Annotated in this window: 63 protein-coding genes, 3 rRNA genes and 2 other annotated features (1 of these 68 only partly in view); of the genes, 65 read left to right on the forward strand and 1 reads right to left on the reverse strand. The window is 43.7% G+C overall.

All coding sequences use genetic code 11. The annotated features are described in order from the left end of the window. Nucleotides 1–56: 56 nt before the first annotated feature. The 6 genes from ACZ43M_RS00500 to ACZ43M_RS00525 all read left to right on the forward strand — a co-directional run bounded on the left by ACZ43M_RS00500 (nt 57) and on the right by ACZ43M_RS00525 (nt 7797). Nucleotides 57–1606: ribosomal RNA gene (locus ACZ43M_RS00500) — 16S ribosomal RNA — on the forward strand. 199 nt (nt 1607–1805) lie between these two features. Beyond that, nucleotides 1806–4745 (forward strand): 23S ribosomal RNA (locus ACZ43M_RS00505). A 77-nt stretch (nt 4746–4822) separates the two neighbouring features. Further along, nucleotides 4823–4939, forward strand: a 5S ribosomal RNA gene (gene rrf, locus ACZ43M_RS00510). Together the 16S, 23S and 5S rRNA genes form the textbook arrangement of a ribosomal RNA operon. Before the next feature lie 591 nt (nt 4940–5530). Continuing rightward, on the forward strand, nt 5531–5992 hold the full coding sequence (locus tag ACZ43M_RS00515; protein ID WP_464505580.1) for a CtsR family transcriptional regulator: 462 nt from the start codon (nt 5531–5533) through the stop codon (nt 5990–5992). A 177-nt stretch (nt 5993–6169) separates the two neighbouring features. After that, nucleotides 6170–6718, forward strand: a complete 549-nt coding sequence (locus tag ACZ43M_RS00520) for a UvrB/UvrC motif-containing protein (RefSeq protein WP_464505581.1) — start codon at nt 6170–6172, stop codon at nt 6716–6718. A gap of 2 nt (nt 6719–6720) precedes the next feature. Continuing rightward, entirely contained in the window at nt 6721–7797 is a 1077-nt protein-coding gene (locus ACZ43M_RS00525) for a protein arginine kinase (RefSeq protein WP_464505582.1), read from the forward strand. 249 nt (nt 7798–8046) lie between these two features. On the opposite strand, the gene ACZ43M_RS00530 is transcribed toward ACZ43M_RS00525, so the two are convergent. Continuing rightward, nucleotides 8047–9483 carry an IS6 family transposase gene (locus ACZ43M_RS00530; RefSeq protein ID WP_464503290.1) on the reverse strand — a complete coding sequence of 479 codons (1437 nt, stop codon included), beginning with the start codon at nt 9481–9483 and terminating at the stop codon, nt 8047–8049. Nucleotides 9484–9647: 164 nt separating this feature from the next. Here ACZ43M_RS00530 and clpC point away from each other — a divergent pair, with 164 nt between their 5' ends. The 59 genes from clpC to ACZ43M_RS00825 form a co-directional block, all read left to right on the forward strand. Then, a complete protein-coding gene (gene clpC, locus ACZ43M_RS00535) occupies nt 9648–12089 on the forward strand; it encodes an ATP-dependent protease ATP-binding subunit ClpC (protein WP_464505583.1) in 2442 nt (813 codons plus the stop codon). Nucleotides 12090–12268: 179 nt separating this feature from the next. Then, nucleotides 12269–13651: a DNA repair protein RadA gene (radA, locus tag ACZ43M_RS00540; RefSeq protein ID WP_464505584.1), complete on the forward strand. Its 1383-nt coding sequence runs from the start codon at nt 12269–12271 to the stop codon at nt 13649–13651. A 3-nt stretch (nt 13652–13654) separates the two neighbouring features. After that, entirely contained in the window at nt 13655–14728 is a 1074-nt protein-coding gene (disA, locus tag ACZ43M_RS00545; RefSeq protein WP_464505585.1) for a DNA integrity scanning diadenylate cyclase DisA, read from the forward strand. Between the two features lie 191 nt (nt 14729–14919). Continuing rightward, nucleotides 14920–16008 carry a PIN/TRAM domain-containing protein gene (locus tag ACZ43M_RS00550; RefSeq protein WP_464505586.1) on the forward strand — a complete coding sequence of 363 codons (1089 nt, stop codon included), beginning with the start codon at nt 14920–14922 and terminating at the stop codon, nt 16006–16008. 28 nt (nt 16009–16036) lie between these two features. Continuing rightward, nucleotides 16037–16717 (forward strand): 2-C-methyl-D-erythritol 4-phosphate cytidylyltransferase, encoded by a 681-nt coding sequence (ispD, locus tag ACZ43M_RS00555; RefSeq protein ID WP_464505587.1) that lies wholly within the window; start codon nt 16037–16039, stop codon nt 16715–16717. An 18-nt stretch (nt 16718–16735) separates the two neighbouring features. Continuing rightward, entirely contained in the window at nt 16736–17218 is a 483-nt protein-coding gene (gene ispF, locus ACZ43M_RS00560) for a 2-C-methyl-D-erythritol 2,4-cyclodiphosphate synthase (RefSeq protein WP_464505588.1), read from the forward strand. A 71-nt stretch (nt 17219–17289) separates the two neighbouring features. Further along, nucleotides 17290–18753 carry a glutamate--tRNA ligase gene (gene gltX / locus ACZ43M_RS00565; RefSeq protein WP_464505589.1) on the forward strand — a complete coding sequence of 488 codons (1464 nt, stop codon included), beginning with the start codon at nt 17290–17292 and terminating at the stop codon, nt 18751–18753. 39 nt (nt 18754–18792) lie between these two features. Continuing rightward, nucleotides 18793–19041, forward strand: a binding site (T-box leader). Nucleotides 19042–19104: 63 nt separating this feature from the next. After that, on the forward strand, nt 19105–19779 hold the full coding sequence (gene cysE, locus ACZ43M_RS00570; RefSeq protein ID WP_464505590.1) for a serine O-acetyltransferase: 675 nt from the start codon (nt 19105–19107) through the stop codon (nt 19777–19779). After that, a complete protein-coding gene (cysS, locus tag ACZ43M_RS00575; RefSeq protein ID WP_464505591.1) occupies nt 19760–21157 on the forward strand; it encodes a cysteine--tRNA ligase in 1398 nt (465 codons plus the stop codon). Before cysE ends, cysS begins: the two co-directional genes overlap by 20 nt. A 4-nt stretch (nt 21158–21161) precedes the next feature. After that, nucleotides 21162–21581: a Mini-ribonuclease 3 gene (locus ACZ43M_RS00580; protein ID WP_464505592.1), complete on the forward strand. Its 420-nt coding sequence runs from the start codon at nt 21162–21164 to the stop codon at nt 21579–21581. Between the two features lies 1 nt (nt 21582). After that, nucleotides 21583–22326 carry a 23S rRNA (guanosine(2251)-2'-O)-methyltransferase RlmB gene (gene rlmB, locus ACZ43M_RS00585; RefSeq protein WP_464505593.1) on the forward strand — a complete coding sequence of 248 codons (744 nt, stop codon included), beginning with the start codon at nt 21583–21585 and terminating at the stop codon, nt 22324–22326. Nucleotides 22327–22329: 3 nt separating this feature from the next. Then, nucleotides 22330–22839, forward strand: a complete 510-nt coding sequence (locus ACZ43M_RS00590; protein ID WP_464505594.1) for an NYN domain-containing protein — start codon at nt 22330–22332, stop codon at nt 22837–22839. A gap of 69 nt (nt 22840–22908) precedes the next feature. Next, nucleotides 22909–23559 (forward strand): RNA polymerase sporulation sigma factor SigH, encoded by a 651-nt coding sequence (gene sigH / locus ACZ43M_RS00595; protein WP_464505595.1) that lies wholly within the window; start codon nt 22909–22911, stop codon nt 23557–23559. A 107-nt stretch (nt 23560–23666) separates the two neighbouring features. Beyond that, entirely contained in the window at nt 23667–23813 is a 147-nt protein-coding gene (gene rpmG, locus ACZ43M_RS00600) for a 50S ribosomal protein L33 (RefSeq protein WP_464505596.1), read from the forward strand. Nucleotides 23814–23840: 27 nt separating this feature from the next. Beyond that, on the forward strand, nt 23841–24023 hold the full coding sequence (gene secE / locus ACZ43M_RS00605; protein WP_464505597.1) for a preprotein translocase subunit SecE: 183 nt from the start codon (nt 23841–23843) through the stop codon (nt 24021–24023). 163 nt (nt 24024–24186) lie between these two features. Continuing rightward, nucleotides 24187–24720: a transcription termination/antitermination protein NusG gene (gene nusG, locus ACZ43M_RS00610; protein WP_464505598.1), complete on the forward strand. Its 534-nt coding sequence runs from the start codon at nt 24187–24189 to the stop codon at nt 24718–24720. A gap of 203 nt (nt 24721–24923) precedes the next feature. Next, nucleotides 24924–25349 (forward strand): 50S ribosomal protein L11, encoded by a 426-nt coding sequence (gene rplK / locus ACZ43M_RS00615; protein WP_042453928.1) that lies wholly within the window; start codon nt 24924–24926, stop codon nt 25347–25349. A 113-nt stretch (nt 25350–25462) separates the two neighbouring features. Continuing rightward, nucleotides 25463–26161 carry a 50S ribosomal protein L1 gene (rplA, locus tag ACZ43M_RS00620; RefSeq protein WP_464505599.1) on the forward strand — a complete coding sequence of 233 codons (699 nt, stop codon included), beginning with the start codon at nt 25463–25465 and terminating at the stop codon, nt 26159–26161. A gap of 64 nt (nt 26162–26225) precedes the next feature. Further along, nucleotides 26226–26365 (forward strand) — a sequence feature (ribosomal protein L10 leader region). Between the two features lie 33 nt (nt 26366–26398). Next, nucleotides 26399–26899 (forward strand): 50S ribosomal protein L10, encoded by a 501-nt coding sequence (gene rplJ / locus ACZ43M_RS00625; RefSeq protein ID WP_464505600.1) that lies wholly within the window; start codon nt 26399–26401, stop codon nt 26897–26899. A gap of 172 nt (nt 26900–27071) precedes the next feature. Beyond that, the gene (rplL, locus tag ACZ43M_RS00630) at nt 27072–27434 is read left to right on the forward strand and encodes a 50S ribosomal protein L7/L12 (RefSeq protein WP_464505601.1); all 363 of its coding nucleotides are present in this window, start codon (nt 27072–27074) and stop codon (nt 27432–27434) included. Between the two features lie 135 nt (nt 27435–27569). Continuing rightward, on the forward strand, nt 27570–28169 hold the full coding sequence (locus ACZ43M_RS00635) for a class I SAM-dependent methyltransferase (protein ID WP_464505602.1): 600 nt from the start codon (nt 27570–27572) through the stop codon (nt 28167–28169). Between the two features lie 252 nt (nt 28170–28421). Continuing rightward, entirely contained in the window at nt 28422–31982 is a 3561-nt protein-coding gene (gene rpoB, locus ACZ43M_RS00640; protein WP_464505603.1) for a DNA-directed RNA polymerase subunit beta, read from the forward strand. A gap of 123 nt (nt 31983–32105) precedes the next feature. Then, entirely contained in the window at nt 32106–35705 is a 3600-nt protein-coding gene (gene rpoC, locus ACZ43M_RS00645; protein WP_464505604.1) for a DNA-directed RNA polymerase subunit beta', read from the forward strand. 173 nt (nt 35706–35878) lie between these two features. Beyond that, nucleotides 35879–36127, forward strand: a complete 249-nt coding sequence (locus tag ACZ43M_RS00650) for a 50S ribosomal protein L7ae-like protein (protein ID WP_464505605.1) — start codon at nt 35879–35881, stop codon at nt 36125–36127. A gap of 103 nt (nt 36128–36230) precedes the next feature. Beyond that, the gene (gene rpsL, locus ACZ43M_RS00655; RefSeq protein WP_024027911.1) at nt 36231–36653 is read left to right on the forward strand and encodes a 30S ribosomal protein S12; all 423 of its coding nucleotides are present in this window, start codon (nt 36231–36233) and stop codon (nt 36651–36653) included. Between the two features lie 39 nt (nt 36654–36692). Then, nucleotides 36693–37163 (forward strand): 30S ribosomal protein S7, encoded by a 471-nt coding sequence (rpsG, locus tag ACZ43M_RS00660; protein WP_464505606.1) that lies wholly within the window; start codon nt 36693–36695, stop codon nt 37161–37163. A gap of 50 nt (nt 37164–37213) precedes the next feature. Further along, nucleotides 37214–39295: an elongation factor G gene (fusA, locus tag ACZ43M_RS00665; protein WP_464505607.1), complete on the forward strand. Its 2082-nt coding sequence runs from the start codon at nt 37214–37216 to the stop codon at nt 39293–39295. Between the two features lie 128 nt (nt 39296–39423). Beyond that, complete coding sequence (tuf, locus tag ACZ43M_RS00670) at nt 39424–40611, forward strand: elongation factor Tu (RefSeq protein ID WP_464505608.1); 1188 nt, start codon at nt 39424–39426, stop codon at nt 40609–40611. Nucleotides 40612–41026: 415 nt separating this feature from the next. Continuing rightward, nucleotides 41027–41335: a 30S ribosomal protein S10 gene (gene rpsJ, locus ACZ43M_RS00675; RefSeq protein WP_007085291.1), complete on the forward strand. Its 309-nt coding sequence runs from the start codon at nt 41027–41029 to the stop codon at nt 41333–41335. 39 nt (nt 41336–41374) lie between these two features. After that, nucleotides 41375–42001, forward strand: coding sequence for a 50S ribosomal protein L3 (rplC, locus tag ACZ43M_RS00680; RefSeq protein ID WP_464505609.1), 627 nt, complete (start codon nt 41375–41377; stop codon nt 41999–42001). A gap of 29 nt (nt 42002–42030) precedes the next feature. Beyond that, nucleotides 42031–42654: a 50S ribosomal protein L4 gene (gene rplD / locus ACZ43M_RS00685; RefSeq protein WP_464505610.1), complete on the forward strand. Its 624-nt coding sequence runs from the start codon at nt 42031–42033 to the stop codon at nt 42652–42654. Beyond that, a complete protein-coding gene (gene rplW / locus ACZ43M_RS00690) occupies nt 42654–42938 on the forward strand; it encodes a 50S ribosomal protein L23 (protein WP_464505611.1) in 285 nt (94 codons plus the stop codon). The genes rplD and rplW overlap by 1 nt, the downstream gene beginning before the upstream one ends. A 28-nt stretch (nt 42939–42966) precedes the next feature. Then, nucleotides 42967–43797: a 50S ribosomal protein L2 gene (rplB, locus tag ACZ43M_RS00695; protein ID WP_464505612.1), complete on the forward strand. Its 831-nt coding sequence runs from the start codon at nt 42967–42969 to the stop codon at nt 43795–43797. Between the two features lie 60 nt (nt 43798–43857). Beyond that, a complete protein-coding gene (gene rpsS / locus ACZ43M_RS00700) occupies nt 43858–44136 on the forward strand; it encodes a 30S ribosomal protein S19 (protein ID WP_464505613.1) in 279 nt (92 codons plus the stop codon). Nucleotides 44137–44153: 17 nt separating this feature from the next. Further along, nucleotides 44154–44495, forward strand: coding sequence for a 50S ribosomal protein L22 (rplV, locus tag ACZ43M_RS00705; RefSeq protein WP_464505614.1), 342 nt, complete (start codon nt 44154–44156; stop codon nt 44493–44495). A gap of 3 nt (nt 44496–44498) precedes the next feature. After that, entirely contained in the window at nt 44499–45155 is a 657-nt protein-coding gene (gene rpsC, locus ACZ43M_RS00710) for a 30S ribosomal protein S3 (protein WP_464505615.1), read from the forward strand. 1 nt (nt 45156) lies between these two features. After that, nucleotides 45157–45591, forward strand: coding sequence for a 50S ribosomal protein L16 (gene rplP, locus ACZ43M_RS00715; RefSeq protein WP_464505616.1), 435 nt, complete (start codon nt 45157–45159; stop codon nt 45589–45591). Further along, entirely contained in the window at nt 45581–45781 is a 201-nt protein-coding gene (rpmC, locus tag ACZ43M_RS00720) for a 50S ribosomal protein L29 (RefSeq protein WP_251472022.1), read from the forward strand. The genes rplP and rpmC overlap by 11 nt, the downstream gene beginning before the upstream one ends. A gap of 26 nt (nt 45782–45807) precedes the next feature. Further along, complete coding sequence (gene rpsQ, locus ACZ43M_RS00725) at nt 45808–46071, forward strand: 30S ribosomal protein S17 (RefSeq protein ID WP_464505617.1); 264 nt, start codon at nt 45808–45810, stop codon at nt 46069–46071. Between the two features lie 39 nt (nt 46072–46110). Beyond that, the gene (gene rplN, locus ACZ43M_RS00730) at nt 46111–46479 is read left to right on the forward strand and encodes a 50S ribosomal protein L14 (RefSeq protein ID WP_335478827.1); all 369 of its coding nucleotides are present in this window, start codon (nt 46111–46113) and stop codon (nt 46477–46479) included. Between the two features lie 35 nt (nt 46480–46514). Further along, complete coding sequence (gene rplX / locus ACZ43M_RS00735; protein ID WP_464505618.1) at nt 46515–46823, forward strand: 50S ribosomal protein L24; 309 nt, start codon at nt 46515–46517, stop codon at nt 46821–46823. 26 nt (nt 46824–46849) lie between these two features. Continuing rightward, nucleotides 46850–47389 carry a 50S ribosomal protein L5 gene (gene rplE / locus ACZ43M_RS00740; RefSeq protein WP_464505619.1) on the forward strand — a complete coding sequence of 180 codons (540 nt, stop codon included), beginning with the start codon at nt 46850–46852 and terminating at the stop codon, nt 47387–47389. Between the two features lie 23 nt (nt 47390–47412). Further along, nucleotides 47413–47598, forward strand: a complete 186-nt coding sequence (gene rpsN, locus ACZ43M_RS00745) for a 30S ribosomal protein S14 (RefSeq protein WP_184529596.1) — start codon at nt 47413–47415, stop codon at nt 47596–47598. 32 nt (nt 47599–47630) lie between these two features. Then, complete coding sequence (rpsH, locus tag ACZ43M_RS00750; RefSeq protein WP_464505620.1) at nt 47631–48029, forward strand: 30S ribosomal protein S8; 399 nt, start codon at nt 47631–47633, stop codon at nt 48027–48029. Between the two features lie 31 nt (nt 48030–48060). Continuing rightward, nucleotides 48061–48597 carry a 50S ribosomal protein L6 gene (rplF, locus tag ACZ43M_RS00755; RefSeq protein WP_464505621.1) on the forward strand — a complete coding sequence of 179 codons (537 nt, stop codon included), beginning with the start codon at nt 48061–48063 and terminating at the stop codon, nt 48595–48597. 32 nt (nt 48598–48629) lie between these two features. Then, nucleotides 48630–48992 (forward strand): 50S ribosomal protein L18, encoded by a 363-nt coding sequence (gene rplR, locus ACZ43M_RS00760; RefSeq protein ID WP_464505622.1) that lies wholly within the window; start codon nt 48630–48632, stop codon nt 48990–48992. 24 nt (nt 48993–49016) lie between these two features. After that, nucleotides 49017–49517 (forward strand): 30S ribosomal protein S5, encoded by a 501-nt coding sequence (gene rpsE, locus ACZ43M_RS00765; RefSeq protein WP_464505623.1) that lies wholly within the window; start codon nt 49017–49019, stop codon nt 49515–49517. 13 nt (nt 49518–49530) lie between these two features. Then, nucleotides 49531–49713 carry a 50S ribosomal protein L30 gene (gene rpmD, locus ACZ43M_RS00770; RefSeq protein ID WP_464505624.1) on the forward strand — a complete coding sequence of 61 codons (183 nt, stop codon included), beginning with the start codon at nt 49531–49533 and terminating at the stop codon, nt 49711–49713. A gap of 31 nt (nt 49714–49744) precedes the next feature. Next, nucleotides 49745–50185: a 50S ribosomal protein L15 gene (gene rplO, locus ACZ43M_RS00775; protein WP_464505625.1), complete on the forward strand. Its 441-nt coding sequence runs from the start codon at nt 49745–49747 to the stop codon at nt 50183–50185. Then, on the forward strand, nt 50185–51480 hold the full coding sequence (gene secY / locus ACZ43M_RS00780) for a preprotein translocase subunit SecY (protein ID WP_464505626.1): 1296 nt from the start codon (nt 50185–50187) through the stop codon (nt 51478–51480). The genes rplO and secY overlap by 1 nt, the downstream gene beginning before the upstream one ends. Nucleotides 51481–51541: 61 nt before the next feature. After that, nucleotides 51542–52192 carry an adenylate kinase gene (locus ACZ43M_RS00785; RefSeq protein ID WP_464505627.1) on the forward strand — a complete coding sequence of 217 codons (651 nt, stop codon included), beginning with the start codon at nt 51542–51544 and terminating at the stop codon, nt 52190–52192. Between the two features lie 306 nt (nt 52193–52498). Beyond that, nucleotides 52499–52717 carry a translation initiation factor IF-1 gene (gene infA / locus ACZ43M_RS00790; RefSeq protein WP_007085268.1) on the forward strand — a complete coding sequence of 73 codons (219 nt, stop codon included), beginning with the start codon at nt 52499–52501 and terminating at the stop codon, nt 52715–52717. 35 nt (nt 52718–52752) lie between these two features. Continuing rightward, complete coding sequence (gene rpmJ / locus ACZ43M_RS00795) at nt 52753–52866, forward strand: 50S ribosomal protein L36 (RefSeq protein WP_000868344.1); 114 nt, start codon at nt 52753–52755, stop codon at nt 52864–52866. Nucleotides 52867–52890: 24 nt separating this feature from the next. After that, on the forward strand, nt 52891–53256 hold the full coding sequence (gene rpsM / locus ACZ43M_RS00800; RefSeq protein WP_464505628.1) for a 30S ribosomal protein S13: 366 nt from the start codon (nt 52891–52893) through the stop codon (nt 53254–53256). A 22-nt stretch (nt 53257–53278) separates the two neighbouring features. After that, complete coding sequence (rpsK, locus tag ACZ43M_RS00805) at nt 53279–53668, forward strand: 30S ribosomal protein S11 (protein ID WP_464505629.1); 390 nt, start codon at nt 53279–53281, stop codon at nt 53666–53668. 173 nt (nt 53669–53841) lie between these two features. Continuing rightward, nucleotides 53842–54786 carry a DNA-directed RNA polymerase subunit alpha gene (locus ACZ43M_RS00810; protein WP_464505630.1) on the forward strand — a complete coding sequence of 315 codons (945 nt, stop codon included), beginning with the start codon at nt 53842–53844 and terminating at the stop codon, nt 54784–54786. A 48-nt stretch (nt 54787–54834) separates the two neighbouring features. Continuing rightward, nucleotides 54835–55197 (forward strand): 50S ribosomal protein L17, encoded by a 363-nt coding sequence (gene rplQ / locus ACZ43M_RS00815; RefSeq protein WP_464505631.1) that lies wholly within the window; start codon nt 54835–54837, stop codon nt 55195–55197. 466 nt (nt 55198–55663) lie between these two features. Next, nucleotides 55664–56503 (forward strand): energy-coupling factor ABC transporter ATP-binding protein, encoded by an 840-nt coding sequence (locus ACZ43M_RS00820; RefSeq protein WP_464505632.1) that lies wholly within the window; start codon nt 55664–55666, stop codon nt 56501–56503. After that, nucleotides 56479–56746, forward strand: partial view of an energy-coupling factor ABC transporter ATP-binding protein gene (locus tag ACZ43M_RS00825; protein ID WP_464505633.1) — the beginning only. It continues 602 nt past the right edge of the window; the window shows 268 of its 870 coding nt (coding positions 1–268); it begins with the start codon at nt 56479–56481; its stop codon lies beyond the right edge, outside the window. The genes ACZ43M_RS00820 and ACZ43M_RS00825 overlap by 25 nt, the downstream gene beginning before the upstream one ends.

Consider the following 56746-nt stretch of genomic DNA (forward strand, 5'->3'; position numbering starts at 1 on the left):
ATTCATTCCTAACGGAATGAAGCCAACGTAACTTTTATGAGCTAATCAACTCATCTTTTTTGGAGAGTTTGATCCTGGCTCAGGACGAACGCTGGCGGCGTGCCTAATACATGCAAGTCGAGCGAATCAATGGGAGCTTGCTCCTGTTGATTAGCGGCGGACGGGTGAGTAACACGTGGGCAACCTGCCTGTAAGACTGGGATAACACCGGGAAACCGGTGCTAATACCGGATAATTCTTATCAACACATGTTGGTAAGCTGAAAGTCGGTTTACGCTGACACTTACAGATGGGCCCGCGGCGCATTAGCTAGTTGGTGAGGTAACGGCTCACCAAGGCGACGATGCGTAGCCGACCTGAGAGGGTGATCGGCCACACTGGGACTGAGACACGGCCCAGACTCCTACGGGAGGCAGCAGTAGGGAATCTTCCACAATGGACGAAAGTCTGATGGAGCAACGCCGCGTGAGCGAAGAAGGCCTTCGGGTCGTAAAGCTCTGTTGTCAGGGAAGAACAAGTATCGGAGTAACTGCCGGTACCTTGACGGTACCTGACCAGAAAGCCACGGCTAACTACGTGCCAGCAGCCGCGGTAATACGTAGGTGGCAAGCGTTGTCCGGAATTATTGGGCGTAAAGCGCGCGCAGGCGGTCCTTTAAGTCTGATGTGAAAGCCCACGGCTCAACCGTGGAGGGTCATTGGAAACTGGGGGACTTGAGTGCAGAAGAGGAAAGCGGAATTCCACGTGTAGCGGTGAAATGCGTAGAGATGTGGAGGAACACCAGTGGCGAAGGCGGCTTTCTGGTCTGTAACTGACGCTGAGGCGCGAAAGCGTGGGGAGCAAACAGGATTAGATACCCTGGTAGTCCACGCCGTAAACGATGAGTGCTAAGTGTTAGGGGGTTTCCGCCCCTTAGTGCTGCAGCTAACGCATTAAGCACTCCGCCTGGGGAGTACGGCCGCAAGGCTGAAACTCAAAGGAATTGACGGGGGCCCGCACAAGCGGTGGAGCATGTGGTTTAATTCGAAGCAACGCGAAGAACCTTACCAGGTCTTGACATCCTCTGACACTCCTAGAGATAGGACTTTCCCCTTCGGGGGACAGAGTGACAGGTGGTGCATGGTTGTCGTCAGCTCGTGTCGTGAGATGTTGGGTTAAGTCCCGCAACGAGCGCAACCCTTGATCTTAGTTGCCAGCATTTAGTTGGGCACTCTAAGGTGACTGCCGGTGACAAACCGGAGGAAGGTGGGGATGACGTCAAATCATCATGCCCCTTATGACCTGGGCTACACACGTGCTACAATGGATGGTACAAAGGGCTGCAAAACCGCGAGGTTGAGCCAATCCCATAAAACCATTCTCAGTTCGGATTGCAGGCTGCAACTCGCCTGCATGAAGCCGGAATCGCTAGTAATCGCGGATCAGCATGCCGCGGTGAATACGTTCCCGGGCCTTGTACACACCGCCCGTCACACCACGAGAGTTTGTAACACCCGAAGTCGGTGGGGTAACCGTAAGGAGCCAGCCGCCTAAGGTGGGACAGATGATTGGGGTGAAGTCGTAACAAGGTAGCCGTATCGGAAGGTGCGGCTGGATCACCTCCTTTCTAAGGAATCGTTAGTCCTTACGGACTAATAAAACGTTGATTGTTTTCTGTTTGTTTAGTTTTGAGGGAATTATTCTCTCAAAGCTTTTTTATTCGTTCTTTGAAAACTAGATAATCGTAAGAAGAAGTAACCAAGTAAAAACCGAGTGATCGCCATTTTAGTTTTTCTCTCTAATGAATGTTAGAGTAAAACCTTTTAGGTTAAGTTAGAAAGGGCGCACGGTGGATGCCTTGGCACTAGGAGCCGATGAAGGACGGGACTAACACCGATATGCTTCGGGGAGCTGTAAGTAAGCTTTGATCCGGAGATTTCCGAATGGGGGAACCCACTGCTCGTAATGGAGCAGTATCTTTACCTGAATACATAGGGTATGGAAGGCAGACCCGGGGAACTGAAACATCTAAGTACCCGGAGGAAGAGAAAGCAAACGCGATTCCCTGAGTAGCGGCGAGCGAAACGGGAACAGCCCAAACCGAAAGGCTTGCCTTTCGGGGTTGTAGGACACTCAACATGGAGTTACAAAGGAACGGGGTAAATGAAGCGGCCTGGAAAGGCCAGCCGTAGAAGGTAAAAGCCCTGTAGTTGAAACTTCGTTCCCTCCTGAGTGGATCCTGAGTACGGCCGGACACGTGAAATCCGGTCGGAAGCAGGGAGGACCATCTCCCAAGGCTAAATACTCCCTAGTGACCGATAGTGAACCAGTACCGTGAGGGAAAGGTGAAAAGCACCCCGGAAGGGGAGTGAAATAGTACCTGAAACCGTGTGCCTACAAGTAGTCAAAGCCCATTCATGGGTAATGGCGTGCCTTTTGTAGAATGAACCGGCGAGTTACGATTACATGCGAGGTTAAGTTGAAAAGACGGAGCCGCAGCGAAAGCGAGTCTGAATAGGGCGTCATAGTATGTAGTCGTAGACCCGAAACCAGGTGATCTACCCATGTCCAGGGTGAAGTCCAGGTAACACTGGATGGAGGCCCGAACCCACGCACGTTGAAAAGTGCGGGGATGAGGTGTGGGTAGCGGAGAAATTCCAATCGAACTTGGAGATAGCTGGTTCTCTCCGAAATAGCTTTAGGGCTAGCCTCACGTAGTAAGAGTCTTGGAGGTAGAGCACTGTTTGGACTAGGGGCCCTCATCGGGTTACCGAATTCAGACAAACTCCGAATGCCAATGACTTATCCGTGGGAGTCAGACTGCGAGTGATAAGATCCGTAGTCAAAAGGGAAACAGCCCAGACCACCAGCTAAGGTCCCAAAGTATACGTTAAGTGGAAAAGGATGTGGAGTTGCTTAGACAACCAGGATGTTGGCTTAGAAGCAGCCACCATTTAAAGAGTGCGTAATAGCTCACTGGTCGAGTGACTCTGCGCCGAAAATGTACCGGGGCTAAACGTATCACCGAAGCTGTGGGTGGACACCGTCTGGTGTCCGCGGTAGGAGAGCGTTCTAAGGGCGTTGAAGCTAGACCGTAAGGACTGGTGGAGCGCTTAGAAGTGAGAATGCCGGTATGAGTAGCGAAAGACGGGTGAGAATCCCGTCCACCGTATGCCTAAGGTTTCCTGAGGAAGGCTCGTCCGCTCAGGGTTAGTCGGGACCTAAGCCGAGGCCGAAAGGCGTAGGCGATGGACAACAGGTTGATATTCCTGTACCACCTCTTTATCGTTTGAGTGATGGGGGGACGCAGGAGGATAGGGTAAGCGCGCTGCTGGTTATGCGCGTGTAAGCAGTTAGGCTGAGAAGCAGGAAAATCCGCTTCTCACAAAGGCTGAGCTGTGATGCCGAGGGAAATATAGTACCGAAGTTCCTGATTCCACACTGCCAAGAAAAGCCTCTAGCGATGATATTAGGTGCCCGTACCGCAAACCGACACAGGTAGGCGAGGAGAGAATCCTAAGGTGAGCGAGAGAACTCTCGTTAAGGAACTCGGCAAAATGACCCCGTAACTTCGGGAGAAGGGGTGCTCATTACGGTGAATAGCTGTGATGAGCCGCAGTGAATAGGCCCAGGCGACTGTTTAGCAAAAACACAGGTCTCTGCGAAGCCGCAAGGCGAAGTATAGGGGCTGACGCCTGCCCGGTGCTGGAAGGTTAAGAGGAGGGGTTAGCCTTAAAAGCGAAGCTCTGAATCGAAGCCCCAGTAAACGGCGGCCGTAACTATAACGGTCCTAAGGTAGCGAAATTCCTTGTCGGGTAAGTTCCGACCCGCACGAAAGGCGTAACGATCTGGGCACTGTCTCAACGAGAGACTCGGTGAAATTATAGTACCTGTGAAGATGCAGGTTACCCGCGACAGGACGGAAAGACCCCGTGGAGCTTTACTGTAGCCTGATATTGAATTTTGGTACAGCTTGTACAGGATAGGTAGGAGCCTGAGAAACCGGAGCGCCAGCTTCGGTGGAGGCGTCGGTGGGATACTACCCTGGCTGTATTGAAATTCTAACCCGCACCCCTTATCGGGGTGGGAGACAGTGTCAGGTGGGCAGTTTGACTGGGGCGGTCGCCTCCCAAAGAGTAACGGAGGCGCCCAAAGGTTCCCTCAGAATGGTTGGAAATCATTCGTAGAGTGTAAAGGCACAAGGGAGCTTGACTGCGAGACCTACAAGTCGAGCAGGGACGAAAGTCGGGCTTAGTGATCCGGTGGTTCCGCATGGAAGGGCCATCGCTCAACGGATAAAAGCTACCCCGGGGATAACAGGCTTATCTCCCCCAAGAGTCCACATCGACGGGGAGGTTTGGCACCTCGATGTCGGCTCATCGCATCCTGGGGCTGTAGTCGGTCCCAAGGGTTGGGCTGTTCGCCCATTAAAGCGGTACGCGAGCTGGGTTCAGAACGTCGTGAGACAGTTCGGTCCCTATCCGTCGTGGGCGCAGGAAATTTGAGAGGAGCTGTCCTTAGTACGAGAGGACCGGGATGGACGCACCGCTGGTGTACCAGTTGTCTTGCCAAAGGCATCGCTGGGTAGCTATGTGCGGACGGGATAAGTGCTGAAAGCATCTAAGCATGAAGCCCCCCTCAAGATGAGATTTCCCATAGCGTCAAGCTAGTAAGATCCCTGAAAGATGATCAGGTTGATAGGTCAGAGGTGGAAGCATGGTGACATGTGGAGCTGACTGATACTAATCGATCGAGGACTTAACCAAGTCAAAATGATTATTCGGTTTACTGAAACTTCTTCTGCATTATCTAGTTTTGAGGGAATGAAACCTCAAAAGAATAGTTTGGCAACTATGGCGAGAAGGTCACACCCGTTCCCATACCGAACACGGAAGTTAAGCTTCTCAGCGCCGATGGTAGTTGGGGCAAGCGCCCCTGTGAGAGTAGGACGTTGCCGGGCAAACAAAAGACAACCTGAAAAAATGGTTGTCTTTTTTGTGTCCTTTTAAAAAAGGTAATTGGCTTTGAAAAAAGGAGTTTCGCGGATATATTGGGATTTTCGCAGATATATTTGTTTTTTCGCGGAAAAAATCAAATTAACGCGGATATATTTTGTTTTTCGCGGATATCCGGAGAAAAACCGCGGATATAATTTTTTAAGTCTATTTTTATTGAACAAAATCACCTAATTTCCACATGTAAATTACGCCAATAGAGTCTATTGGAGCAGTAACCCAGCCGTTTATGCTCCCGAAATACGCAAATAGAACCGATTCATGAAGAATACCCGATGTTTTCCCTCTTCACCTTCGCCAATCACCTCATATTTGAGGAATATACCAATTGTTTTCATTTTGTCCCCCCTCAATTCATTATTTTGTGCCCAATCCTAAACGAAATAGTAGTTTTTTCCCACTATCCCCACGTTTCGTAACCGCAAGATTTGGAGAAAATCATAAAGTAGTGAATCGTTGCATCTCACCATGAATTTGAGTATAATTAATGTCAAATATAGTCAAAGTCAGATGATGACAGGGGGTGCGCAGCCGGAATGAGAAACATCTCCGATATTATCGAGAAATACTTGAAACAAGTCTTAGAAATGAGTGAAGAGGATATCGTTGAAATTAAACGCAGTGAAGTGGCTGATAAATTTCAATGTGTTCCTTCGCAGATTAATTATGTAATCAACACTCGCTTTACAATTGAACGCGGATATCTCGTTGAAAGCAAACGGGGCGGAGGCGGCTATATCCGGATTATAAAAGTAGAATCACATGATTCAGCCGATTTAATCGATCACTTACTATCGCTTATTCACGGTCGAGTGGCACAGGCAAGTGCGGAGGATGTAATCACTCGTCTTGTCCAGGAAGAAATCATCACAAAACGGGAAGCCAAAATCATGCTGTCTGTTATTGATCGCTCCGTGCTCTATATTGACCTCCCATACCGGGATGAATTGCGGGCAAGAATGCTAAAAGCAATGTTAACATCTTTGAAATATAAATGAAAACTTGCCGATTGGCCAGTCCGTTAGGACGAAGACAGAGGCGTAGTTGAATTTATGCGTTAGGAAATTATAAAATTTTATAATTTCATATTAGCTAAATAAGTATCCGGGGTATGTCTGGTCGAGTATCTAAATAATCAGCTGCAAAACCACATGCCCTTTACAGAGGTGAGGAAAATGAATTGCCAGGAATGCAACCAACGGCCTGCAGCGCTTCATTTTACAAAAATTATTAACGGTGAAAAAACAGAAGTGCACCTGTGTGAAAAATGCGCCCAGGAAAAAGGTGAAATGTTTATGTTTAATGGGGAATCGGGCTTTTCCTTTAATAATCTATTAGCCGGTTTACTAAACATTGACCCAACGTTTCAACAGCCTAGTAAAAGTCCGTTCCATCAGGAGGAAATCCTGCAGTGTCATCATTGTTCGATGACCTTTCCGCAATTTTTAAAAGTGGGCCGGTTTGGCTGTGCTCATTGCTATGAAACCTTTCAAGACCAGCTAAAACCGGTACTAAGGCGCCTTCACGGCGGTAACTGGACTCATAATGGAAAAATACCAAAGCGAATTGGCGGCAGTATCCACCTTCGTAAGCAAATTGAGGAACTGAAACATAACTTAAGAGAATCAATCATCCGCGAAGAGTTCGAGCAGGCGGCACGAATTCGCGATGAAATTCGCCAACTTGAAAAAAGGTTGACAGGTAGCCTTGAGGGAGGGGAGTAGCGATGTCGCTCGAACGTTTTTTAAATCAGGCGGTCAGCTCCTGGATGAGTGAGGAAGGACCCGATTCCGATATTGTCCTAAGCTCGCGGATTCGCTTGGCGCGGAATCTGGAGGCCTATAACTTCCCGACACTTTTTTCTCATGAGGAAGCAAAACAGATCATTTCAGATATGGAAAATCTGCTTCAAAAGGGAACACTGCCAAAGTTCGGGAAACTGGAACTGTTGAAAATCGATGAAATGCAGCCGCTGCAAAAGCGGGTATTAGTGGAGAAACACCTAATTAGCCCAAATTTGTCAGAGGACTCACCACATGGGGCCGTTTTATTATCGGAAAACGAAGAAGTCAGTATAATGATTAATGAAGAAGATCATATTCGGATCCAGTGCTTGTTTCCTGGCTTGCAATTGGCGCAAGCCTTGGAAGCGGCCAATGAGATTGATGACTGGATTGAACAGCATCTCCAATATGCATTTGATGAAAAACTGGGTTACCTGACAAGTTGTCCTACTAACGTTGGAACCGGACTCCGGGCATCGTTAATGATGCACTTGCCGGGGTTAATATTAACGCAGCAAATCAGCCGGATTATTCCTGCGATAAATCAATTGGGGTTCGTCGTACGAGGAATTTATGGTGAAGGAAGTGAAGCGCTGGGGAACATTTTTCAAATTTCCAACCAGATTACACTCGGAAAGGCGGAAGAGGATATCTGCCGCGACTTAATGGGGGTTGTCAGCCAGATCATTTCACAAGAAAGGTCGGCGCGGGAAGCATTACGGAAAACTTCTAACATACAATTAGAAGATAGAGTGTTTCGTTCCTTAGGGGTTTTAACCAATTGCCGGATCATTGAATCAAAAGAAGCTGCAAGATGTTTATCAGATGTTCGTTTGGGGATTGACATGGGATACATCAAAAATATCTCCAAAACGATATTAAATGAGTTAATGATTTTAACCCAACCGGGTTTTCTACAGCAGTATGCCGGCGGACCATTAAGGCCGCATGAAAGGGATATAAGAAGAGCAGCATTAATTCGAGAACGATTCCAACTGGAATCTGAAAAATCAGGGTAGTGTCAAAAGTTCTATGAAAACTCCTTAAGGGGTTAGGTTCCTTTCCACATATTGGGTGCGTCGGCCCCGCAACCGCTCTTGACAAACACGCCAATGGTTTGAGATTCCTTTATCAAGGGCGACGGGGACAAAAAGAAGGCATGCCAAATAGCCCTTGGTATTTCCATTTTAAACCATTGGCAAGTTCGGTTTGTCAAGAGTTCGCTTCGCCGGTTGCTAGTGGGTTCAAGGGCTCTGCTAAACAAAAAGTTAGACTGTTTGTTCAATGATCCAATCTTGAGCTAAACCTATTAATTTAGTCCAGCGTGCAGGCATATTCGGTCGCAGTAAGAGCTCTGGATTAACCACTGGCACATTACCTTCTAACGCTGAGTGAGGCCGTAAAAAGTTAAAGTAAGCCACAAAAAGCGTCACAAACGAAACAGACCCATGTTCGGACCCAAACCCGTGTGTTGAGCGATAATTGCCCTTAAATGTGCGATTGAGTCTTTCAATCACTTGTTTGAGAGGCCTATACTCCTTTGATACAGGATCTTCATTGGTAAGCCCAATGACCTGAGTAATGTCAAAGTGAATATCATGCTGGGCGTAAAAGTGTTGGGCTAAGAGATATATCGGATTGCCGTCCACCACAAATGTAAGATCTTCCGGAATCTCTTTAAATTTCATTAGGACATCATCAATGGCACGGATTGCTGTCGCTGTATCTCGATTTGCTGACACTGGATAAGACAGAATGATCTTTTTTACCGCATCAAAGAAGAAGAACAAGTAATGCCAACGACCTTGAACCCTAATATAGGTTTCGTCCCCACAGAACTGATCAGAAAGCTCGTAGGGATAGTGGTCTACGTAAGGTTTAAGGATTAATGCAACTGCGTTCTCGTAATTTAAAATGCTTTGATGCGATATAGAAACACCATGGATATCTTTCATGAGTGCAGCTGTCTTCCGGGCCGAAAGGCCATAGTTAACGTGATAGGTTAAAATAAGCCCCAATGTATGTGGCGACACATAAAGCCTGGCCAAGTCAACCTTTGGTTTCTTAGGAGAAGCCTTTGACAATGGCTGAAAATCAATGTGGAACTGCCGGAAGATATATCTTAATTTAAAGGCTTGTGGATCCTTTTTAAACTGTTTCTTCTCTTTCGCAGACATGCCATTCAGTTTCTGCTGGTAGTAGGAACAGTCATTATTTTTACACTTGTACACGTCAAAGTCTTTTCGCTCTTTGACTTTCTCAAGGGTCCTAGAACAATGAGGACACTTCAAAATAGCCTCCTTCGAATAGCGATTTTTATCATTGAAAAGACAGGCACACACCTTACATTGAAACTGTCCTTTGCCTCCATTATTGGCATAAAGATAATCCGCTGGAGCACCACACTGCGGACATTTCATTGACTTGGGCACACATGCCTTTGTATTCGAACGCCTTTGAACAGGTTTTAGTTGTTTACCGTTCTTCTCCAGGTATTCGGTTAGGAGGCTTCGGTAATCAAGTTTCTGAATGGTTTCGATGATCGGAAGATCATCCACCTGGAGTTTACGATAAGGTTTATTTACAGGTTTTTCCTCAGGCTTTTCAAACATCCCCTTCCCAATAAGAAGGGTAAGTAATGTTCGAATTATTTGTTCTTGGTACTTAATAAAAGTTAATAAATAGGTTATAATTTGAGGGTACAAATTGTCACTTCCTATCTAGGTTGTTGAGAGTGTGGTAACCTCAATTATCCTTAGATTTAAGGGGGTGGCAATTTTTTTGCTTATAAAGCCCTCTATAATAGGATTCTATAGCCTATTTCTTATAAAAGTTTTTACAATACGAAAATCAGGTGAGGAGTGATAGTATGATGTTCGGCCGTTTTACTGAAAGAGCACAAAAGGTGCTTGCTTTAGCACAGGAAGAAGCAATTCGACTTGGGCACAATAATATAGGTACTGAGCATATTTTGCTAGGATTGGTCCGCGAAGGCGAAGGGATTGCGGCGAAGGCCCTTTATGGTCTTGGCCTTGGAGCCGAAAAAATCCAAAAAGAAGTAGAAAATTTAATTGGCAAAGGGCAAGAGGCCTCACAAATCATCCACTACACTCCAAGAGCAAAAAAGGTCATTGAACTTTCCATGGATGAGGCCCGCAAACTGGGTCATTCCTATGTGGGAACCGAGCATATTCTCCTAGGTTTAATTCGTGAAGGCGAGGGAGTTGCCGCCCGCGTTCTTAATAATCTTGGCGTCAGCCTAAACAAGGCACGGCAGCAGGTACTGCAATTACTAGGAAGCAACGAGTCCGGTGGACATCAGGGCGGAGGGGCTGCAAGTGCCAACACACCGACACTTGATAGCCTTGCTCGTGATTTGACAGCCATTGCGCGTGAAGGCAGCTTGGATCCGGTTATTGGCCGCAGCAAGGAAATCCAGCGGGTCATTGAAGTACTTAGCCGTCGGACGAAAAATAACCCGGTATTAATTGGTGAGCCTGGGGTAGGGAAGACAGCGATTGCTGAAGGACTTGCTCAACAAATAGTCAATAATGAAGTCCCGGAAATCCTGCGTGATAAGCGTGTCATGACGCTTGATATGGGAACTGTTGTTGCAGGAACCAAATATCGCGGTGAATTTGAAGACCGTTTGAAAAAGGTAATGGATGAAATTCGCCAGGCTGGTAATATCATTCTGTTTATCGATGAGCTGCACACGTTAATTGGCGCCGGTGGAGCTGAAGGGGCAATTGACGCCTCGAACATCTTAAAGCCATCGCTTGCCCGTGGTGAGCTCCAATGTATTGGGGCAACTACCCTTGATGAATACCGTAAATATATTGAAAAAGATGCTGCACTTGAGCGCCGGTTCCAGCCAATTCGTGTTGATGAACCGACAGCTGAGGAATCGATACAAATACTAGAAGGATTACGTGACCGCTATGAGGCGCACCACCGGGTTTCTATTACGGATGAAGCCATTGAGGCAGCAGTTAAGCTTTCAGATCGTTATATTTCCGATCGGTTCTTGCCGGATAAGGCCATTGATTTAATTGATGAAGCAGGGTCAAAGGTTAGACTCCGCTCTTATACTACACCACCAAATTTAAAAGAGCTTGAAGTGAAGCTTGAAGAAGTTCGCAAAGAAAAGGATGCGGCTGTTCAAAGCCAGGAATTCGAGAAAGCTGCATCGCTAAGGGATTCCGAGCAGCGCTTGCGCGAACAGCTTGAGGAAACGAAGAAGAGCTGGAAGGAAAAGCAGGGCAAAGAGAATAATGAGGTGACAGTAGAGGATATCGCCAGTGTCGTTTCTAGCTGGACGGGAATTCCGGTTTCCAAGCTTGCAGAAACTGAAACCGCCAAGCTGCTTAACCTTGAGGAAATTTTACATTCACGGGTGATCGGCCAAGAAGAAGCGGTCAAGGCTGTATCCAAAGCAGTCCGCCGGGCAAGAGCAGGCTTAAAGGATCCAAAGCGTCCAATTGGTTCGTTTGTGTTCCTTGGTCCTACCGGTGTCGGGAAAACCGAGTTGGCCCGCGCCCTTGCGGAAGCCATGTTTGGCGATGAAGATGCAATGATTCGGATCGATATGTCCGAGTATATGGAAAAACATTCGACATCAAGACTTGTCGGTTCGCCTCCGGGCTATGTCGGCTATGAAGAAGGCGGACAGTTAACAGAGAAGGTGCGCAGAAAGCCGTACTCTGTCATCCTGCTTGACGAAATTGAAAAAGCACATCCGGATGTGTTTAACATTTTACTGCAGGTGCTTGAAGACGGACGTTTAACTGATTCTAAAGGCAGAACAGTCGATTTCCGCAACACTGTTCTAATCATGACTTCCAACGTTGGTGCCGAAGCGTTAAGACGAAATAAATATGTCGGATTTAATATTCAGGATACAGTGCAAGACTATAAGGACATGAAAGGTAAGGTTATGGAAGAACTCAAGCGGGCATTCCGTCCAGAGTTCCTGAACCGAATTGATGAAATTATTGTCTTCCATGCATTGGAGAAAAAGCATCTTGATGAAATCGTGACGCTATTGTCTGATCAGCTTATTAAACGCTTAAGAGAGCAAAACATCGATGTCGATCTGACTCCGGCAGCAAAAACCAAAATTTCCGAAGAAGGCTATGACCCTGAATACGGGGCTAGACCGCTCCGCCGGGCGATTCAAAAGCATATTGAAGACCGGTTATCCGAAGAGCTGCTAAAGGGGACACTGTTGACAGGGCAAAAAGCTACAATCGATGTGGAAAATGGCGAGTTTGTTGTCAGAACAGCGGAGAAAACCAGCTTAGCCAAATAAGTTTTAAAAGATTTTTTCGAAACACTGAAACCAATGACAAGAGGTACACGTTAATAAGGATGAACCGTGTACCTCTTTTTTGCTAAATTCAACTACGCTTCTGTCTTCGTCCTAACGGACTCGCCAATCGGCGAGTTTTGATTTGTATGTTTTTGAGCGTCAAGAGAGGAAGAACTGCTATGGTAAAAAGAAAAACAAAATTTATGTGTCAGGAATGTGGCTATGAGTCGCCAAAATGGATGGGAAAATGCCCAGGCTGCGGCCAGTGGAATAAGATGGTCGAAGAGGTAGAGGTAACAGGCGGTAATCGGCGCGGGGCCTTCGCTCATTCGCAAGGAGGTTCGGCAGTGCTGTCCAAACCAACTCCCATCACCTCGATTGAAATGGTTAGCGAACCAAGAATTCATACCGATTTAAATGAATTAAATCGGGTTTTGGGCGGCGGAGTTGTGAAGGGCTCATTGGTGCTAATTGGGGGTGACCCGGGAATCGGAAAATCCACGCTTCTTCTCCAGGTTTCTTCGCAGCTGGCGGATAAAGGTCATCAAGTACTATACATATCCGGAGAAGAATCGCTGCGGCAAACAAAGCTCCGGGCAGAACGGCTAAACATTACCTCGGAAAATCTGTTTGTCTATGCAGAAACCAACCTCGCAGAAATCAATATAACGATTGAAAATACCAATCCAAGCTTTGTGATTATTGACTCAATCCAAACTGTTTATCATCCTGAAGTGACATCAGCACCAGGGAGTGTATCTCAAGTACGCGAATGTACGTCTGAATTAATGAGGATTGGCAAAACAAAAGGCATTGCCATTTTTATTGTCGGTCACGTCACAAAAGAGGGTTCGATTGCCGGCCCAAGATTGCTCGAGCATATGGTCGATACTGTTCTATATTTTGAAGGGGAGCGGCATCATACGTATCGAATACTACGGGCAGTGAAGAATCGCTTTGGCTCAACAAATGAGATGGGCATTTTTGAAATGAAGGAAGTTGGCCTGGAAGAAGTAGAAAACCCTTCGGAAATTTTCCTCGAAGAGCGGTCACGCGGTGCGGCAGGTTCAACTGTTGTCGCCTCAATGGAAGGAACTCGCCCGGTCCTTGTTGAAATTCAGGCGCTAATCTCGCCGACCAGTTTTGGTAATCCAAGAAGAATGGCCACCGGCATCGATCACAACCGTGTGCCGTTATTAATGGCGGTGCTGGAAAAGCGGGTTGGCATGCTGCTCGCCAATCAGGATGCCTACTTAAAAGTAGCTGGCGGAGTAAAACTAGATGAACCAGCCATTGACTTAGCGGTAGCCGTCAGCATTGCCTCTAGCTTTCGTGACAAACCTACGCGGCCAACAGACTGCGTTATTGGAGAAGTCGGCTTGACTGGAGAAGTCAGACGGGTATCAAGAATTGAGCAGCGGGTCCAGGAGGCAGCTAAACTGGGATTTGAGCGGGTCATTCTGCCAGCTAATAATTTGGGAGGGTGGAGCGCACCAAATGGTGTTCAATTAATCGGCGTTTCCTCGGTCAGCGAGGCATTACAAGCAGCATTGGGGGGATAGTTAATGGAGCATAAAAAGCCAGAGGGGCCATCCGTCAGTGACGTATTGCAAATGGTTTCGCCGGGAACACCCCTTCGCGAGGGTCTTGATAATGTTCTTAGGGCTAATACCGGCGGTCTGATTGTGATTGGATATAACGAGAAAGTGAAAAGTATTGTCGAGGGCGGCTTTGAGATTAATTGCCCATTCTCGTCGAGCTTTTTATATGAATTGGCAAAAATGGACGGGGCGATTATTCTAAACGAAACTTGCAATAAGATTTTGATTGCCAATGCCTCACTTGCCCCGGACTCGAATATCCAATCATCGGAAACAGGCATGCGGCACCGGACGGCTGAGCGTGTGGCGAAACAAACGAAGGCGCTTGTCATTGCCATCTCGCAGCGGAGAAATGTCATTACGTTGTATCAGGGCAATTTCCGCTATGCCTTGAAGGATATCGCCGTCATTTTAACGAAAGCGAACCAGGCAATTCAAACTCTGGAAAAATACAAGTCTGTTCTTGAACAGAGCATCACCAATTTAAGCATTTTGGAATTTGAGGAGTCGGTCACCTATAACGACTTTTTGCTCGTGCTGCATCGGTTTGAAATGGTGTTAAAAATCAAAAATGAATTGCTGGCATTCCTGTACGAACTTGGGACAGAAGGCCGGCTGATCCGGCTGCAAATGAACGAAATACTGACCGAACTCGAGAATGAAATCATGATGATTATCAAGGACTATGCCTTCAACCGCGAAATTAAGCCGGGCGAGGTGCTGAGGAAGATGCAGGCATTAACATATAGTGGCAGCTTTGATGACGTGACGTTATTAAAATTAATGGGCTATCTCGGCTACGTCCATCTCGACGAAAATAAACATCCGCGCGGCTACCGAATCTTAAACAAAATCCCGCGGCTTCCCGGGGTCATCATTGAAAATCTGATTAATTCCTTTCAACATTTGCCGCATATTATCACAGCCACGGTAGAAGAACTGGACGATGTCGAGGGGATCGGCGAGGTCCGGGCAAAAAAAATTAAAGAGGGCTTTAAGTTGATTAGAGAGCGGTTATACACTGATCGGCATCTCTAAAAAAGATTGAAAGAATGCATTTGCTATGTTAAAATTAAAAACTTTAATTAATTTGACACTAATATTTTTCAATGCTACCCTATGAAAGTATAACAACCTTGTTTCAAGATGGTTACATTTTGGAAAAATAATCACAAAATCAACGTTTCAATTTTACGAATATGTTTATAATTAATAGAGGAGGTGAAGAAATGTTAAAACGAATTGTGCAGGCCTGCTTCCTCATTATGGGTGGTACGCTTGGGATTTGGTTATTGCCGCAATTGTTCACTCTTCTTCATGTGGATGACATACAAGCGGTCAATAATACGTATGTTGCTGCTATTTTAGGTGCTATTATTTTTTATCTTATTACCTTTTGGGCAGTAGATTATGTGTTTAATTTCATTAAATGGGCAGAAGATTCTCTTGTGAAAGTTCCTGTTACGGATGTGTTATTTGGAAGTCTAGGGTTAATCTTTGGGTTATTGGTGGCCTTTTTAATCGGCTTTGCGCTCAATGCGGTTCAAGTGCCAATTGTCAATGAGGTAGCACCGATTCTATTAACTCTATTATTTGGTTATTTAGGTTTCCAGGTTGGCTTCAAAAAGCGTGATGAGCTAATCGGATTGTTCGGCAAAGGCGGGAATAAGAAGAAGAATGCCGAAGAGGAAGCTGAAAAGCCTGAAAATAAAGGTCTGAAAATATTGGATACCAGCGTAATTATTGACGGCCGGGTCGCTGATATTTGTCAAACCGGGTTTTTGGAAGGAATTATTGTGATTCCTCAATTTGTCCTTGAGGAACTGCAGCATATCGCCGACTCCTCCGATGTGTTAAAGCGAAATCGCGGCCGAAGAGGGTTGGATATCTTAAACCGGATCCAAAAAGAGTTGGCCATTAAGGTGGAAATTTACGAGGGCGATTTTGAAGAGATTGCCGAAGTCGATTCCAAGCTTGTAAAGCTGGCGAAGCTGACAAACGGTGTCCTTGTCACGAATGATTTTAATTTAAATAAAGTATGTGAATTGCAGAATGTTTCTGTCCTGAATATCAATGATTTGGCCAATGCGGTCAAGCCAGTTGTCCTGCCGGGTGAAGAATTGACAGTTCAGGTCATTAAAGATGGAAAAGAGTATCATCAAGGCGTTGCCTACTTGGATGACGGAACGATGATTGTAGTGGAAGAAGGCAGAGAATACATCGGTAAGCGCATTGAAGTCCTCGTAACAAGTGTTCTTCAGACCTCTGCAGGCAGAATGATTTTTGCCAAACCGAAACTGTTAGAAAAAGCGTTGTAGATAGATATAAATAGAGTGGGGTATTACTATGACTTACCAGGTCATTCTCCCGGCTGCTGGCCAGGGAAAGCGAATGGGTGCAGGGAGAAATAAGCTTTTTCTCGAACTAAATGAAGTGCCTGTTTTAATTCATACATTAAAGGTATTTGAAGCAGACGAGGCATGCGAAGGGATCATTCTTGCGGTGCATCCGCAGGACGAGCCCGAATGTAAAGAGATGCTAAAAAAATACAACATTCATAAAGTAAAGGGCTTAGCCGCTGGTGGCAAGGAACGGCAGCACAGCATTTTTAATGCGCTGAAAACGGTCAAGTCCGAAGGTATTGTCCTTGTCCACGATGCCGCCAGACCATTTATCCAAATGGAACAGATCCACCGCCTATTTGAAACAGCGCGCGAAACGGGCGCGGCTATCATCGGAGTACCGGCAAAGGATACGATGAAAAAAGTAGTTGGCGGTAAAGTAGTGGAAACTGTCGAACGTTCAAGCTTGTGGGCGGTACAAACCCCGCAAGCTTTTCGTGTTTCGTTGCTCCGAGAGGCGTATGAGCAGGCGGAAAAGGATAACTTCCTTGGGACGGATGATGCTAGCTTGGTTGAACGGCTTGGACATTCTGTGTCCATCGTCGAAGGGGATTATGATAATATCAAACTGACAACCCCGGAAGATTTATTTTTCGCAGAAGCGATTTTAAAAAAGAGAAAATAGACAAAAGGAGTTATTATCATGTTTCGTATTGGACAGGGCTTTGATGTCCATCAATTAACAGAAGGACGTCAGCTTATTATTGGCGGAATTACTATTCCCTATGAAAAGGGACTGCTTGGTCATTCTGATGCGGATGTGTTATTACATACGGTTTCCGATGCCTGTCTTGGAGCGATAGGTGAAGGAGATATCGGCAAGCATTTTCCCGATACCGACCCGGACTTTAAAGATGCCGACTCCGCCAAACTGATGGAGCATGTCTGGCAGCTGGTAAAATCGAAGGGGTATGAGCTTGTGAATGCCGATTGCACCATCATTGCGCAGAAACCAAAGATGGCGCCGTATATTGAGCAAATGCGGGCCCGGATAGCACAACTTCTCGAAGCGGATGTAGAGCAAATTAATGTTAAAGCAACCACCACCGAAAAACTGGGCTTTACCGGCCGCGGTGAAGGCATTGCCTCTCAGGCTGTGGTATTGCTAAAAAAGACCGGCAGTTAACCTTTATCACTTGATATCATCGTGTTAAAATAATGCAGTATGAAAACCAATTGGAAAGTAGTGACATGACGATGGCAAACGAAGTACGTGTAAGATATGCTCCGAGTCCGACCGGACATTTACATATCGGAAACGCCAGAACTGCGCTGTTTAATTATTTATTTGCACGCAACCAGGGCGGCAAATTTATCATCCGCATTGAAGATACCGACAAGAAGCGGAATATTGAAGGCGGCGAACAGAGCCAATTAAAATATTTAAAATGGCTGGGCATGGACTGGGATGAAAGTGTCGATGTCGGCGGCGAATACGGACCGTACCGTCAATCGGAACGAAATGATATTTATGAGGGTTATTACAAGCAATTGTTAGAATCCGATAAAGTCTATAAGTGCTATTGTACAGAGGAAGAACTTGAGGCAGAGCGTGAAGCTCAAATGGAAAAGGGCGAAACCCCGCATTATTCCGGCCGGTGTCGTCATTTGACTGCAGAACAGCGCACCCAGTTCGAAAATGAAGGCCGCCGGCCAAGCTTGCGTATTGCTGTTCCTCAAGGAAAAACGTATACATTCGATGATATGGTCAAAGGTGTTGTTTCCTTTGAGTCCGAGGGAATGGGCGACTGGGTCATTGCGAAAAAGGATGGAACCCCGACCTATAATTTTGCCGTAGCTGTCGACGATCATTTGATGGAAATCACTCATGTGCTGCGCGGCGATGATCATATTTCCAATACACCAAAACAGCTGGTAGTCTATGAGGCATTGGGCTGGGAACCACCGATTTTTGGCCATATGACGCTGATTGTCAATGAAAGCCGGAAAAAGTTGAGCAAGCGTGACGAATCGATTATCCAATTTATCGAGCAATACGAAGAGTTAGGTTATCTGCCTGAGGCATTATTTAACTTTATTACTTTGCTTGGCTGGTCGCCAGCAGGCGAAGAAGAACTATTTACCAGAGATGAATTTATCAAAATTTTCGATGCCGACCGTCTGTCCAAGTCACCTGCATTGTTTGATCAGCAGAAGCTCACTTGGATGAATAACCAATATATGAAAAAGGTTGAAGTTGAGCGGGTTGTTGAGCTAGCGATGCCGCACTTAATTAAGGCCGGCCGCGTTAGTGAAAACCCTACTGAAGCTGAACGTCAGTGGGTGCATAGTCTAGTTGCCCTGCTTCAGGAAAAAATGAGCTTTGGAGCCGAAATTGTTGAGCTTTCGGATATGTTCTTTAAAGAAGATGCAGACTATGAAGAGGATGCCAAAGAAGTGCTTTCAGGGGAAACTGTTCCACAGGTATTAAAAGCATTTTCAGAGGAATTGGAAAACCTTGAGGCTTTCGAGGCTGATGGAATTAAAGCGGCGATGAAGGCCGTGCAAAAGTCCACCGGGCAAAAAGGAAAAAATCTATTTATGCCGATTCGTGCCGCTGTAACAGGCCAAACGCATGGCCCGGACCTGCCTCAATCGATCGAGCTGCTGGGTCGTGAGAAAGTCCAAAAAAGAATTAGCAAATTATTAGTTAACAACTAGAGAAAAATGTAATATAGTATTTATAAGTATTTTATACAGGCTAAAGTGTCGATGAGGAAAAGTAGAAAAATGATGCTTAAAAGAGAGAACCATCACCGGCTGAAAGTGGTTCAGGCCGCTCACTTTTTGAAGTGCCCCTCTGAGCCCCATTTCGAAATCTTTGAGTAGATTTGGGCGGAACCATCCGTTAACAGGGAAGAGTGAGGCTATAACAGTCCTTTGCATACTTATTTTTGCAATCGGATTTGGCCTAATCAGAGTGGAACCACGCGAGTAAGCGTCTCTGTCGATCCGACAGGGGCGTTTTTTATTTTTAAAAAAGAGGGTTGGGTAATAAAAGGGGGAATGGAGATGTTCAAGCGATTAAAGGAAGATATTGAAGTAGTATTTGAGCAAGATCCGGCGGCCAGAACTTACTTGGAGGTCATCTTGACCTATTCCGGTCTGCATGCTGTCTGGTGGCACCGGATTGCACATGCCTTATATAACCGCAAGTTTTTTTTCCTGGCACGCGCAATTTCACAAATAAGCCGATTCCTAACCGGAATTGAAATCCATCCGGGGGCAAAAATAGGCAGAAGATTTTTTATCGACCATGGGATGGGGGTTGTCATCGGGGAAACCTGCGAAATTGGCGATAATGTAACTGTATTCCAAGGGGTAACCTTAGGCGGTACAGGTAAAGAAAAAGGCAAGCGGCACCCGACCATCAAGGACAATGTCCTGATTTCCACCGGGGCCAAGGTGCTTGGCTCGATTACCATCGGGGAAAACTCCAAAATCGGCGGCGGTTCGGTTGTGTTAAAAGAAGTACCGCCAAACTCTACCGTGGTGGGGATTCCGGGACGGGTTGTCGTACAGGACGGCAAACGCATTAATGTCAATCGTGACCTCAACCATTGTGACCTGCCGGACCCGGTAGCAGACCGCCTCAAAGAAATGCAAACAGAATTGGACCAGTTGCGAAATGAACTGGCATATTTGAAAGAAGAAAGGACTAAAGTCAATGGCCATTCAACTTTTTAATACAATGACACGAAAGAAAGAACTATTCGTACCGCTTGAAGAAGGAAAAGTAAAAATGTATGTTTGCGGTCCGACTGTCTATAATTATATTCATATCGGAAATGCCCGTCCGGCAATTGTTTTCGACACAGTCCGCCGTTATCTAGAATTCCGTGGCTATGACGTTAAATATGTATCAAACTTTACTGATGTCGATGATAAATTAATCAGGGCTGCCAATGAACTTCAATCAGATGTACCGACCATTGCTAATCGGTTTATCGACGCCTATTTTGAAGATGTGTCTGCGCTAGGCTGCAAAAAGGCGGATGTCCATCCGCGCGTAATGGAAAATATGGACATCATTATTGAGTTCATCAGCCAATTAATTGAAAAAGGCTATGCCTATGAATCGGAAGGGGACGTTTATTACCGTACCCGCCGTTTTGAAGAGTACGGCAAGCTTTCCCACCAGTCTATTGATGACCTGCAAATTGGCGCCAGAATTGAGGTCGGCGAGAAAAAGCAGGATGACCTTGACTTTGCTCTTTGGAAAGCAGCGAAAGAAGGCGAAATTTCCTGGGATAGCCCTTGGGGTCCGGGACGGCCTGGCTGGCATATTGAATGCTCGGCGATGGCGAAAAAGTATCTTGGGGAAACAATTGATATTCATGCTGGCGGTCAAGACTTAACCTTCCCGCACCATGAAAATGAAATTGCCCAGTCTGAGGCTTTAAGCGGAAAAACTTTTGCCCGCTATTGGATGCACAACGGCTATATTAATATCGATAATGAAAAAATGTCCAAGTCACTCGGCAACTTTGTATTAGTCCATGACATCATTAAGCAAATTGATCCGAAGGTATTACGATTCTTTATGCTGTCGGTTCACTACCGCAATCCAATCAACTATAGTCAGGAATTATTGGAAAGTACTACAGCAGCGCTGGAACGCTTAAAGACCTCTTATGAGAACCTAAAGCACCGCCGCCGGGCTAGTGCAAATTTAACACAAGACAACCAAGAATGGTTTGAAAAAATCAGCTCTCATCGCGTTGAATTTATCGAGGCGATGGATGATGATTTTAACAGTGCCAAGGCTATTTCGGTGTTATTCGAATTATCGAAGCTCGCCAACTATTATCTGATGGAAAAAAATACAGCAGTGGAAGTCATCGATGCCTTTACAGCACAATTTGAAGAATTGTTTGCTGTCCTTGGGCTGACCCTTGAAAGTGAAGAATTGCTCGATGAAGAAATTGATGCTTTGATTGAGCAGCGAATTCAGGCACGAAAGGATCGCAATTTCCAATTAGCTGACAGAATCCGTGATCAATTAAAGGACATGAATATCATTTTAGAAGATACTCCGCAAGGTACAAGGTGGAAAAGAGGCTAATTCAATGCTTGATTATGAAAACACAGTTAATGTTCAGCAATTAAATAGTCTGGCGCTTGCCTATATGGGTGATGCCATATTCGAGACATATGTCCGGCGTCACCTGCTGTACAGCGGGCAAGTCAGACCCCACCAGCTGCACCGGGAAGGGACCAAATATGTCTCGGCAAAAGCACAATGCCAAATTGTATTTCAAATGATGGATAATGGGCTGCTAACAGAAACAGAATTAGCTGTGGTCATGCGGGGCCGCAATGCCAAATCTGGTACAGTACCAAAAAATACGGATGTGCAAACCTATCGATACAGCACAGCATTCGAGGCGTTGATGGGGTATTTATTTTTATCAGAAGAAACCGAGCGCCTCGAAGAGCTTATTTCTCAAGCTCTTACCTACGTAGATCAACAGAAAGGAGGCCGTTAGTATGAATCAGGATTATATCGTTGGCAAAAATCCGGTAATCGAGGCCTTAAAATCAGGGCGGGACATCAATAAAATTCTTATTGCTGAAGGGTCACAGCACGGGCAGATGCAGCAGATTATCGGGCTGGCAAAAGAAACAAATGTGCTTGTCCAATTTGTTCCAAAGAAAAAGATTGATCAAATCACCGAGCAAAACCATCAAGGTGTACTTGCTTATGTCGCTGCCTATCAATATGCGGAGTTGGACGACCTGTTTGCTGCTGCTGAAAAGAGAAATGAATCTCCTTTCTTTTTATTATTGGATGAAATTGAAGATCCTCATAATCTTGGCTCAATCATGAGGACAGCGGATGCGGTTGGAGCTCATGGTATTATCATTCCTAAGCGCAGGGCCGTTGGATTAACAGCAACGGTAGCAAAAGCATCGACTGGAGCAATTGAATACATCCCGGTTGTCCGGGTGACAAATATGGCCCGGACAATCGATGAATTGAAGGAGCGCGGGGTATGGATTGCCGGTACCGATGCCAAGGGCAAGGATGATTACCGCAGACTTGATGGCACCTTGCCGCTTGGTCTAGTCATTGGCAGTGAAGGAAAAGGAATGGGGCGGTTAATTCGCGATAAATGTGATTTTCTCATCCATTTGCCTATGGCCGGGAAAGTAACGTCTTTAAACGCATCTGTTGCGGCAGCGCTATTAATGTATGAGGTATACCGGAAACGGCATAGCCTGGAAGGATAGCATATGGATATCCTGCTTGTGGACGGATATAACATTATTGGGGCATGGCAGGAACTGAAAGTATTAAAAGATCGCGACCTGCCGGCGGCGCGGGATCGCTTAGTTGAAAGGATGGCCGAGTACCAAGCCATATCCGGTTACCGCGTCATTGTCGTGTTCGATGCCCATTATGTAAAAGGGACAGAAAAAAAGTATAAAAATCATCAGGTAGAGGTTATTTTTACAAAGGAAAATGAATCGGCTGATGAACGGATTGAGAAATTGGCAATCAGCCTGAGCAATCGGAAAACGCAAATTCACGTTGCGACTTCCGATTTTACAGAGCAATGGCAGATTTTTGGACAAGGGGCACTGCGGAAATCTGCCAGAGAACTGGAAATCGAAATGTCTTCCATTGAAAAAAATATTGAGCGGAAAGTAAAAAAGATTCAAGAAAAGAAACCTTTTGCCAAGATACCGATTAGCGAAGAAATGGCAGAAATTTTTGAAAAGTGGCGCAGAGGGCAGAAGTAAGCCTGTACTTCAAATTTTTTCTAATGTATACTATTAGTATCTATGCTTGTTCGGTGGAGGGGATCTAATTTGAGTACGGACTTCGGAACAAAAATGAATGAACAAATCTTTGTCATGGAGGATGAAGAAATTGTAGATTTGGTTCATCAAGGTGACGGTGAAGCGTTGGATTTTTTAATTCATAAGTATCGGAATTTTGTGCGTGCCAAAGCAAGATCCTATTTTCTGATTGGTGCCGATAAAGAAGATATCGTCCAGGAAGGCATGATTGGTCTATATAAGGCCATTCGCGACTTTCGTGAGGACAAGCTTACTTCCTTTAAAGCGTTTGCCGAGCTTTGCATAACCCGCCAAATTATTACGGCGATTAAGACAGCGACAAGGCAAAAGCATATTCCGTTAAATTCTTACGTTTCATTGGACAAGCCCATATTTGATGAAGAATCAGATCGGACACTTATGGATGTATTATCCGGGGCAAAGGTGCTTGACCCGGAGGAATTGATTATCAACCAAGAAGAATTTGACCATATCGAAGTAAAAATGACTGAATTATTAAGCGACTTGGAACGAAAGGTATTGGCGCTCTATTTAGATGGACAGTCATACCAGGAGATTTCCGAAGAATTGAACCGCCATGTCAAATCGATCGATAATGCATTGCAGCGCGTCAAACGGAAATTAGAACGATACCTGGAAATTCGGGAATTTTCGCTATAAATGTATCCGCTTTAAAAGTATGGCATTTATTTGAATCTCGTTCTGAATGTTATTGACATTGATTTGGCATCATGTTACATTTTTAAGGATATATCAGGTGAAAAATTATGAATAAAAAAATAGTGCTTGCCTGTGAAACGTGCGGCTCACGAAATTATTCGACAGCCGGCAACGACAAAAAACAGGAAAGATTGGAAATAAAAAAATACTGCAAAACTTGCGGGTCTCATACCATTCATAAAGAAACAAAATAGACCAAGCAATCGTTGGGGGTTACTTAAATGTCTCGCATAAAGAAATTCTTTAGTGATATTATTCGTGAAATGAGAAAAGTAAGCTGGCCAAAGCGCGGTGAACTGACTCGTTCGACCATTACTGTTGTTTCGACTGTTGCTTTCTTCGCGATTTTCTTCGCGGTGTTGGATTTGGGTATTTCGGAATTGATTCGCTTAATTCTTGAATAATAGCCGTTAGTTCATGGTATAATGGAAAATAACAAAGGAAATTTTAACTAAAAACCCGTCAGTTGCGGGTTTTTTAATTTGCAAAAAAAGCGGAAGCTCCTCGGTGCTGAAACTTTAAAAAAATATATTTTTAGGGAGGGACGGACTCATTTAGTCCTCATAAATGGAAAAGAACTGGTATGTAGTTCACACTTACTCGGGTTACGAAAATAAAGTAAAAACCAACCTGGAAAAACGGGTTGAAACAATGGGCATGCAAGATAAAATCTTCCGTGTCGTTGTTCCTGAAGAAGAAGAAACTGAATTGAAAAATGGTAAGAAAAAAGTGGTAAAACGCAAGGTGTTCCCTGGCTACGTATTAGTGGAGATTATCATGACAGATGATTCATGGTATGTTGTACGGAATACCCCTGGTGTAACAGGGTTTGTCGGCTCCGCCGGGTCAGGCTCCAAGCCAACGCCGCTGCTTCCTGAAGAGGTAACGTTCATCCTTAAACGCATGGGAGTCGAAGAGAAGCGCCTCGATGTCAATTTTGAAATTGGTGAAACGGTCCGCGTCAAGGAAGGTCCATTTGCCAACTTTACTGGTAATGTCGAAGAAATGGACAAGGATAAAGCGAAGCTTAAAGTTCTAGTTAATATGTTCGGCCGTGACACGCCGGTTGAGCTTGAATTTTCGCAGATTGAGAAAATATAAACCGATTATTTGTAAAAAAACTTGAAATCGATTTTAAAAAATGTTAATATTTCATAGGTCAGTATGTCTCGGGCAAGATGCTCGGACAAGACTTATGTCAAGTTCTTTGTATTCATATAAAGACTTCAAGATGAGTGGGAGGGGGCTCCCTAATTTAAGGAAACCCTGTTAACCACATCACGGACTTTAAGGAGGTGTGTCTCGTGGCTAAAAAAGTAATTAAAGTTGTTAAATTACAAATTCCTGCAGGTAAAGCTAACCCTGCGCCGCCAGTTGGTCCTGCACTAGGTCAAGCCGGTGTTAATATCATGGGATTCTGTAAAGAATTTAACGCTCGTACAGCAGATCAAGCTGGATTGATCATTCCTGTTGAAATTACGGTGTTTGAAGACCGTTCATTTACATTTATTACGAAAACTCCTCCTGCTGCCGTTCTTTTGAAAGTAGCAGCTGGAATTCAGTCTGGTTCAGGCCAGCCTAACCGTAATAAAGTAGCAACAGTAAAGCGTGATAAAGTACGCGAGATTGCGGAACAAAAAATGCCTGACCTTAACGCAGCTAGCGTTGAAGCAGCAATGCGCATGGTCGAAGGTACTGCACGCAGCATGGGTATCGTTATCGAAGACTAATCCATGTAAAACTGTTATGTTGTAATGAAAGGGTTGCGCAGTTTTTAAATACTCGCAACCTTTTTAGTGGGAGTTATTCGACGTTAAAACCACAAATCAAGGAGGAAAAAACAATGGCTAAAAAAGGTAAGAAGTATTTAGAAGCTGCTAAGCTTGTAGATCGTACAAATGCTTACCCAATTGCAGAAGCAATTGATCTTGCAAAGAAAACAAATTATACAAAATTTGACGCGACTCTTGAAGTTGCTTTCCGCTTAGGCGTAGACCCTAAGAAAGCTGACCAGCAAATCCGTGGTGCAGTAGTGCTTCCAAACGGAACTGGTAAAACTCAGCGCGTATTAGTATTCGCGAAGGGTGAAAAAGTGAAAGAAGCAGAAGCTGCTGGTGCAGATTATGTTGGTGATGCAGAATATATCACTAAAATCCAACAAGGTTGGTTTGATTTTGATGTAATCGTAGCAACTCCTGACATGATGGGCGAAGTTGGTAAGCTTGGCCGTGTATTAGGACCTAAAGGCTTAATGCCAAACCCTAAAACAGGCACAGTTACATTTGATGTAACAAAAGCCATCAACGAAATCAAAGCTGGTAAAGTTGAATACCGCGTTGATAAGTCTGGTAACATCCATGTGCCAATCGGTAAAGCATCTTTCGAAAACGAAAAGCTTATTGAAAACTTTACAACTGTTTTCGAGACTATGTTAAAAGCGAAGCCTTCTGCAGCAAAAGGTACTTATATGAAGAACGTAACAGTTTCTTCAACTATGGGACCTGGTGTGAAAGTAGATCCTTCATCAGTATCTGCTAAGTAATTCGCTTGATAATATTGGTAATTGACAATCAAGATTAGATTATATATAATCAATTTTGTTGTTTAAATAAATAACATTTGTACCGTAGACAGCAGGGGCTTATTGCTTAATATCCTGCCGAGGTTAGCGAATAGAATTAGCTTTTCCTAAGCTATTTATGAGCCTCCATGTCTATGATTGATTTGGAGGCCTTTTACTGCCTGGTATAAATGTAGACAATCTACAGGAGGTGTAAAGATGAGCAGTGCAATCGAAGCTAAAAAAGTAATCGTTGATGAGATTGCTGATAAGTTAAAAACGAGCGTATCTACAATCGTTGTTGATTATCGCGGTCTTTCAGTTGCTCAAGTGACTGAACTGCGTAAACAACTTCGTGAAGCTGGCGTTGATTTTAAAGTTTACAAAAACTCTATGACTCGCCGTGCTGCTGAAGTTGCTGGACTTTCCGGTTTGAACGATGCATTAACGGGCCCGAACGCAATCGCGTTCAGTGCTGAAGATGTTGTTGCTCCAGCGAAAATCCTAAACGATTTCGCGAAAAAGAATGAAGCTCTTGAGCTTAAAGCAGGTGTGATTGAAGGAAACGTCGCAACTGTTGAGGAAGTTAAAGCACTTGCAGAACTTCCATCACGCGAAGGCTTGCTATCTATGCTACTCAGCGTACTACAAGCACCAATCCGCAACCTTGCTCTTGTTACAAAAGCAGTTGCAGAACAAAAAGAAGAACAAGGCGCGTAAATCGAAAAGCGGAAGCGCCTTGCACAGAGGCGACAGGCATAAGACGAGCCGGCTAGAAGGCTGTTTTTTAGCTGACGGATTGGCTTATGACCCCGAGCCTCTAGGCGATGCAGCTGGACAATTAGAGCGTAAAAACTAATATACGGAATGAAAACTAAGGAGGAAAATTAAAATGACTAAAGAACAAATCATTGAAGCAGTTAAATCTATGACTGTTTTAGAACTAAACGATCTTGTAAAAGCAATCGAAGAAGAATTCGGCGTAACTGCTGCTGCTCCTGTAGCAATGGTTGGCGGCGCAGGTGCTGCTGCTGTTGAAGAAAAAACTGAATTTGATGTAATCCTAGCTTCTGCTGGCGATCAAAAAATCAAAGTTATCAAAGTTGTTCGTGAAATCACTGGCCTTGGTCTTAAAGAAGCAAAAGACCTTGTTGATAACACTCCAAAAGCTCTTAAAGAAGGCGTTTCTAAAGAAGATGCTGAAGCAATCAAAGCTAAGCTTGATGAAGTTGGAGCAAACGTTGAAGTTAAGTAATTTTAATTCCATGAAAAAGCTCGCTGCATAAGCGGGCTTTTTTTGGCTAAGTTATTAAGGTTGTATTATTTAAGGTTGTAATAATATCCTCTTTTTTCTTCTATATAAAAGTCCCCGGGAGGTGAGGTCTAAAAAATGACTGAACACTACTATTCTCGTACCCAAAATGTTGAAAGTGATCCAAAGTATTGGGATTATAAATTAAGAGGTCAAACATTTCGCTTTAAAACCGATAATGGCGTTTTTTCAAAACGGGAAGTAGATTTTGGCTCGCGCCTCTTGATTGAGACTTTTACCATGCCGAAGGTGGAAGGGAAGATTCTTGACGTCGGCTGCGGTTACGGTCCGATTGGGCTATCGATTGCTAAAGAAAACCAAACTCGTACGATACATATGATTGATGTGAATGAACGAGCTATAGAGCTGGCGAAAGAAAATGCGGAGCTAAACCGGGTTGATAATGTTAAAATCTATGAAAGTGACCGGCTGTTAAATGTTGAGGAGGCAGATTTTGCTGCAATTTTAACTAACCCGCCGATTCGTGCCGGCAAGAAAACAGTTCATGATATTTTTGTACAGAGTTATGAACATCTTGCCCCGGGGGGAGAACTTTGGGTGGTCATCCAAAAGAAGCAAGGCGCGCCCTCTACAATAGAGAAACTAACACAGATTTTTTCTGATGTAGAAACAGTTGACAAGTCCAAAGGTTATTTTATTATTAGAGCCACAAAATAGTTGACTTCAAATTGTCCCTGTGGTAGCATTATAAAATGCCATCATAATATTTACCGAATTATTCCTTTAAATACATAAAATCGCGTATAAAATCGGAATAAGTAGGAAATGATGACAAAATAATAGTCAAAATGTGAAAATGTGGTTTTTGGGAAAAAACCCTTTTTCTTTTTGTCTTTTAGTTAGGTGTAAAAATCTTCTAAAGGACGTAAATAGATTTTTAAATAACGCTTGATTTGAGGGGTGAATCAGTTGACAGGTCAACTAGTTCAGTATGGACGACACCGCCAACGAAGAAGTTATGCACGAATCAGTGAAGTTTTAGAATTACCAAATCTAATCGAAATCCAAACCTCTTCTTATCAGTGGTTCCTTGATGAGGGATTGCGTGAGATGTTCCAGGATATTTCGCCGATTGAGGATTTTACCGGTAATCTATCACTTGAATTTATTGATTACAGTCTTGGCGATCCAAAGTATTCGGTTGAAGAATCGAAAGAGCGGGACGTTACCTATTCTGCTCCATTACGTGTGAAGGTACGTCTTGTAAACAAAGAAACAGGCGAGGTAAAGGATCAAGATGTATTCATGGGCGACTTTCCGCTAATGACGGAAACAGGCACATTTGTTATCAATGGTGCAGAACGCGTTATTGTATCACAGTTAGTGCGTTCCCCAAGCGTTTATTTTAACGGAAAAGTTGATAAGAACGGAAAAAGAGGCTTTACAGCCACTGTCATTCCGAACCGCGGCGCTTGGCTTGAATACGAAACGGATGCCAAAGATGTGGTATATGTCAGAATTGATCGTACCCGTAAACTGCCTGTAACGGTTCTTTTACGTGCGCTTGGATTTGGCTCCGATCAAGAAATTATTGAATTGATTGGTGATAACGAATATCTTCGCAATACGCTTGAAAAGGACAACACGGAAGGTATCGATAAAGCATTGCTTGAGATTTACGAACGACTCCGTCCTGGTGAACCTCCAACCGTTGATAATGCGAAGAATCTATTGATTTCACGGTTCTTTGATCCAAAGCGCTATGACCTTGCGAATGTAGGTCGTTATAAAATAAATAAAAAGCTTCATATTAAAAACCGCCTGTTTAATCAGCGTCTTGCAGAAACATTGGCTGATCCAGAAACAGGAGAAATTATTGCAGAAAAAGGAACACTCCTTGACCGGAGAAACCTTGATAGAATTTTACCTGCGCTTGAGAAAAACATTAACTTCCGCAGCCATGCGCCGGTTGGCGGTGTTGTAGAAGAAGAAATTATTCTTCAAGGCATTAAGATTTATGCACCAGGCGATGAGAATGAAAAAGTGATTAATGTTATGGGTAACGCCTATGTGGCTGAACCAATCAAGAATATCACACCAGCTGATATTATTGCTTCAATCAGCTATTTCTTCAATTTGCTTCATGGTGTTGGCGATACAGACGATATCGACCATTTGGGTAACAGACGTCTTCGTTCTGTTGGTGAGCTATTGCAAAACCAATTCCGGATTGGTCTTTCCCGGATGGAGCGTGTAGTTCGTGAAAGAATGTCGATTCAAGACACTGCAACGATTACGCCACAGCAGTTAATCAATATCCGTCCAGTGATTGCATCTATTAAAGAATTCTTTGGAAGCTCCCAGCTTTCGCAGTTCATGGATCAAACAAATCCACTTGCGGAGTTAACCCATAAACGTCGTTTATCAGCATTAGGACCAGGTGGTCTGACTCGTGAACGTGCCGGGATGGAAGTTCGTGACGTTCACTATTCACACTATGGCCGTATGTGTCCGATTGAAACACCTGAGGGTCCGAACATTGGTTTGATTAACTCGTTGTCTTCCTATGCAAAGGTAAATCGCTTTGGCTTTATTGAAACACCTTACCGACGTGTCGATCCGGATACGGGTAAAGTAACAGCGCGGATTGACTACCTAACTGCAGACGAAGAGGATAATTATGTAACCGCTCAGGCGAATTCACGCCTTGGAGACGACGGTTCCTTCTTGGATGAAGAAGTCATCGCGCGTTTCCGTGGTGAAAACACGGTGGTAAGACGTGATCGTGTCGACTATATGGACGTATCTCCAAAACAGGTAGTTTCCGCGGCAACTGCATGTATTCCGTTCCTTGAAAATGATGACTCAAACCGTGCCTTGATGGGAGCAAACATGCAGCGGCAGGCTGTTCCGTTGATGCAGCCTGAGGCACCAATCGTAGGGACAGGTATGGAATATGTATCTGGTAAAGACTCCGGTGCTGCTGTTATCTGTAAGCATGAAGGGATTGTCGAACGCGTAGAAGCACGTCAAGTTTGGGTCCGCCGCATCAAGGAAGTGGATGGTCAAGAAGTCAAAGGCGACCTCGATAAGTATCGGATGTTAAAGTTTATTCGTTCCAACCAAGGAACTTGTTATAACCAACGCCCAATCGTTTCTGTTGGCGATCGTGTCGTCAAGGGTGAAATTCTTGCTGATGGTCCATCAATGGAAAAAGGCGAATTGGCATTAGGCCGGAACGTACTTGTAGCCTTTATGACATGGGACGGCTATAACTATGAAGATGCGATCATCATGAGTGAGCGTCTGGTGAAAGACGATGTATATACTTCCATTCATATTGAGGAATATGAATCAGAATCACGTGATACAAAACTCGGACCTGAAGAGATTACCCGCGATATTCCAAACGTCGGTGAAGATGCCCTGCGGAACTTGGATGAGCGCGGAATCATTCGTATCGGTGCTGAAGTCAAGGATGGCGACTTGTTGGTTGGTAAAGTTACTCCTAAAGGGGTAACAGAACTTACCGCTGAAGAACGACTCCTACACGCTATTTTCGGTGAAAAAGCCCGTGAGGTTCGCGATACGTCACTTCGTGTTCCACATGGCGGCGGCGGAATTGTCCTTGATGTGAAAGTGTTTAACCGTGAGGACGGCGACGAACTGCCTCCAGGCGTAAACCAACTGGTTCGTGCCTATATTGTTCAAAAGCGGAAAATCTCTGCAGGGGATAAAATGGCAGGACGTCACGGTAACAAAGGGGTTATCTCGAGAATCCTGCCGGAAGAAGATATGCCATTCCTTCCTGACGGTACACCGGTTGACATCATGTTAAACCCATTAGGGGTACCATCACGGATGAACATCGGGCAGGTGCTTGAGCTTCACCTTGGCATGGCAGCAAGACAATTAGGTATTCATGTGGCTACACCGGTCTTTGACGGTGCCCGTGAGGAAGATGTTTGGTCTACAATTGAAGAAGCAGGGATGGCCCGTGATGCCAAAACGGTTCTATATGATGGACGATCAGGTGAACCATTCGATAACCGTGTGTCTGTTGGTGTCATGTACATGATCAAACTTGCGCACATGGTTGACGATAAATTGCATGCTCGTTCAACCGGACCATATTCACTTGTTACGCAGCAGCCACTTGGCGGTAAAGCCCAATTCGGCGGACAGCGCTTTGGTGAGATGGAAGTTTGGGCACTGGAAGCATATGGTGCCGCATACACACTTCAAGAAATTCTTACGGTTAAATCCGACGATGTTGTCGGCCGTGTGAAAACATACGAAGCGATTGTAAAAGGTGAAAATGTGCCGGAACCAGGTGTTCCTGAATCATTTAAAGTATTAATCAAGGAACTTCAAAGTTTAGGTATGGATGTTAAGATCCTTTCTGGCGATGAAGAAGAAATAGAAATGCGTGATATGGAAGATGAGGACGACTTACAGCAGGTCGACACATTGAACATCGTTCCAGATGCACCAAGCTTTGAATCTGAAAAAGTCGGTTCAAAAGAATAATCGATTTTTTAAATCGGAGCGCACTTTAAAAGAATAGCTTTGCTGGTTCTTGTTCTAAAGTGCGCTTTTTTACTTTCTAATGAATAAGGGTAAAACCTGGACATAAAAAGGGAGGTAGGCCCTATGCTTGACGTTAATAATTTTGAATATATGAAAATTGGTCTTGCATCACCACTTAAAATCCGTTCGTGGTCATTTGGTGAAGTGAAGAAACCTGAAACGATTAACTATCGTACCCTAAAACCGGAAAAAGACGGTTTATTCTGTGAAAGAATCTTCGGTCCAACCAAGGACTGGGAATGTCATTGTGGTAAATACAAGCGTGTCCGCTATAAAGGTGTTGTTTGTGACCGCTGTGGCGTGGAGGTAACACGTGCCAAAGTTCGCCGCGAACGCATGGGACATATTGAACTGGCAGCGCCAGTTTCTCATATTTGGTACTTTAAAGGAATTCCTAGCCGGATGGGGCTTGTATTGGACATGTCGCCTCGTGCACTGGAGGAAGTCATTTATTTTGCATCTTATGTGGTAACCGAATCTGGTGATACCGCTCTTGAAAAGAAACAACTGCTATCTGAAAAAGAATATCGTGCATATCGTGAGAAGTACGGCAATAAATTCCAGGCTTCTATGGGTGCTGAGGCAATTAAAAAGCTTCTTTCTGATATCGACCTTGATAAAGAAGTAGACAGTTTAAAAGAAGAACTTAAGACCGCACAAGGTCAACGCCGGACCCGAGCAATTAAGCGCTTGGAAGTGTTGGAAGCATTCCGTAACTCCGGAAACGAACCTTCCTGGATGATTTTAGATGTTCTGCCGGTTATTCCGCCGGAACTCCGTCCGATGGTGCAATTGGATGGCGGTAGATTTGCCACATCAGACCTAAATGACCTGTATCGTCGTGTGATCAACCGAAACAATCGCTTAAAGCGACTATTGGATCTAGGTGCTCCTAGTATTATTGTGCAAAACGAAAAGCGGATGCTGCAAGAAGCGGTTGATGCGCTTATTGACAACGGCCGTCGCGGTCGTCCGGTTACAGGACCTGGTAACCGTCCGTTAAAATCGCTTTCTCATATGTTAAAAGGAAAGCAAGGACGTTTCCGTCAGAACTTGCTTGGAAAACGTGTTGACTATTCAGGCCGTTCTGTTATCGTTGTTGGTCCTAACTTGAAAATGTATCAGTGCGGACTTCCGAAGGAAATGGCTCTTGAATTGTTCAAACCATTTGTTATGAAAGAGCTTGTTGAAAAAGGGCTTGCTCACAATATTAAATCTGCAAAGCGGAAAATCGAACGGGTATCACCTGAGGTTTGGGATGTCCTTGAAGATGTGATTAAAGAGCATCCGGTTCTATTGAACCGTGCCCCAACGCTTCACCGCTTGGGAATTCAAGCCTTTGAACCAACATTGGTTGAAGGACGCGCTATTCGTCTTCACCCGCTTGTTTGTACGGCCTATAACGCCGACTTTGACGGTGACCAAATGGCTGTTCACGTTCCGCTTTCATCTGAAGCACAGGCAGAAGCACGGCTATTAATGCTAGCAGCCCAAAACATCTTGAACCCTAAAGATGGTAAGCCGGTTGTTACTCCTTCCCAGGACATGGTATTAGGAAACTATTACTTGACTCTGGAAAGAGAAGGTGCAGTTGGCGAGGGTATGGTTTTTAAAGATACAAATGAAGCGCTTCTTGCTTACCAAAACGGATATGTGCATCTTCATACCCGTGTTGCCGTCCATGCCGGTTCTTTAAAGAATGAAACATTTACGGAAGAGCAAAATAACAAACTGCTGGTTTCAACTGTTGGTAAGCTTGTTTTCAATGAAATTCTTCCGAAATCTTTCCCTTATATTAACGAGCCGACAAGGGATAACTTAGAAGTGAAAACACCTGAGAAGTACTTTGTTGAAAAAGGCGAAGATATCGTGGCGAAGATTAAATCGATGCCATTGATTGATCCATTTAAAAAGAAAATCCTTGGAAATATCATTGCTGAAGTATTCAAACGGTTCAAAATTACCGAAACGTCAAAAATGCTTGATCGCATGAAAGACCTTGGATTCAAATATTCAACAAAAGCTGGTATCACTGTAGGGGTAGCTGACATCGTCGTCCTTGGCGAGAAACAGCAAATCCTTCATGATGCGCAAGGTAAAGTGGATAACGTAACAAAGCAATTCAGACGTGGTTTAATCACAGAAGATGAACGGTATGATCGTGTCATCTCCATCTGGAGCCAGGCGAAAGATGTTATTCAAGGCAAGCTGATGAAGTCCTTGAATAAAACAAACCCAATCTTCATGATGAGTGATTCAGGCGCCCGTGGTAACGCTTCGAACTTTACCCAGCTTGCCGGTATGCGTGGTTTGATGGCCAACCCGGCAGGACGTATCATCGAGTTGCCAATTAAATCAAGTTTCCGTGAAGGTTTAACCGTATTAGAGTACTTTATTTCGACGCACGGTGCCCGTAAAGGACTTGCCGATACAGCTCTTAAGACAGCTGACTCAGGTTACCTAACACGCCGTCTTGTTGACGTTGCCCAAGATGTTATTGTCCGTGAAGACGATTGTGGTACTGACCGCGGCTTTACAATTGGTGCAATAAAGGATGGCACAGAAATTATTGAAACGCTAGAAGAGCGCTTAATCGGTCGATATGCGCGTAATCCAATCAAGCATCCTGAAACGAACGAAGTGCTCGTGAAGGAAAATGAATTGATTACCGAAGACCTTGCCGAACTAATCACTAACTTAGGTATTGAAGAAGTAAAAATTCGCTCGGCATTTACATGTAATACGCGTCATGGAGTATGTAAGAAGTGTTACGGTCGTAACTTAGCCACAGGCCAAGAGGTGGAAGTGGGCGAAGCAGTTGGTATTATTGCAGCGCAATCCATCGGTGAGCCTGGTACACAGTTAACGATGCGTACATTCCATACCGGCGGTGTTGCAGGTAACGATATTACACAGGGTCTACCACGTATCCAAGAGATTTTTGAAGCGCGTAACCCTAAAGGTCAAGCGGTCATTTCTGAAATTATTGGTGTGGTTGTCGGCATCAACGAAGGCCGTGACCGTCAGCATGAAATTGTCATTCAAGGTGAAGTGGAATCACGCACCTATAATGCACCATATACTGCCCGCCTAAAGGTAGCTGTGGGAGATCAAGTTGAGCCTGGTCAGGAGTTAACAGAAGGATCTATTGATCCAAAAGAGCTCCTTAAAGTTAAAGATGTTATTTCTGTTCAAGAATACTTGCTCCGTGAAGTTCAAAGAGTATACCGGATGCAAGGGGTTGAAATTGGTGACAAACACGTAGAGGTAATGGTGCGTCAAATGCTTCGTAAGATTCGCGTCAGCGATGCCGGCAATACAGATGTACTGCCAGGAACTCTACTTGATATACACCAATTCACCGATGCCAATGAACAAGCGTTGTTAAACGGCAATTTGCCGGCAACCGGCCGTCCGGTCTTGCTTGGAATTACCAAAGCATCGCTTGAAACAGATTCATTCTTATCTGCCGCATCATTCCAAGAAACAACCAGAGTTCTTACAGATGCCGCAATCAAAGGCAAGCGCGATGAACTGCTTGGCTTGAAAGAGAATGTCATCATCGGTAAACTCGTACCAGCTGGAACAGGAATGCAGCGTTACCGCAAAGCAGAACCTGTCCTCCGTGACACAACATCCGAAGAACCAATTACGGTTGAGTAAAACGAAAAGCGGAAGCGCCTAGGCGCTGCAGCTAGACAATATTTTAGTAGAGGCTGACGCCGAGTCAGCCTCTATTTTAAGAAAAAAATTCAAAGTTTTGTTGACATATATTTGGCAAGATGTTAATATATCAAAGGTGCTCCTATACACCTGATACTTTGGAGGATAGCAATATGTCTTATGAAAAAGTATTGCAGGCGAGTAAGATCATTATAGGAACAAAACAAACAGTGAAAGCACTTAGAGAAGGCGTAGTACAGGAGCTGATTATTGCGACTGATGCCGATGCGAAAGTAACGGCGCCCGCAGTCAATGAGGCTCAAAAACTAAGTGTTCCAATTCAGTATGTTGAATCCATGAAGAAACTTGGTAAGGCATGCCGAATTGAAGTAGGTGCTGCAACTGTTGCTATTATCCGTTAAAAACTGTTTTTGTAGATAGAGCAGTCTGCAAAAACTTTGTTTTTGCAAAAAAATGAACCACCTGGATGTGTGGGCTTACAAATAACGAAGGGAGGAAAAACACATGCCAACAATTAACCAATTAGTGCGCAAGCCTCGTCAATCAGTGGCAGAGAAGTCAAAATCTCCTGCGCTAAATAAAGGTTACAACAGCTTCAAGAAATCACAAACTAATGTATCTTCACCACAAAAACGCGGGGTATGTACTCGTGTTGGTACAATGACTCCAAAGAAACCAAACTCAGCGTTACGTAAATATGCTCGTGTACGCTTGACTAATGGTATCGAGGTGACAGCATACATTCCTGGTATCGGCCACAACCTTCAAGAGCACAGCGTTGTTCTTATCCGTGGCGGACGTGTAAAAGACTTACCAGGGGTACGTTATCATATCGTACGCGGTGCGCTTGACACAGCTGGTGTTAACAACCGTATGCAAGGCCGTTCAAAATATGGTACTAAGAGACCAAAAGCAGCGAAAAAATAATTTCATTAAATAGAAGCTTCTTTGAAAGGAGGAAAAAGCATGCCACGTAAAGGTCCTGTAGCAAAAAGAGACGTTTTACCAGATCCGCTTTATAATTCAAAATTAGTTACTCGCCTCATCAATAAAATGATGATCGATGGTAAAAGAGGTAAATCACAAGAAATTCTTTACTCTGCATTCAATACAATCCGTGAGCGTTCTGGTAAAGATCCAATGGAAGTATTCGAAGCAGCAATGAAAAACATCATGCCAGTTCTAGAAGTTAGAGCACGCCGTGTCGGCGGTGCCAACTACCAAGTTCCAGTTGAGGTGCGTCCAGACCGCCGTACAACTCTTGGTCTTCGATGGTTAGTAAACTATGCGCGTCTTCGCGGTGAAAAGACAATGGAAGAGCGTTTAGCTAACGAAATCATGGATGCAGCTAACAACACTGGTGCATCTGTTAAGAAGCGTGAAGATACTCACAAAATGGCAGAAGCAAACAAGGCGTTTGCTCACTATCGCTGGTAATTTTACCTTCAAAATAAAAACACTTTCATACTAGGAAGGAGAAAGACCCAATGGCAAGAGAGTTCTCCTTAGAAAACACTCGTAATATCGGCATCATGGCTCACATCGATGCCGGTAAAACGACGACCACTGAGCGTGTCCTTTATTACACTGGTAAGATTCATAAAATCGGTGAAACTCACGAAGGTGCTTCTCAGATGGACTGGATGGAGCAGGAACAAGAGCGCGGAATCACGATTACATCCGCTGCAACAACTGCACAATGGAAAGGCCACCGCGTTAACATCATTGACACTCCAGGACACGTAGACTTCACTGTAGAAGTTGAACGTTCATTGCGTGTTCTTGATGGTGCGGTAGCAGTCCTTGATGCACAGTCCGGCGTTGAGCCGCAGACTGAAACAGTTTGGCGCCAAGCAACAACTTACGGCGTACCACGTGTAGTTTTCGTAAACAAGATGGACAAGATCGGAGCTGACTTCCTATATTCTGTAGGAACAATCCATGACCGCTTGCAAGCGAATGCTCACCCAATTCAGCTGCCTATCGGTGCTGAAGACCAATTCTCAGCAATCATTGACCTAGTGGAAATGAACGCAGTATTTTACGGGAATGACTTAGGTACTGACATTGATGTACGTGAAATTCCAGAAGAATACCGTGAACTTGCTGAAGAATACCATGAAAAATTAGTTGAAGCTGTAGCAGAACTTGATGAAGAATTAATGGAAAAATACCTTGGTGGAGAAGAAATCACTAAAGAAGAGCTGAAAGCTGGCATTCGTAAAGGTACCGTTAATGTAGAATTCTATCCAGTTATCTGTGGTTCAGCCTTCAAAAACAAAGGTGTTCAATTAATGTTGGATGCGGTTATCGATTACCTTCCATCTCCACTTGATGTACCTGCAATCAAAGGTCATGATGTCGATGATGAAGATGTAATTGTTGAACGTCATTCAAGTGACGAAGAGCCATTTGCTGCTCTAGCGTTCAAAGTTATGACGGACCCTTATGTTGGTAAATTAACGTTCTTCCGTGTTTACTCTGGTACTTTAGAGTCTGGCTCATATGTCCAAAACTCTACAAAAGGAAAGCGTGAACGTATCGGACGTATCCTGCAAATGCACGCAAACAGCCGTCAAGAAATCTCTAAGGTTTTTGCCGGTGACATTGCTGCTGCTGTAGGTTTAAAGGATACTACTACTGGTGATACTCTATGTGATGACAAGAACCTTGTTATCCTTGAGTCTATGCAGTTCCCTGAGCCGGTAATTGAGCTTTCGGTTGAACCGAAGTCAAAAGCTGACCAGGATAAAATGACAACAGCATTACAGAAACTTCAAGAAGAAGATCCTACATTCCGTGCGCATACCAACCAGGAAACTGGACAAGTTATTATCGCCGGTATGGGAGAACTTCACCTTGATATTATCGTTGACCGTATGCGTCGTGAGTTCAAGGTGGAAGCAAATGTAGGTGCTCCACAGGTTGCTTACCGTGAAACATTTACAACTTCTGCGCAAGTAGAAGGTAAATTTGCACGTCAGTCTGGTGGACGTGGACAATACGGACACGTTTGGATTGAATTCTCACCAAACGAAGCTGGTAAGGGATTTGAATTCGAAAACGGTATCGTCGGTGGTGTCGTACCTCGTGAGTACGTTCCTGCTGTTGAGGCTGGTTTGAAGGATTCACTTGAAAGAGGTGTACTTGCTGGATATCCATTGGTTGATATCAAAGCAAGACTGTTCGATGGTTCTTACCATGACGTTGACTCTTCAGAAATGGCGTTTAAAATTGCTGCTTCATTGGCACTTAAGAATGCTGCTTCCAAGTGTGCACCAGTTATCCTTGAACCAATCATGAGAGTAGAAGTTGTTATCCCAGAAGAATACTTAGGGGATATCATGGGTCAAATCACTGCACGTCGTGGCCGTGTCGAAGGTATGGAGGCACGCGGTAACGCACAAGTAGTTCGTGCAATGGTTCCACTTTCAGAAATGTTTGGTTATGCAACAGCACTTCGTTCAAGCACTCAAGGCCGTGGAGTATTCTCTATGCACTTTGATCACTATGAAGAAGTTCCAAAATCAATTTCTGAAGAAATTATCAAAAAAAATAAAGGTGAATAATTGATTTTCACCTTTATTTAAAGTATAACTACTTATGTAATATTTGGAACTGTTAAATCAGGAAAACCTGATTGGCAGTTCCGCTTAAAATATACTTAATTTTTTCATATTAAAGGAGGATTTTCCTAATGGGTAAAGCTAAATTCGACCGTTCGAAGCCACACGTTAACATTGGTACAATTGGTCACGTTGACCACGGTAAAACAACTTTAACAGCTGCTATCACTTCTGTACTTGCTAAATCAGGTAAAGCAGAAGCTCGTGCATATGATCAAATTGACGGTGCTCCAGAAGAAAGAGAGCGTGGAATCACAATCTCTACTGCACACGTTGAATATGAAACTGACACTCGTCACTATGCACACGTTGACTGCCCAGGACACGCAGACTACGTTAAAAACATGATCACTGGTGCTGCTCAAATGGACGGCGGTATCCTTGTTGTATCTGCTGCTGACGGCCCAATGCCACAAACTCGTGAGCACATCTTACTTTCTCGTCAGGTTGGCGTACCATACCTTGTTGTATTCATGAACAAGTGTGATATGGTTGATGACGAAGAATTATTAGAATTAGTTGAAATGGAAGTACGTGACCTTCTTTCTGAATACGACTTCCCAGGCGATGACATTCCTGTAATTAAAGGTTCTGCTCTTAAAGCTCTTGAAGGAGATGCAGAGTGGGAAGCAAAAATTCACGAACTTATGGACGCTGTTGACAGCTATATCCCAACTCCAACTCGTGACACTGATAAGCCATTCATGATGCCAGTTGAGGACGTATTCTCAATCACTGGTCGTGGTACAGTTGCTACTGGCCGTGTAGAGCGTGGCCAAGTTAAAGTTGGTGACGTAGTTGAAATCGTTGGTTTCACTGAAGAGCCAAAATCTACTACTGTAACAGGTGTAGAAATGTTCCGTAAGCTTCTTGACTTTGCTGAAGCTGGAGACAACATCGGTGCCCTTCTTCGTGGTGTAGCTCGTGAAGAAATCGAGCGTGGACAAGTATTGGCTAAGCCAAAAACTATCACTCCACACACAAAGTTCAAAGCACAAGTTTATGTATTATCTAAAGAAGAAGGCGGACGTCATACTCCATTCTTCTCAAACTACCGTCCACAATTCTATTTCCGTACTTCTGATATCACTGGAATCATTACTCTTCCAGAAGGTACTGAAATGGTTATGCCTGGCGACCACATTGAAATGACTGTTGAGCTTATCGCTCCAGTTGCGATCGAAGAAGGAACTAAGTTCTCTATTCGTGAAGGTGGACGTACAGTAGGTTCAGGTTCAATCACAACTATGGCTGAATAATAATAAAATGAAGGCAGCTGGATGACGATCCAGCTGCTTTTTTTATGAAAAAGACGTGTTTCTTCTATATAAATATAAACTCAGCGCAACCCCTTACAATGTCTAGCTCCAGCGCCTGGTCAAGGCGCTTCCGCCTTTCGGAATTAGGAGATTTCTGGAGATTATCTAAACTTGTTGAAATCACCTAACTGAGTCTATATAATAATAAAAGTGTTCAGGTCAAAGACATCTAAAAAAAATCGTGATAGTTGTTGCGTTTGACATTGGTTTTATGTATAATAGACAATGTTGGTCTTTGACTGCGATGATGTGGGAGGTTGCTGACACACCCGGCCGCTTTGCCATGGCGAGTGTGTGGGAAATTTCCACAGAGTATGTCTATTTTTAAAAATAGGCGAATAAAGGAGGGAAAATAATGGCAAAACAAAAAATTCGTATCCGTTTAAAAGCTTATGATCACAGAATCCTTGATCAATCTGCTGAGAAAATTGTTGAAACAGCAAAACGTTCAGGTGCAGCTGTATCCGGTCCGATTCCGCTACCAACTGAAAAGTCTGTTTACACTATTCTTCGTGCGGTTCATAAGTACAAAGATTCTCGTGAGCAATTCGAAATGCGGACACATAAGCGTCTAATCGACATCGTTAACCCAACACCACAAACTGTTGATGCGTTAATGAGATTGGATTTACCGTCTGGTGTTGATATCGAAATCAAATTATAATCCAATATAAAACAAACAAAATTAGGAGGTGTGACTTACATGACCAAAGGAATCTTAGGAAGAAAGATTGGTATGACTCAAGTATTTGCAGAGAACGGGAACTTAATTCCGGTAACTGTTGTTGAAGTTTCTCCAAACGTTGTTCTTCAAAAGAAATCAGTTGATACTGACGGCTATGAAGCTGTACAGGTTGGTTTCGAAGACAAACGTGAAAAACTGTCAAACAAACCGGAAAAAGGCCACGTTGCAAAAGCAAATACTGCTCCTAAGCGCTTCGTTCGGGAATTCCGAGGAGACGACTTAGCAAGCTATGAAGTTGGTCAAGAAGTCAAAGTTGATATTTTCGCTGCTGGCGATTTAGTAGATGTTACAGGAATCTCAAAGGGTAAAGGTTTCCAAGGCTCAATCAAACGCCACGGACAATCACGCGGCCCAATGGCTCACGGTTCTCGTTATCATCGTCGTCCTGGTTCTATGGGACCTGTTGCTCCAAACCGCGTATTCAAAGGTAAATTATTACCAGGTCGTATGGGCGGAGAACAAGTAACTGTACAAAACCTTGAGGTTGTTAAAGTTGATGCAGAACGCAATCTTCTTTTAATCAAAGGTAACGTTCCAGGAGCTAGAAAAGCTTTATTAAAAATTAAAGGTGCGGTAAAAGCATAGTCACTTCATGAGAAAGGAGGAACAAAGGAATGCCTAAAGTAGCATTATTAAACCAAACCGGTTCACAAGTTGGTGAAATCGAACTAAATGAATCAGTATTTGGTATTGAGCCTAACCAACACGTATTATTTGAAGCAATTGTTATGCAAAGAGCTTCATTACGTCAAGGAACTCATAAAGTAAAAAATCGTTCTGAGGTAGCAGGCGGTGGCCGTAAACCATGGCGTCAAAAAGGAACAGGACGTGCTCGTCAAGGTTCCATTCGCTCGCCACAATGGCGCGGAGGCGGTATTGTATTCGGTCCACAACCACGCAGCTACAGCTATAAATTACCTAAAAAAGTACGTCGTTTAGCCATCAAATCTGCTTTATCATCTAAAGTGTTAGAAGAAAACATTTTAGTATTAGATAGCTTAGCATTTGAAGCGCCAAAAACAAAAGACTTCAAAGCTGTTTTAAATGGTCTTTCTGTTGAGAAAAAAGCACTAATCGTTACTGCTGACCTTGATGAAAACGTAGCATTATCTGCTCGTAACATCCCTGGTGTAACAGTTGTTACTGCTGATGGAATCAACGTTTTAGACGTTGTAAACCATGATAAATTGATCATGACTAAAGCAGCGGTTGAAAAAGTAGAGGAGGTGCTTGCATAATGGATGCACGCGATATCATTAAGCGCCCCGTTATCACTGAACGTTCTACTGACCTAATTGCTGACAAGAAATATACGTTCGAAGTTGATGTGAAAGCTAATAAAACTCAAGTCAAAGATGCTGTTGAAGAAATCTTTGGTGTAAATGTTGAAAAAGTAAACATCATGAACTACAAAGGCAAGTTCAAGCGTATGGGTAAGTTCGGCGGCTATACAAACAAACGTCGTAAGGCAATTGTAAAATTGACTTCTGACAGCAAAGAAATTGAAATCTTCGAAAGCTAAAATTCACTAAGAAGAGGAGGGAAATAAAATGGCGATTAAAAAGTACAAACCTACCTCTAATGGTCGTCGCGGCATGACAGTGTCTGATTTCGCTGAAATCACAACTAGCACTCCAGAAAAGTCACTTTTAGCTCCGTTAAAGAGCAAGGGCGGCCGTAACAACCAAGGTAAGTTAACTGTTCGTCATCAAGGTGGCGGCCATAAGCGTCAATATCGTTTAATCGACTTTAAACGTAACAAAGATGGCATTCCAGGACGCGTTGCCACAATTGAGTACGATCCAAATCGTTCTGCAAATATTGCTCTAATTAATTATGTAGATGGAGAAAAGCGTTATATCCTAGCTCCTAAAAACCTAGAGGTTGGAATGGAGATTATGTCAGGTCCTGAAGCTGACATTAAAGTAGGTAATGCACTTCCATTAGCAAATATCCCAGTTGGTACTGTTGTACACAACATCGAACTAAAACCTGGTAAAGGTGGACAATTGGTTCGCTCTGCAGGTACATCTGCACAAGTACTAGGTAAAGAAGGTAAATACGTACTTGTACGTTTAACTTCTGGTGAAACACGTATGATTCTTTCTGAATGCCGTGCTTCAATCGGTCAAGTAGGAAACGAACAACACGAACTTATTAAAATTGGTAAAGCAGGTCGTTCTCGCTGGTTAGGCGTTCGCCCAACTGTTCGTGGATCTGTTATGAACCCTAACGATCACCCACACGGTGGTGGTGAAGGACGTTCACCAATCGGACGTAAGTCTCCAATGTCTCCTTGGGGCAAACCAACTCTTGGATACAAAACTCGTAAGAAGAAAAATAAATCCGACAAACTTATTATTCGTCGTCGTAAAAAATAACGTGTTTGAACTACGGTTCAAAACAAGAACCGTAGACCAATCACGAAGGGAGGTTCATTCATGGGTCGCAGCTTAAAAAAAGGACCATTTGTTGATGATCATTTAATGGTTAAGGTCGAAAAGTTAAATGAAACTGAAAAGAAACAAGTTATTAAAACTTGGTCTCGCCGTTCTACGATCTTCCCACAATTTATCGGTCATACGATCGCAGTTTATGATGGCCGTAAACATGTGCCTGTGTATGTTACCGAAGACATGGTAGGCCACAAACTTGGAGAATTCGCTCCAACTCGCGCTTACAGAGGTCATGGTAACGATGATAAGAAAACAAGACGTTAAGAGAGGAGGGCATCCTAATGCAAGCTAAAGCTGTTGCAAGAACAGTCCGTATTGCTCCTCGTAAAGTACGTTTAGTCGTCGATTTAATTCGAGGTAAGCAAGTTGGTGAAGCGGTGGCGATTTTAAATCTGACTCCGAAGGCTGCTTCTCCAGTAGTTGAGAAAGTATTAAAATCAGCTATGGCAAACGCCGAGCATAATTATGAAATGGATATAAACAACTTGGTAGTTGCTCAAGCATTCGTAGACGAAGGACCAACTTTAAAACGTTTCCGTCCTCGCGCTATGGGCCGTGCAAGCCAAATCAACAAACGCACTAGCCACATCACAATCGTGCTATCAGAAAAGAAGGAGGGATAATCAGTGGGTCAAAAGGTAAATCCAGTCGGTTTGCGTATTGGAATCATCCGTGATTGGGAATCTAAATGGTACGCAGGCAAAGACTTTGCTGATCTTTTACACGAAGACATTAAAGTTCGTGAATATATCACGAAACGTCTAAAAGACGCTTCAGTTTCTAAAGTTGAAATTGAACGTGCTGCAAACCGCGTAAATGTTACTGTTCATACTGCAAAGCCTGGTATGGTTATCGGTAAGGGCGGTACAGAAGTTGAAGCACTTCGTAAAGCGTTAAATCAATTAACTGGCAAGCGTGTTCACATTAACATTCTTGAAATCAAGAAAGCTGATATTGATGCGAAACTCGTTGCCGAAAATATTGCCCGTCAATTAGAAAACCGTGTATCTTTCCGCCGTGCACAGAAGCAAGTTATTCAACGTGCAATGCGCGCAGGTGCAAAAGGTATTAAAACAATGGTATCTGGTCGTCTAGGCGGTGCCGATATCGCTCGTTCTGAACATTACAGCGAAGGAACAGTTCCACTTCATACACTTCGCGCTGATATCGACTATGCTACAGCAGAAGCGGACACTACTTATGGAAAACTTGGTGTGAAAGTATGGATCTATCGTGGAGAGGTCCTTCCTACTAAGAAGAAATCCGAGGAAGGAGGCAAATAATATGTTATTGCCAAAACGCGTAAAATTTCGCCGTCAACACCGTGGAAAAATGCGTGGTAACGCTAAAGGCGGCACTGAAGTAACATTTGGTGAATTCGGTCTGCAAGCAATGGAAGCTTCTTGGGTTACTAACCGTCAAATTGAAGCTGCCCGTCGTGCAATGACTCGTTATATGAAACGTGGCGGTAAAGTTTGGATCAAAATTTTCCCTCACAAGCCATACACTGCAAAGCCTCTAGAAGTGCGGATGGGTTCCGGTAAAGGTTCTCCTGAAGGCTGGGTAGCAGTAGTTAAACCTGGCAAAATCATGTTTGAACTTGCCGGTGTATCTGAAGAAGTCGCACGTGAAGCTCTTCGTCTTGCTGCACACAAACTTCCAGTAAAATGTAAGTTTGTAAAACGTGAAGAAATTGGTGGTGAATCAAATGAAAGCTAATGAAATTCGTGACCTTACCACTGCTGAAATTGAACAAAAAGTTAAATCTCTAAAAGAAGAGCTTTTCAACCTTCGCTTTCAATTGGCGACTGGACAACTTGAAAACACAGCTCGTATCCGTGAAGTACGCAAAGCAATCGCTCGCATGAAAACTGTGATTCGCGAGAGAGAGATTAGCGTTAACAAGTAGAAACTAAAGAGGAGGTTCACGATAAGATGAGTGAACGTAACCAGCGCAAGGTTTACACTGGACGCGTAGTTTCTGACAAGATGGACAAAACTGTTACCGTTCTTGTTGAAACATACAAAAAGCATCCGCTATACGGTAAACGCGTTAAGTACTCTAAGAAGTACAAAGCTCATGATGAGCAAAATACAGCAAAAGTCGGCGACATCGTTCGCATTATGGAAACTCGCCCACTTTCAGCTACAAAACGCTTCCGTTTAGTTGAAGTAGTAGAAAAAGCAGTTATTATTTAATTGTTCGGATAAGCTTCATTCCGAAGGGAGGTTACACACATGATTCAACAAGAATCACGTTTAAAGGTTGCTGACAACTCTGGTGCTCGTGAAGTACTGACTATTAAAGTTCTTGGTGGTTCAGGCCGTAAAACGGCAAACATCGGCGATATTATCGTCTGCACCGTAAAACAAGCAACACCAGGTGGCGTTGTTAAAAAAGGTGATGTTGTTAAGGCAGTAGTAGTGCGTACAAAGAGCGGTGTTCGTCGTCAAGACGGTTCATACATCCGTTTCGATGAAAACGCATGTGTCATTATCAAAGAGGATAAGAGCCCGCGTGGAACTCGTATCTTCGGACCAGTTGCCCGCGAACTTCGCGATAACAACTTTATGAAAATTGTTTCTTTAGCTCCAGAAGTTCTATAATATTAATCCAATTGCCTTTAAGGAGGTGCTTACGGATGCATGTAAAAAAAGGTGATAAGGTCAGAGTCATGACTGGTAAGGATAAAGGCAAAACAGGCGTAATCCTGGCTGCTTATCCTAAAGATAACCGTGTACTTGTAGAAGGTGTTAACATTGTGAAAAAACACTCTAAACCTTCTCAAGCTAACCCACAGGGCGGTATTATCAGCTTCGAGGCTCCTATTCATGTGTCAAATGTAATGCCTATCGATCCTAAGACTGGTAACCCAACTCGTGTTGGCCACAAAGTGGTTGATGGCAAAAAAGTACGCGTAGCAAAATCCGGTGAAGTTTTAGATAAATAGTTTAAAAAAGAAGGGAGGTACACAAAATGAACCGCCTAAAAGAAAAGTATGTTAAAGAAATTACTCCAGCTCTTATGAGCAAGTTCAATTATAAATCTGTTATGCAGGTACCAAAGCTTGAAAAGATCGTTATTAACATGGGTGTAGGTGACGCAGTTCAGAACGCTAAAGCCCTTGATAACGCAGTTGAAGAATTAGCAACAATCACTGGTCAAAAGCCAGTTGTGACTCGTGCAAAGAAATCTATTGCTGGTTTCCGTCTTCGTGAAGGTATGCCAATCGGCGCTAAAGTTACACTTCGCGGCGAGCGCATGTACCAATTCTTAGACAAATTAGTTTCTGTTTCTTTACCACGTGTACGTGACTTCCGCGGTATTTCAAAAAAAGCTTTTGATGGCCGTGGTAACTACACTTTAGGGATTAAAGAACAGTTAATCTTCCCTGAAATTGATTACGATAAAGTAAGTAAAGTACGTGGAATGGATATTGTTATCGTAACAACAGCAAATACTGATGAAGAGTCCCGTGAACTTTTAACTCAATTCGGAATGCCATTCCAAAAGTAATCGCTAAATAAGGAGGCGAAAACGTGGCTAAAAAGTCAATGATTGCGAAACAAAAGCGCGCGCCTAAATTCAAAGTACAAGAGTATACCCGTTGCGAACGTTGCGGCCGTCCACACTCTGTATATCGCAAATTTAAGCTTTGCCGTATTTGTTTCCGTGAATTAGCATATAAAGGACAAATTCCTGGTGTTAAAAAAGCTAGCTGGTAAAAACTAGAGCTTGTGGAAGGAGGTAAAAAATAATGGTCATGACAGATCCAATTGCAGATATGCTCACTCGCATTCGTAATGCGAACATGGTACGTCACGAAAAATTAGAAGTACCTGCTTCTAATATCAAAAAAGAAATTGCTGAAATTCTAAAGCGTGAAGGTTTCGTACGTGACGTTGAATATATCGAAGACAACAAACAAGGTATCATCCGTATCTTCCTAAAATACGGTGCAAATAACGAACGTGTTATTACTGGTCTTAAGCGCATAAGCAAGCCTGGTCTTCGCGTTTATGCAAAATCCAATGAAGTACCACGTGTACTTAACGGACTTGGAATCGCACTTGTTTCAACTTCAACAGGTGTGGTAACGGATAAAGAAGCTCGTGCCAAGCAAATCGGCGGAGAAGTTTTAGCTTACGTTTGGTAATCGATTTTTTGAATGAATGGAGGTGCACTAAATGTCTCGCGTAGGAAAAAAACCTATTGAAATCCCAGCAGGTGTAACAGTTACTAACAATAACAACACCATTACTGTTAAAGGACCAAAAGGCGAACTGACTCGTACTTTTAATCCTGAAATTACAATCAACATTGAAGAGAACACTGTAACAATCACTCGTCCATCTGACGTGAAAGAACACCGCGCATTGCACGGTACAACACGTGCGGTAATCGCGAATATGATCGAAGGTGTTTCTAAAGGCTTTGAAAAGAGATTAGAGTTAATCGGGGTTGGATACCGTGCTCAAAAGCAAGGTAACAAACTTGTATTAAACGTTGGATACTCTCACCCAGTGGAAATTGAACCTGAAACGGGTCTTGAAGTAGAAGTACCAGCTAACACAAAGATCACTGTTAGAGGTACTGACAAAGAACGTGTTGGTGCATTAGCAGCCAATATTCGTCAGGTTCGTCCTCCAGAGCCGTATAAAGGCAAAGGAATTCGTTACGAAGGCGAATTTGTTCGTCGCAAAGAAGGTAAAACAGGTAAGTAATGCCGCATAAGTAAACGAAAGGAGTGACGTAAATGATTACGAAGCAAGATAAAAACGCTACTCGCAAGAAAAGACATGCTCGTGTTCGTGCGAAGCTTAGCGGTACCTCTGCTCGTCCACGTCTAAACGTGTTTCGTTCTAACCAGCATATTTATGCTCAGGTAATCGATGACACTAAGGGAGTTACTATTGCAAGTGCTTCTACATTAGATAAAGAACTAAGCCTTGAGTCAACTAGCAATCTTGAAGCTGCTCAAAAGGTTGGAGAATTAGTTGCTAAGCGTGCGGTTGAAAAAGGTATCTCTGCAGTTGTTTTTGACCGCGGAGGTTATCTATACCACGGTCGTATTCAAGCATTAGCCGATGCTGCCCGTGAAAACGGCTTACAATTTTAATAGACAAAGGAGGGACATATAATAATGCGTCGCATTGATCCAAACAAACTTGAACTAGAAGAACGCGTAGTTACGATTAACCGTGTTGCGAAGGTAGTTAAAGGTGGACGTCGTTTCCGTTTCTCTGCACTTGTCGTTGTAGGAGATAAGAACGGTCATGTCGGTTTCGGTACTGGTAAAGCACAAGAGGTACCTGATGCAATCCGCAAAGCTATCGAAGATGCTAAGAAAAACTTAATTGAAGTACCAATGGTTGGAACAACAGTTCCTCATGAAGTAATTGGCCGCTTTGGTGCTGGCGAAATCCTTTTAAAGCCTGCTTCTGAAGGTACTGGAGTTATCGCTGGTGGTCCAGTTCGTGCTGTGCTTGAATTGGCTGGTGTAGCGGATATCCTTTCTAAATCTTTGGGAACAAACACCCCGATTAACATGGTACGTGCTACAGTTGATGGTTTAAAACAATTAAAACGTGCTGAAGACGTAGCGAAATTACGTGGTAAATCAGTAGAAGAACTGTTAGGATAAGGAGGGAAATCTAATGGCGAATAAACTTTCAGTTACCCTCACCCGCAGCTTAATTGGTCGTCCTGAAGACCAACGCGAAACAGTGAAAGCGCTAGGTTTACGTAAATTAAATCAAACAGTTGAGCATCAAGATAACGCTGCTATTCGCGGTATGATTAATAAAGTTGCTCACCTTGTAACAGTTAAAGAACAATAAAAGTTGTTTTCTTTCATAAGGAGGTGCCAATATGAAACTTCACGAGTTAAAACCTGCTGAAGGCTCACGTCATGAGCGTAAGCGTTTGGGTCGCGGTATCGGATCTGGCCAAGGAAAGACTGCCGGTAAAGGTCATAAAGGTCAAAATGCCCGTTCTGGCGGCGGTGTACGTGTTGGTTTTGAAGGTGGTCAAACACCTTTATTCCGTCGTTTACCAAAGCGCGGATTTACTAACATCAACCGCAAGGAATATGCAGTTGTAAACTTAGATGCATTGAACCGCTTTGAAGAAGGTACAGAAGTTACTCCAGAACTTCTTATCGAAACAGGCGTAGTAAGTAACGAAAAAGCAGGAATCAAAATTCTTGCTAAAGGGAACGTAGAGAAAAAGCTGACTGTAAAAGCTCACAAATTCTCCTCTGCTGCTAAGGAAGCGATCGAAGCTGCTGGTGGAACTACTGAGGTGATCTAATGTTCCAGACGATCTCCAATTTTATGCGCGTGGGTGATATACGTCGAAAGATCATATTCACCCTATTAATGTTAGTAGTATTCCGAATCGGTACCTTCATACCGGTTCCAAGTGTAAATGCTGATGCCCTTGCAGCGCAGGATAAGCTGAGTGTATTTGGTGTTCTAAATACATTTGGCGGAGGAGCATTAAAGCAATTCTCCATCTTTGCTATGGGTATCATGCCTTACATTACCGCTTCGATTATTATTCAGTTATTACAAATGGACGTGGTTCCTAAGTTTACTGAATGGTCGAAGCAAGGTGAGTCAGGCCGTCGCAAGCTTGCCCAATTCACCCGATATTTCACAATTGTGCTTGGGTTTATCCAAGCATTAGGTATGTCTTACGGATTTAATAATATGTCTAACGGACAATTGATCTTAAATCCAGGAATCGGTACTTATTTGTTAATTGCGGTGGTGTTAACAGCAGGTACATCATTTTTGATGTGGTTAGGTGAGCAAATTACCTCTAAAGGTGTGGGAAATGGTATTTCCATCATCATCTTTGCTGGTATTGTTGCCGGTATTCCAACTGTAATGAATCAAATCTTTGTTCAACAGTTTGAAAATGCAGGGGATAAGCTATTCCTAAACATTGTTACCGTCGTCTTAATTGCACTCGCTATTATTGCAATTATTGTTGGTGTTATTTTCATCCAGCAAGCAACACGTAAGATTCCAATTCAATATGCAAAACGTATGGCAGTTGGCCGTAACCCTGTCGGCGGACAGTCTACCCATATGCCATTAAAGGTTAACGCAGCAGGTGTTATTCCTGTTATCTTTGCTGTTTCATTCATTGTAACGCCAAGAACGATCGCATCCTTCTTCCCAACGAATGATGTAACGGCTTGGATCGTAAAAGTGTTTGATTATTCTCATCCAATCGGGATGATTATGTATGCAGCTTTGATTATCGCGTTTACTTATTTTTATGCCTTTATTCAAGTTAACCCTGAACAAGCAGCGGAAAACTTACAAAAGCAAAGCGGCTATATTCCAGGAATTCGTCCTGGCAAGAGCACGCAAGAATATTTAACGCGCGTCTTATACCGTTTAACATTTGTCGGAGCCATTTTCCTTGCAGTAATTGCTGTCCTTCCAGTTTTATTTATTAAAATTGCGAACTTGCCGCAATCAGCACAAATTGGCGGAACAAGCTTGCTCATCGTAGTCGGTGTAGCGCTGGAAACGTATAAGCAGCTTGAAGCACAATTGGTTAAACGTCATTATAAAGGATTTATAAAATAATAGGTTTGTCGGGACCCTTCCTGGGCCCCAAAACCTACACATAGCACGAGGGGGAATACGTGTGAACTTAGTATTAATGGGTCTTCCCGGCGCCGGTAAAGGCACCCAGGCTGAAAAAATTGTCGAGCAATACGGCATCCCTCATATTTCTACTGGAGATATGTTCCGTGCAGCGATGAAGGAAGGTACAGAGCTTGGGCTAAAGGCGAAATCCTTTATGGACCAAGGCGAATTGGTACCTGATGAGGTAACGATCGGTATTGTTCGTGAACGTCTTAGCAAAGAAGATTGCCAGAAGGGCTTTTTGCTTGATGGCTTTCCAAGAACGGTACCACAAGCGGAAGCGTTAGAAAATCTATTAGTTGATTTAAATAAAAAAATTGACTATGTGATTAATATAGACGTGGACAAAAGCATCCTAATGGACCGTTTGACAGGACGGCGAATTTGCAAGGAGTGCGGCTCTACTTATCATTTAGTGTTTAACCCGCCTGCCAAAGAAGGCGTGTGCGACCGGTGCGGCGGCGAGTTATATCAACGCGCTGATGATAATGCCGAAACTGTGCAAAATCGTTTGGACGTTAATATCAAACAGCAAGAACCATTATTAACTTTTTATGAAAAAAAGGGTTATTTACGCACGATCGATGGTCAGCAGGATATTCACAAGGTGTTTGGTGATATTCAAGAACTCGTTGGGGGTTTGCGCTGAATGATCATCTGCGAAGCCCTTGGAAACCGGGCAGGCGACTCTCGAATATCTCCGATAAGATTGAAAAGTATGTAAGCAAAATGGTTTTTCTAGTGTACGCGAGTATGCAGAACACGGTTCAGGGCAAAACTTACATGGGGTAAAGAACTTTTTTATATGTTCATATGTTTAGTAATCATTACTAGCGGACAGCGAACGTTCTTTATGTTAGAATTGTAAGGTTGAAACTTTGTACTAACAAGAAGCCTCGCTTTACATTACTGTTTGTAATGAACGCAATTTTTATAGAGAAGGGAGACGAGACCCGTGGCCAAAGATGATGTAATTGAAATTGAAGGTAAGGTAATTGAAACTTTGCCAAATGCGATGTTTAAGGTAGAATTGGAAAATGGTCATACGGTGTTGGCTCATGTTTCCGGTAAAATCCGCATGCACTTCATCAGGATTCTTCCAGGAGACAAGGTTACTGTAGAGCTTTCTCCATATGACTTGACACGCGGAAGAATTACCTACCGCTTTAAATAATTGAAGCACTCCGTATTACCAAGGAGGTTAGGATCATGAAAGTAAGACCATCTGTAAAACCAATCTGCGAAAAGTGCAAAGTCATCCGCAGACGTGGTAAAGTCATGGTTATCTGTGAAAACCCTAAACATAAACAAAAACAAGGCTAAATTTAAGGGAGGTGCACATATTAAATGGCACGTATTGCTGGTGTAGATATTCCACGTGAAAAGCGTGTAGTTATCTCTTTAACTTACATTTTTGGTATTGGTAAACCAACTGCTCAAAAAATCTTGGCAGAAGCTGGTGTATCCGAAGATACTCGTGTACGCGATTTAACTGAAGACGAATTAAACAAAATCCGTGATATCATCGATAAGCTGAAAGTTGAAGGAGACCTTCGTCGTGAAGTTTCTCTAAACATCAAGCGTTTGATGGAAATCGGCTGCTACCGTGGATTGCGTCATCGTCGTGGTTTACCTGTTCGTGGACAAAATACGAAAAACAACGCTCGTACTCGCAAAGGTCCTCGTAAGACTGTTGCGAACAAGAAGAAGTAATCGGCAAAGGAGGTTCATATAAATGGCTCGTAAAACTAATACACGTAAACGTCGTGTTAAAAAGAATATTGAAGCAGGTATTGCTCATATCCGTTCAACATTCAACAATACGATTGTAACAATCACTGATGTTCATGGAAATGCTATTTCATGGTCAAGTGCTGGTGCGCTTGGATTTAAAGGTTCTCGTAAATCTACTCCATTCGCAGCGCAAATGGCTGCTGAAACTGCTGCAAAGGCATCAATGGAACATGGTATGAAAACTTTAGAAGTAACTGTTAAAGGACCTGGTTCAGGCCGTGAAGCTGCTATTCGTGCACTTCAAGCTGCTGGTCTTGAAGTTACTGCTATTAAAGACGTTACTCCAGTTCCTCATAACGGATGCCGTCCGCCAAAACGTCGTCGCGTTTAATTTTTCTGTATAGAATTTGTATCATTTGTCAATAATGGGATATGATATGAATTTATTGTCTATTTACAGAAGATTTATTCCAGTTGTTGTGCACAAAACGGGAACGTAAACATGGGGGAATTTCGATTAGTCACACTAGTCGAGGTTTCGACGTTTTGAAGGAGGGTTATTTGATGATCGAAATAGAAAAACCAAAAATCGAAACGATTGAGATCAACGATGATGCCAAATACGGGAAGTTCGTCGTAGAGCCACTAGAGCGTGGATATGGTACCACTTTGGGTAACTCCTTACGTCGTATCCTTTTATCTTCACTCCCAGGTGCCGCTGTTACTTCGATTCAAATTGATGGGGTACTACATGAGTTCTCAACAATTGAAGGCGTCGTAGAGGATGTAACATCCATCATTTTAAACATTAAGAAATTAGCTTTAAAAATCTACTCTGAAGAAGAGAAAACACTTGAAATCGATATTCAAGGTGAAGGACCTGTCAAAGCGGGAAATATCACGCATGACAGCGATGTTGAGATTTTGAATCCAGACCTTCACATTGCAACATTGGCGGCAAATGGACATCTTCACATGCGCTTAACAGCACGTCGCGGCCGCGGCTATACGCCTGCTGACCAAAACAAACGTGAAGATCAGCCAATCGGTGTTATTCCGATTGATTCCATCTATACTCCAGTTTCTCGTGTATCTTATCAAGTAGAAAATACTCGTGTTGGTCAGATGACAAACTATGACAAGCTAACGCTTGATGTTTGGACAGATGGAAGCACTGGGCCAAAAGAAGCGATTGCTCTTGGGTCAAAAATCTTAACTGAGCATTTGAATATCTTCGTTGGGTTGACTGATGAAGCTCAAAATGCTGAAATCATGATTGAAAAAGAAGAAGATCAAAAAGAAAAAGTTCTTGAAATGACAATTGAGGAACTGGACCTTTCTGTTCGTTCTTATAACTGCTTAAAGCGTGCCGGTATTAACACTGTTCAGGAATTGGCTAACAAGACTGAAGAAGATATGATGAAAGTGCGCAACTTAGGCCGTAAATCACTCGAAGAAGTGAAGGCTAAACTAGAAGAGCTTGGATTGGGCTTACGCAAGGACGACTAGTCCGAAGTTTAATCCGCCCTAATGACTTCAAAAAGGAGGGAACCCTTCATGGCATACAGAAAGTTAGGACGTACAAGTGCACAGCGTAAAGCTATGCTTCGCGATTTAACAACAGACTTAATCATCAACGAGCGCATTGAAACAACAGAAACTCGTGCGAAAGAACTTCGCTCTACTGTTGAGAAGATGATCACTCTTGGAAAGCGCGGTGACCTACACGCTCGCCGTCAAGCAGCTTCTTACGTTCGTAACGAAGTAGCAAACGCTGAAAATGGTCAAGATGCACTTCAAAAACTATTCACTGATATCGCTCCACGTTATCAAGAGCGTCAAGGTGGTTATACTCGTATCATGAAACTTGGACCACGCCGCGGCGATGGTGCACCAATGGTTATCATCGAGTTAGTTTAATATTTTTTACAGACAACAAGGGTACTGGACAGGTTTAGAACAAACTAGTTCTCTGCCCTTTTTCTGTATATACACTTGAATAATTATGAACCAAGCCAAAAAGAGCGTTACGATGAGCGTAACTCCTTTATCCAGGAGCCAACTTATAGGTTGTTATAGCCTTCCCGGGAAGATAAGGAGTCATTCCTTCTCTTCATTGCGTCTCGTCTAGCTCATGCACCTCCTCCCAACCCGTTCAGGCAGTCGAAATTCGTTCCTGCCTGGGGATGAGGTGCAGGCTTTTTTTGTATCTAAGGAAAACGGGCGGAGCGCCGCTCATGTCCATTGGTATAGAGAAGTAGAAAATACAAGATTATTTTTAGCGGTTTGAATTAAGTTTTGCCTAGCTCTGCTCACACCGCCTTTTCTTTTACAATGGTCATTTTGATAGTTTAGAATAGATGAGTTGAGGCGAGGGGGAAGCAGGATGGATAAGTCGATCGTATCGCTTAAAGATGTTTCATTTCAGTACGATGATCAGGAGCAATATGCTCTTAAATCTGTCACGTTTGATATACACGACGGAGAATGGCTGGCGATTGTCGGTCATAATGGTTCCGGCAAATCAACGATGGCCAAGCTGTTAAACGGTTTGCAGTTTCCAAGTAAAGGTGAAATCTTTGTCTGCGGGATACAGTTAAATGATGAATCTGTTTGGGATGTTCGTAAGCAACTCGGGATGGTTTTTCAGAATCCCGACAATCAGTTTGTTGGCACAACGGTACAGGATGATGTGGCTTTTGGTTTAGAAAATATGGGTATTCCCCGTGAAGAAATGGTTGGACGGGTCCAGGATGCTTTGAAAAAGGTTAAAATGGATCAATTTCTATATCAAGAGCCCCACCATCTTTCAGGTGGACAAAAGCAGCGGGTGGCGATTGCTGGTGTATTGGCATTGAGGCCGTCCATCATTATCCTGGATGAAGCAACATCGATGCTGGACCCCAGAGGTCGGGAAGAGGTCTTGGAGACTGTTCGGACCTTGAAAAACGAAAAAGCTTTAACCGTTATCTCGATAACACATGATTTGGATGAGGCAGCCAAAGCCGACCGGATCATCGTCATGAATAAAGGGGAAGTTTACCGGGAAGGAACCCCTGAGGAAATCTTTTCAATGGATGAAGAACTTGTGCAGTTAGGGCTCGATATTCCGTTTTCAGTGAAAATGAGCAAAGCGTTCCGACAGCACGGATTTCAATTATCAAAGCATTTCTTATCGGAAGAAGAGTTGGTGACAGAGCTATGGACATCTCACTCTCACATGTAGAATACCGTTACCAGGCGGGGACGCCATTTGAACGATTAGCCATTCAGGATGTTTCAATCAATATTCCTTCCGGCACCTATTTGGCGCTGATTGGTCATACCGGTTCAGGCAAATCGACAGTACTGCAGCATCTGAATGCACTCCTGCAGCCGACCGAAGGAACGGTTAAAATTGGTGATCGAGAAGTAAAGGCCCATGAAAAAAATAAGAATCTTCGCGCTGTCCGTCAGCGGGTTGGCATTG

Source organism: Neobacillus sp. B24 (genome assembly GCF_055381825.1).

Coding starts and splice junctions, on each gene's coding strand:
- ACZ43M_RS00515 (WP_464505580.1), top strand. CDS start 5,531: ATGAGAAACATCTCCGATATTATCGAGAAATACTTGAAACAAGTCTTA.
- ACZ43M_RS00520 (WP_464505581.1), top strand. CDS start 6,170: ATGAATTGCCAGGAATGCAACCAACGGCCTGCAGCGCTTCATTTTACA.
- ACZ43M_RS00525 (WP_464505582.1), top strand. CDS start 6,721: ATGTCGCTCGAACGTTTTTTAAATCAGGCGGTCAGCTCCTGGATGAGT.
- clpC (WP_464505583.1), top strand. CDS start 9,648: ATGATGTTCGGCCGTTTTACTGAAAGAGCACAAAAGGTGCTTGCTTTA.
- radA (WP_464505584.1), top strand. CDS start 12,269: ATGGTAAAAAGAAAAACAAAATTTATGTGTCAGGAATGTGGCTATGAG.
- disA (WP_464505585.1), top strand. CDS start 13,655: ATGGAGCATAAAAAGCCAGAGGGGCCATCCGTCAGTGACGTATTGCAA.
- ACZ43M_RS00550 (WP_464505586.1), top strand. CDS start 14,920: ATGTTAAAACGAATTGTGCAGGCCTGCTTCCTCATTATGGGTGGTACG.
- ispD (WP_464505587.1), top strand. CDS start 16,037: ATGACTTACCAGGTCATTCTCCCGGCTGCTGGCCAGGGAAAGCGAATG.
- ispF (WP_464505588.1), top strand. CDS start 16,736: ATGTTTCGTATTGGACAGGGCTTTGATGTCCATCAATTAACAGAAGGA.
- gltX (WP_464505589.1), top strand. CDS start 17,290: ATGGCAAACGAAGTACGTGTAAGATATGCTCCGAGTCCGACCGGACAT.
- cysE (WP_464505590.1), top strand. CDS start 19,105: ATGTTCAAGCGATTAAAGGAAGATATTGAAGTAGTATTTGAGCAAGAT.
- cysS (WP_464505591.1), top strand. CDS start 19,760: ATGGCCATTCAACTTTTTAATACAATGACACGAAAGAAAGAACTATTC.
- ACZ43M_RS00580 (WP_464505592.1), top strand. CDS start 21,162: ATGCTTGATTATGAAAACACAGTTAATGTTCAGCAATTAAATAGTCTG.
- rlmB (WP_464505593.1), top strand. CDS start 21,583: ATGAATCAGGATTATATCGTTGGCAAAAATCCGGTAATCGAGGCCTTA.
- ACZ43M_RS00590 (WP_464505594.1), top strand. CDS start 22,330: ATGGATATCCTGCTTGTGGACGGATATAACATTATTGGGGCATGGCAG.
- rpmG (WP_464505596.1), top strand. CDS start 23,667: ATGAATAAAAAAATAGTGCTTGCCTGTGAAACGTGCGGCTCACGAAAT.
- secE (WP_464505597.1), top strand. CDS start 23,841: ATGTCTCGCATAAAGAAATTCTTTAGTGATATTATTCGTGAAATGAGA.
- nusG (WP_464505598.1), top strand. CDS start 24,187: ATGGAAAAGAACTGGTATGTAGTTCACACTTACTCGGGTTACGAAAAT.
- rplA (WP_464505599.1), top strand. CDS start 25,463: ATGGCTAAAAAAGGTAAGAAGTATTTAGAAGCTGCTAAGCTTGTAGAT.
- rplJ (WP_464505600.1), top strand. CDS start 26,399: ATGAGCAGTGCAATCGAAGCTAAAAAAGTAATCGTTGATGAGATTGCT.
- rplL (WP_464505601.1), top strand. CDS start 27,072: ATGACTAAAGAACAAATCATTGAAGCAGTTAAATCTATGACTGTTTTA.
- ACZ43M_RS00635 (WP_464505602.1), top strand. CDS start 27,570: ATGACTGAACACTACTATTCTCGTACCCAAAATGTTGAAAGTGATCCA.
- rpoC (WP_464505604.1), top strand. CDS start 32,106: ATGCTTGACGTTAATAATTTTGAATATATGAAAATTGGTCTTGCATCA.
- ACZ43M_RS00650 (WP_464505605.1), top strand. CDS start 35,879: ATGTCTTATGAAAAAGTATTGCAGGCGAGTAAGATCATTATAGGAACA.
- rpsL (WP_024027911.1), top strand. CDS start 36,231: ATGCCAACAATTAACCAATTAGTGCGCAAGCCTCGTCAATCAGTGGCA.
- rpsG (WP_464505606.1), top strand. CDS start 36,693: ATGCCACGTAAAGGTCCTGTAGCAAAAAGAGACGTTTTACCAGATCCG.
- fusA (WP_464505607.1), top strand. CDS start 37,214: ATGGCAAGAGAGTTCTCCTTAGAAAACACTCGTAATATCGGCATCATG.
- tuf (WP_464505608.1), top strand. CDS start 39,424: ATGGGTAAAGCTAAATTCGACCGTTCGAAGCCACACGTTAACATTGGT.
- rpsJ (WP_007085291.1), top strand. CDS start 41,027: ATGGCAAAACAAAAAATTCGTATCCGTTTAAAAGCTTATGATCACAGA.
- rplC (WP_464505609.1), top strand. CDS start 41,375: ATGACCAAAGGAATCTTAGGAAGAAAGATTGGTATGACTCAAGTATTT.
- rplD (WP_464505610.1), top strand. CDS start 42,031: ATGCCTAAAGTAGCATTATTAAACCAAACCGGTTCACAAGTTGGTGAA.
- rplW (WP_464505611.1), top strand. CDS start 42,654: ATGGATGCACGCGATATCATTAAGCGCCCCGTTATCACTGAACGTTCT.
- rplB (WP_464505612.1), top strand. CDS start 42,967: ATGGCGATTAAAAAGTACAAACCTACCTCTAATGGTCGTCGCGGCATG.
- rpsS (WP_464505613.1), top strand. CDS start 43,858: ATGGGTCGCAGCTTAAAAAAAGGACCATTTGTTGATGATCATTTAATG.
- rplV (WP_464505614.1), top strand. CDS start 44,154: ATGCAAGCTAAAGCTGTTGCAAGAACAGTCCGTATTGCTCCTCGTAAA.
- rplP (WP_464505616.1), top strand. CDS start 45,157: ATGTTATTGCCAAAACGCGTAAAATTTCGCCGTCAACACCGTGGAAAA.
- rpmC (WP_251472022.1), top strand. CDS start 45,581: ATGAAAGCTAATGAAATTCGTGACCTTACCACTGCTGAAATTGAACAA.
- rpsQ (WP_464505617.1), top strand. CDS start 45,808: ATGAGTGAACGTAACCAGCGCAAGGTTTACACTGGACGCGTAGTTTCT.
- rplN (WP_335478827.1), top strand. CDS start 46,111: ATGATTCAACAAGAATCACGTTTAAAGGTTGCTGACAACTCTGGTGCT.
- rplX (WP_464505618.1), top strand. CDS start 46,515: ATGCATGTAAAAAAAGGTGATAAGGTCAGAGTCATGACTGGTAAGGAT.
- rplE (WP_464505619.1), top strand. CDS start 46,850: ATGAACCGCCTAAAAGAAAAGTATGTTAAAGAAATTACTCCAGCTCTT.
- rpsH (WP_464505620.1), top strand. CDS start 47,631: ATGGTCATGACAGATCCAATTGCAGATATGCTCACTCGCATTCGTAAT.
- rplF (WP_464505621.1), top strand. CDS start 48,061: ATGTCTCGCGTAGGAAAAAAACCTATTGAAATCCCAGCAGGTGTAACA.
- rplR (WP_464505622.1), top strand. CDS start 48,630: ATGATTACGAAGCAAGATAAAAACGCTACTCGCAAGAAAAGACATGCT.
- rpsE (WP_464505623.1), top strand. CDS start 49,017: ATGCGTCGCATTGATCCAAACAAACTTGAACTAGAAGAACGCGTAGTT.
- rpmD (WP_464505624.1), top strand. CDS start 49,531: ATGGCGAATAAACTTTCAGTTACCCTCACCCGCAGCTTAATTGGTCGT.
- rplO (WP_464505625.1), top strand. CDS start 49,745: ATGAAACTTCACGAGTTAAAACCTGCTGAAGGCTCACGTCATGAGCGT.
- secY (WP_464505626.1), top strand. CDS start 50,185: ATGTTCCAGACGATCTCCAATTTTATGCGCGTGGGTGATATACGTCGA.
- rpmJ (WP_000868344.1), top strand. CDS start 52,753: ATGAAAGTAAGACCATCTGTAAAACCAATCTGCGAAAAGTGCAAAGTC.
- rpsM (WP_464505628.1), top strand. CDS start 52,891: ATGGCACGTATTGCTGGTGTAGATATTCCACGTGAAAAGCGTGTAGTT.
- rpsK (WP_464505629.1), top strand. CDS start 53,279: ATGGCTCGTAAAACTAATACACGTAAACGTCGTGTTAAAAAGAATATT.
- ACZ43M_RS00810 (WP_464505630.1), top strand. CDS start 53,842: ATGATCGAAATAGAAAAACCAAAAATCGAAACGATTGAGATCAACGAT.
- rplQ (WP_464505631.1), top strand. CDS start 54,835: ATGGCATACAGAAAGTTAGGACGTACAAGTGCACAGCGTAAAGCTATG.
- ACZ43M_RS00820 (WP_464505632.1), top strand. CDS start 55,664: ATGGATAAGTCGATCGTATCGCTTAAAGATGTTTCATTTCAGTACGAT.